This window comes from Alloscardovia theropitheci (assembly GCF_004332295.1).
GTDB classification, from domain to species: domain Bacteria; phylum Actinomycetota; class Actinomycetes; order Actinomycetales; family Bifidobacteriaceae; genus Alloscardovia; species Alloscardovia theropitheci.
The window spans coordinates 115343-170977 of the sequence record NZ_RXLP01000002.1 but is presented as its reverse complement, the minus strand read 5'-3'; the positions used below and the strand labels follow the sequence as shown (position 1 = coordinate 170977).

Here is a 55635-nt window from a genome sequence, read left to right as displayed (position 1 = left end):
ATTTATATCTTCCTGGCATTGTCAAGCATAAGACTGATTTTACGACTATGACTACGGAGATTGTGGTTAAAGATACGACAAGTCTTGTTAAGGAGGGAGTGAAGAATGGGAAGAATTTTTATGGGTTAGTTCGGAACAATTATGAGGATAAGGATACTACGTCATCGGGTGTTAAAACTATGATGAATATTGCGGGTAGTATGTGGATGAAGGCTACTAGTGAGGGGTATTCGAAGTTATATGATGGGCCGAAGAAGATTATTGAATTCTTCCAGGGTAAGTGAGATGAGAGTTTGAGCGTGGATATGGCTGATGGTGTAGATGGTGAGGGTATGTCTCAGGTTTTGAATGATACTGCTGATGAGTCTGTGTTTGAGTTTGATGATTCGTATCAGCGCACGGATTTATCGTATATTATGGATGCTGTTTTGCCGGAGGATTTGTATCGTCCTGATAGTACTCATAGTGCGTTTACGCGTCGTGGTGTGAGGCGTAAGACTTTCTTCTTCGCCTGTGTAGTGGCAATCGTGTTTATAGTTACCTACTTTCGGGGTACTGTATATTCTGATGCGCAAACTGAGCTTGAAAAAGATTTACCTATTATTTTTATGTCAGTCGGGGTGCTGTGTTTTTTTATTATATCTATCGTGGTTTAGTAATAAACGTCAACGGTGGGCTTATATAGCTTCGCGTATCTGTGAGCTTATGACACTATCAGCGATTTCATGTGTGTTTGCGTGGTGGGCGATAGAGAACTCGTTTGTTGTTGTGGCGTTTGTGTTGGTATTTGCTGTTGCTGGCTTGGGCTTGGTGTTTTCTGATAGGCTAAATGATGGTGTTTCTGTTAATAGTAAGGTTGCCTGGTTGACGGGGATTTTATTATTTGCGGGTGTTGCTGCAGCGTTTGTTGCTTTCTTGCTTCCTAGTAATGCTTGGTGGGGTGTTTTGGGTGGTTTGGTGTTTGCTGGTGTGGGTATGTTTTCTTTCTTTACTGATATGAAGACGGTATCGTATTTTTTTTGGTTCTGGTCAGGTCAGTAGTGAGTATGAGTGGTTAGTCGCGTTCACTTTGGTTTTCGATATCATTATATGCGTAGTAGGACTTGCTAAAGCTAATGATAATGATTTTAACGATTAATTATGGTTAATAAGAAATGGTATAAGCGCAATCGTTGGGTTCTTGGCCGAGAAGAGCTGAGCACGCATGATTTGTATGGCGCAGGGGATTTATCCTTCTTTATGGATGCCAACCTTCACGAACCTCTGTATGTAGTACGTCCTGAGGGTGAGAAGGCTTTTAATTCTAGAGGAGTGAAAATAAAGGCGTTGTCCTTTTTAGTGTTTAGCATCGTTGTTTTCGTATTATCCTACGTGTATCTAGAGTTCAATTCTTTACGCAATGAGGACGGAATTTATAATTTTGTGATATTTACCCCGATATTTATTTCGTTATTTTTCTTATTGTTCTATGTGTTATGGTGGACATCAGAGTATACAAAGGTTACTTTTGTTCTTTGTCGTGTGTATGAGTTTTTCTTGTGCGGATCGATTGCGTGGAGCCTTGCATGTTGGGCCCATGATAATGATTTTGTTGTTCCTATTAGTGCAAGTGTTGTATCAGCGGCCGTGATATGTATTCTGTGTTCGGGCTTTATTATGAGCAGGGTGAATAGCAGGATTCAAGGTTTTGCTCGTGTTTTAGTGTTAACAATGATTCCTGTTGTATTGATTAATTTGCTTGTTCAGGGTAATCGTGCGCTTGGGATTCTTTCTGGTTTGATTGTTACTGTTTTTGCGGTTGCATCGTTTTTTGCTGATCTAAAAGCGATAGAGTATTTCTCTTCTTTGAATAAGTTACATAATCGGTATGAGTGGGCCGCTGCTTTTTCACTAGTCTTAGATATTATTTTCTGTATTGCTGGTCTACTCAAGAGCACAAATGATAATAATGAATAGAACATGTTAGGTGACAAGATCGTATTCTTCATCATTTTTCATCGCCACTTGGTATTGTATACATAGCTGCGTTATATAAAACATTGGAAGATGAAGATGGAATCTGCACTTTTTAACTCTCACATTGATGCACTCCATGAATTTAAGCAACAACTTTTTACTCGTGGATATGAATTTGAACTTCATGACGATGATGATTTTCTATCGTTGAACCTTGTTTCTGGAGTACTTATTCTTAATGTGGATAATTCTAAGATACGTATTACAGGTCTGTGGAATTCTCGAGATCGAGAATTGGACTATCGTGATGCTGCACATATAGCAAATGAATGGAATAGCGCATATGTGTATCCTTTTGGGTTTGTCAAGCATGATGATGAAGATCCGATTGCGCTGTGTGCTCAAATAATCGTGGAACATAGTATTGATGGTCTTGAGAAATTATACGAAGGTATTGAAGAAGCAATTTTTGCTATGGATTTGTATTTCTCGTGGCTTGATCAGAAAATTTTCCAGGATGATAACGCCGGTGAGAGCATTACGATGTCGCGTAATTGGTCAGAAGAGTTCGCAAATCATGATAACACAGATTTGCTCCATCGCATTAATGAAATCCTAACATCATATGGAGCGCAAACAAGCTACGACAAGAGCCAGCACACGATTACATCATATTGGACCGATGAAGAGATTCCAGTAGTAGTTACAGCTCCAAGCATTCTTAATAAACAGCTTCTTGTGGGGGCTATTGGTAAGCAATACATAAATCTAGATGATTATGACATTGCTGAAGATATAGCCTTACTTATGACGAGTAGTGATTCTGGAATTAAAGTTTCCGCAGTACGCACAGATGATGCATGTGGCTTTACTTCTGAAAAAATATGTGACTATCCTCAATTAAGTACTGATGAAGACGTGTATGCCATCACAATGCATGCTATCAAACAAGTAATTGACAATATCACTTTGCTTCAGTCACGCGTGTAATACTATCGTGTAGTTAGCTCATTTTCTTATTCTGAAGGTTTTCTATGGCACAATTAGGCAGTATCGTCGGTAAACGTTATCGTATCGCAACTCTCATTGGAGCGGGCGGTATGTCCACTGTGTATTTAGCAATTGATCAGACCTTGAACAAGCAGTGGGCAATTAAAGAGATTCGTTTGCTAGGCGATGCACAAGAGCGTGATGTCGTTATGCGAAGCCTGACCACAGAGGCAAATCTCATTAAAAAGTTTGATCATCCGGCAATTCCTCGTATTGTTGATCTTTTTGAAGAATCTGGACGACTTTATGTCGTTATGGACTATGTTGAAGGTCGTACTCTGGCAGATATTTTGAAAACAGAAGGAGTTCAAAGCGAGCAAGATGTGGTGAATTGGGGTATCCAATTATGCGATATCTTAGAATATTTACACCAACGATCACCACAGGTAATTTACCGTGATGTAAAGCCATCTAATATTATGCTTACCCCTTCGGGGAATATTAAGCTTATCGATTTCGGCATTGCGCGCGAAGTACAAACGGAGCATATTCAAACGACTGTAGGGGATAGTCGTCGTTTAGGAACGGTTGGTTTTGCAGCTCCTGAGCAGCTTGACTATAATGCTCAATACGATGAACGTGTAGATATATATAGCTTGGGTGCAACGATGTATTATCTCTTGACAGCCTCGCATCCTCGTAACAATGGGTTTTCGCCGTTGCGTCAATTTAATCCAGAGTTTTCAGTAGGACTCGAAGAGATTATTTTAAAGGCAACAGCGACCGATCCCGATAAGAGGTATGAATCGCAAAGCCATATGGCGTATGCGTTGCGGCATTATAAAGAGCAAGATGATGCACATCAGCTAGCTTTGAAAAAGACGTATAGAAAGTTTCTGACGGTCGTTATCGCAACAGCTATCACAGCAGGATTGAGCATAGCAAGTTTTGGTATATCAGCTTTTGTAGCCAATAGTGATTACAACTATTGGATTAGTAAAGGCAATCAAACAACTAATCAGACAGTTGCAGCGGATGCGTATGTCAGGGCATCTAGGATTCGCCCGAGTTCAATCGAACCTTTTGAATTACTTCTTAAACTCTATATTTCTGATCAGAGCCTGTCGAGTCAAGAAGAGCATCAACTCAATACCGCGATTAATGAAAATTCGCAGAAGCTGAAAAGCAATCCGGTCGATTGGGCACAGCTGAGCTACGATATCGGCAATACGTATTGGTATTACTTTGATGGATTTAACGACGAATATAAGGGTGCTCGTTTCGTCACTGAACAAGCTCGAAGCGCTCGCATTCGTGCTGCGGAACCATGGATGAGAAACGCTGCGGGTATTAGTGAATTTGATAAACACGATTTAGCAGAAGTTTATGCTGATATCGCAGTTTTTAATTCGCAAATAGTCCCGCTTATCGCTCAAGGAACGGACTCGGGTAAGTATAAGCCGTACTTTGCGCGATTGCAAAAGATTTTGAAAATTGCTCAGCACTCGAATAACGTTGTCATTAAATTTGATGTAGCGAATCTCGTTATTAACGCAGTCACAGTGTATGGTCGTAATTTCCATGCGGATGGTGTGAAAAAAGATACTATGGATGAGCTGACGAAAGCTACATTCCAACTTGTAGAAAAGACACGAACATCCACAGTGACTCAAGATGAACAGCGCAAATCGATTCTTGACAATAAAGAAACAACTTTAGACTTAGTTAATCGTGCTTACACGAATGAGAACGAAGCTCAGTAAGTAGTAAGAGGAGCAATAATGGACGCAGATGTATGGCGTATTTTAGGAATTGTATTCTTAGTAGCGACGATTCTCTTATTTATAGCAGTTGTCGTTTTATACAAGGCGTTACGTATTCGCGATATCCAGAAAATTCTCTCAGGGCGTGCACAGAGTGAGGAAATTGAACAGATGCGCCATTCTCGATGGGGCACATGGGGAACTGACGACAGCGAAGAAAGAGTATCGAACCGCTCATATGGGCGACATGCGCGTGCTGCTAATCCATCAACGATTCATGAGATGGATGATTCATCTGGATTGAGCTCGATGATTACATTTAGCTCTGATGCTGATATGGATGAAGGTGAAACGACACTAGCTCCTAGTAGAAATACACAACTTTCATCTATAATGGACGAAGATGAAGGAGAAACTACTCTCGCTCAAAAATATGTGGATGATGAGGGTGTTACGACTTTGGCTAAACACTCTTGAGATAACGAGCGAGCAGTAAATAGAGCAAGTATTTTAATATGAGAGGGCGAGAGATGAAGAGACAGACGATTATTCGCATGGTTTGTGCCGTGGTATTGAGTGTCCTGTGCGCAAGCGGTGTAGCGGCAGTAATGAGTCAGAACCATTCTCACAATCAGAATGCGTATGCTGCTGAAACGACGACTACTGTAGATCCGTCTGCGGGAAAGAGCACTGCGGGGAATGACAGCGCTGCCCTTTTTACTGGTGCATCTATTAAACCGTCTGATGATTGGATATTTTCACAAGATAATCATGCAGATGCATATTATGTAGGACAGAAAACAACACTTTCGCTCAATCGCGCTCGCGGCGTCGCAAATACTATTAACGATATCTACTATTATGTCGATTCCACGGCGCCGACATATACTCTTGCCAAAAAGCAAGGTCGAAACTTCTCATTTGATATTACAAGTGGGGCGGTAGATACTCGTGACATTAGACTGATTGTTTTATACTCTGACGGGCGATTTGATAATCTTTCTTTGCACGATGTTCCTAATTCTGGAGATTTGCCTGCTCATATTATTACGGGTACTGATGGTGCTCAACTTATTGTTACTTATGATAATGGTTCTGAACAGATAGTTAATCTTAATCAAAAAGGTAATTTACCAATATTAGGGCATGTGACAAAGGTTCGCTTCACTATTCCGAATTTGATTCAGCGCGTTGAAGCTGCGAAGGATTATATAAACGCGCATAATATAAATGCTTTACCACTTTTCTTAAATAAGGCTAGACAATCTCGTGGTGAGATTACTCGTGAGACGACAGTGAATACGGCTAATAATTCTATCGATGTTCCGCAATTGGTTGATGAATTTAATTCTAGTGAGGATTCGATAACGCTTCGTCCAACGCCAGGATTTAGTCCGATTCGTGGTGCCCTAACTGCAGTTAATGGCAATGATGATGAGGATATGTCAGTTGACACGTATGTCAAAGCCGGAAAGCTTGACGTTACGAATGTTTCTTTTGACGGAATTGGATCGGATCATTCGACAAAAGTTTGGGATGGAACTACTACTCATTTCTTCACTACCATTAGGCAAATTAAGCTTAAAATAAGCGCACAGAGCACTGAACCTGCTGATGCTCAAGGCGTTAAACCGAAGTTGCCAGAAGGCACGAGCATCCAGGTGAATTTCCCTGCGGTCTATTTCCCAAATGAGCGACCAGAACGCGTACCATCTCAAAGCGTGGTTATCGGCAAAGATGGAACAGCTACAATTGATTTTCCACGGGAAGGTGTCTATAAGGTTAAGGACATAACCCTTACTTATCGTGATGCTAATGGAAATAAGCAGACACGTCCAATTATGGATTTCATAGATGCTACTGATAACTTCAAGAAAGATAATCTTGAGGAAATCGTGTGGATGAAGAGTCTGGAAATTGACGAAAACCCGCAGATCCAAATTGTAAATAATAATGGTAGTGAAAATACGAATGAATATCATAAGAATGATGTGAAATTCCGTATTATTATTAAGGATCGTTGGCTTGAATACTTTAAGTACCTTAATGAGTCTGAAGTAAGCGAAGCCTTAAAGATTACTCGTGATGGTAAACCTGTTGATAACAAAAATTTGACCTTTGCAAACTCTGAGTGGAAGCAAACTAGTCCAGGCGTGTATACATCCAATATCTTTAGTCTTGGTGAATACACGAAGAGCAAAGACAATAAGCCTGCAGAAGGACGTTACGATATAAGCGTAAATTATAAAAAGCACACGGGTACTCGAAACAATATCGTCATCGATTACACTGCGCCTCAAGCCGGTAAAGTTACGGTAGCTACCGACAATCCTCAAGCGACTAAGCCACAGGAAAAGACGAACAAGAGCACCAAAGATAAGTGGCTTGTTTCGTCCTCGCATTTGCGTCTAACGATTAGCGATATTAAAGATGCTACATCAGGCGTCGATAAGGACAAGCTTGCATTGGTGCGTGCTGATGGAAGTGAGTACCCTGGCTATACACTCACAAAGTCGGATGATGGCTCTTCAGTGTCTTTTGATATTGATGATAACAATGGTGTCGTTAAGCTCGATGAGATTTATCTTCGCTTAGAGGACAAAGCTGGTAACGAAGACCATTCGCACTCACTTGCTGAGCTTGCTCAGGGTAAGAGCGATGTCTATGGTTTCAAAGGGGTGCTAGTAGATACCACAGCGCCTGAGATGAGTGTTTCATATGACAATAATGATGTGCGAAACGAGAAATACTATAAAGCACATCGTCATGGAACGGTGACAATTAACGAAAGCAATTTCTCACTAATGCGTGACCTTTCTGATGACGATGATGTGGTCGTTGCGCGCAAAGATGGCAACGTTTCATCGACGGTGAAGCTCAGCGATTTCAAACAAAATGATGGTAATGGTCCTTGGATTGCTCAATTTGATGCGTCTTCTGACGGTAATTGGATTGTTGATGCGCAGTACAAAGATGCCGCTGGTAACGCTGCACAATCAGCTCATGACGAATTTGTTGTGGACACTATTGCGCCAGTTTTGAGCGTGACATTTGACAATAACAATGTTATTAATGGAAAGTATTTTAATGCATCACGTGTGGCGACCATCTCGCAGGTTGAACGCAATTTTAGTACTGAAGATACTAAGGTCAATACGACTTGGGCTATGAATGCACAGTCGGGTGTAACAGCTGGCCCAGCTGCGGGATCCTGGAATCAAAGTGGCGACTCTGCTACTTACAGCACGAGCGTATCGTTTACAAGTGATGGACGCTATACTATGACTGTTACTGCTACAGATTTAGCTGGTAACGCTGCATCAAACACGATTGAGGTTGGCGAATTTATTATTGATACAACAAAGCCAACTATTGATTTCGCTAATATCCAAGATAAGACTGCATATAACGGTAAAGTAGCTCCTCAGATTTTGTTCAACGATACGAACTTCAACGCGTCGAAGACAAGTTTCACTCTGAAAGCTGTCCGTCATGAGAACGTGAGCAAAGTGACGTCATTTGCAGACTCTATTACTGCACAGTCACGCCAAGTAAGCTTTGCTGATTTTGCACGTGAAGTCGATTCAGATGATGTCTACACGCTTACCGCGCGCATGACCGATGAAGCTGAGAACGTGACAGAAAAGAGCATCACATTCTCTGTGAACCGTTTCGGCTCTACATATGCGCTGTCGCAAGATACAGCAAAGATTCGCGGAAAGTTCGTTAAGAAGACTGGAAATGTTGTTATCGATGAGATCAATGTTTCAGGCCTCGAGACAGATAAGACTAAGGTTGTTATCGCTCATGATTCAGCATCGCGCATTCTCAATACATCTGAATATTCGGGTGTAGCTACAGATGACAAGGGATGGAGTCGTACACGATACACAATTCCTGCTCAGAATTTTGAAGATGATGGATATTATCGTGTTATCGTTTCGTCCGTCGATAAAGCTGGCAACGTATCAGAAAATACGATGGATAAGAAGGATGAGTCTCGCACTCATGCTGTGAATATTAACTTTGCAGTAGATAATACAAAGCCATCTGCGAGCGTGATTGGTGCGCAATCTCATGCGGTATTCTATAGTGCTGATGGTCGCACTCTGACTGTGCAAGCTCAAGATAATCTGAAACTGAGCAAGGTTGCATTACGAGTCGATGGAAAAACTGTAGGGCAGTGGACCGGAGATGAACTTGTAGCATCGCCTGCCACATATAAGCTTGATTCAGATGCGAAAGATCATGATATTCAATTAACTGCTTATGATGAAGCGGGTAATAGGACCATCGTCTCCTATGATGATATGGCTGTAGCTACATCATGGTGGCAGTATATGCGAGAACATGCTGTGATGACATTAATTATCATGTTCGTAGGAGCAGCAGCACTTATCCTGCTCATGTTGATTGCATTGGCATTGGTTATTCGTCATCGTCGTACTCAATACCGTCGCAATCCGTTCAACCACTAAATTGACCATCTCTGGATTTCCTCATACATGGTGCTAAGTCGGGCAATGAATAAGATCGTCGCTCAATTTAGTCCTGAGGGAATCCAGTTTTTGTATAAAGATAATAGCTCAAATTGCGCTTGTTTATAGAGGAGAAGTCATGAAAGGTATCGTCACCGTTCATAACCCTTCGCAGGGTGTGCGCTACAGTGTCTATATCGATAGTAGCGACAACAGTTCTTTGCAGGAGCTTCTTCCAGCACTGTCCATTGCTGCACATACTAACTCTCGCGATACGGTACATATCGGTGTCGATGGGCGCATTGTCGAAATTAATCAGACAATACAAGAAATAGGTCTACACGAGGGTTCATGGATTACATTTACTCAGGGGCAAGAAGCAGTATTCGATCCTCGCCCGAGAGTTAAAGGACAGCCTAGCAGTGTGCAATTGCGTTTCATTGGCGGTATTCATGCGGGTGAAGTTTACGATTTGTCGTATGGATTGCTCTCTCTTAGTTCGTTGCTTAATGCTGATGAATTTTCGATGAGCTCCGATTTTATGCTGGATATTTCGCAAGATTTTCTTAAAATTTATCCAAATATTACTGGAACTCCAGATGCGCCAAATAAGAATGCAAAAAAGGCAGCAAAGTTACGAAAGAAACAAGAGAAAGAAGAAAAGCGACGTGCTAAGCATCCTGAAAAAGGTGTAAAAAAGTCCGCAAAGAAGGCTGCCTCTGATCGAGAGAAAGAGAAAATAGAAGAGCTTCATTCAGGTATTTTTGTTGATGATGAAGAAATTATTGAAGCAACAGAAATCGCTTTCGGAGATCATATAGTACTTCCCGAATGCATTATTGAGATTACTAATACGCATGATGAAGAAGTCCCGGTTGATGCTCGAACTGAAAGCGGATATTGGCTTTTCGCTCGTCCTCCAAAAATCCATACATACGCAGAAGCGACAAAGTTTACTATGCCGGCTGAACCAATAAAGCCAGCAAAAGCTCCGATTCCTATTATCTCAACCCTTCTTCCTCTTGCAATGAGCGTGGGCATGGCGTATTTCTTGAAAAACCCTATGTACCTCATGTTCGGAATCATGAGTCCTGTTATGATGATTGCCTCGTACCTTTCGGGTAACCGTAGCGGCAATACTCGCTACAAGAATGAGATGCAAAAATTTGAATCCGATAAAGCTCATGTAAACGAGTCTGCTGAAGCGGCTGTTGTTAAGGAACAGGAGGATGCGTTACGTGAATATCCTGATCCTTCACGCGTCATGGATATCGTAGTAAACCACGATATGCGTTTGTGGAATCGACGAATTACGGATAAATCCTGGTTAGGTATTCGCGTGGGCACAGGAACAATTCCGTCGGCGGTTACCATTGAGAGCGCCTCAGCTCTGACTCAAGAGAAAGTTAAGGCGTGGGAACTCCATCATCACCCCGTGGCGGTATTACTTCCTCAAGCAAAATGCCTAGGTATTTCTGGAGCCCCAGAAACTGTACGTGCTCTGTCACAGTGCGCCACAATTCAGCTGGCTGCATTGCATTCAACGCGTGATTTAAGTTTGTATGTGTTAAGCCCAAATCTTCGAGGCGATTTTGGAACACATATCAATTGGGATTTTGCGCAATGGCTGCCACAAACACGTCCACAAATGGGACAAGATACCGTTCGCACAATTTCTACGACTTCAGCAACCGTAGCTACTCGCTTATCTGAGCTTACCCAAATTCTCGATGCGCGTCTTGAAGATATAAAGAATAATGCTCAAAAAGAATGGAATGGCAATAGCATCGTTGTCATCATGGATAATGCGCACGTTATTCGTACACTTCCGGGTGCTATCCGAGTGCTTCAAGAGGGCGCGCGTGTAGGAATTTACACAATGTGTATCGATACAGATGAGCGACTACTTCCAGAAGAGTGCCAAACAGTTGTTTCAGCTGAGGATAATGTCATTCATGTGCGATCGAATATAGCTGATGACGTGTATGATGTCATGCCTGATTTTGTCTCAGAAAATTGGACCGAGGCAGTTGCGATGTCCCTCGCGCCAATTGAAGATGGAAGTCCGGACGAAACCGAATCTGCTATCCCTACGTCTTCGAATCTGTTGAAATTGCTTGAATTAACACCAAGTACTGAACAGATTTTGCGACGTTGGAATATGAGTCCGAGATCAACAAAATTTGTGATAGGCGAATCCGTCGATGGTGTATTCCAGCTTGATTTGTCGAAAGATGGTCCGCACGGATTAATCGGTGGTACCACTGGTTCAGGTAAGTCCGAGCTTTTACAGTCGCTTGTGGCTTCGCTCGCTGTTTCTAATACGCCAGATTCTATGAATTTTGTGCTCATCGATTATAAGGGTGGAGCAGCGTTCAAGGATTGTGTGAATTTACCTCATACCGTGGGTATGGTAACTGATTTGGATAATCATCTCGTTACTCGCGCTCTCGTATCTCTTGGTGCAGAACTCAATTACCGCGAACACATACTTGCACAGGTCGGAGCAAAAGACATTGAGGATTATACCGATTATGCAGTGAAGAATCCTCAGCTAAAGCCACTTCCACGATTGCTGATCGTTATCGATGAGTTTGCTTCCTTGGCGCGTGAACTTCCTGATTTTGTTACTGGTTTGGTTAATATTGCCCAGCGAGGACGTTCTCTCGGTATTCATCTTTTGCTGGCAACTCAGCGTCCAGGTGGCGTCGTTTCTCCTGAAATTAGAGCTAATACAAACTTGCGTATCGCTTTGCGTATGACTGATGCTTCAGAAAGCCAAGATGTTATTGACGCTAAAGATGCAGGGCTTATCTCTAAAAGCACTCCAGGCCGCGCTGTCGTTCGACTTGGCTCGAGTTCGCTGATCCCGTTCCAGTCAGCACGTGTAGGGGGACGTTATATTGATCCTCGACAATCGTCGCAGGAACGAAAAGAAGCTCCGCTCGTCGTAGCTGTGAACGATAAAAATCTTGGCGAACCAATTCCACAAAGAAGAAACAATAAAAAAGATTCAAGTGATGTATCGGTTACTGATTTGAAGGTATTGGTCACAGCTATCAGCGAGGCAACTAAGTCGGCAGGATTTGAAGCCCAGCGTAAGCCATGGCTTCCAGCGCTTGACAATCGTCTAGACCTTGCTCAAGTATCTGAAAATGTATCCGATGTTTTACACGGATCTCACCCTCCAATTCCTTTCGCTCTTGCAGATTATCCTGATCTACAAAAGCAGCTTCCAGAAAATATTGAATTATCATCTTTCGGCAATTTGTTCATTATCGGGACTACACGAAGTGGCAAATCTACCGCGCTTCGCACAATAGCATACTCAGCTTCGAGCTTGTATAGTTGTGAAGATTTGCATATATACTGCATTGATGCGGGTAACGGCGCCTTGTCGCCACTTATTTCTTTTCCTAATGTAGGTGTAGTTGCTTTAAGAAGTGAGACACAAAAAATTGATCGTCTTTTAGGCAAACTGGAGCGAGAAGTAAGCAGCAGAGCTCAAATACTTTCTCAAGGTGGATATGCTAGCGTCGATGAGTATAATACTGACCCAATTAATGCGGGGCATACAATGCCGCATACTTTAGTTTTGCTTGATTCTTGGGATGGCTATGTATCGAACTTTGATACATACGACAATGGAATACTTGTTTCTCGCGTACAAAGTTTAATGCGCGAAGGAGTATCGAGCGGAGTCCACTTCATTCTTACTGGAGATAAGCAACTTCTTTCAGGGCGTATGTCCAATTATGCTGAGCAGAAAATCATCCTTAGACTTGTAGACAAAACAGACTATTCACTTATCGGAATGCGAAATAATGACGTTCCAGATGAAATTACAGAAGGTCGTGGCTTTGCTTCAGACGGGGCAAGAGAACTTCAAATAGCTTTGATTGATAAAGAAATCCAAGGCCAAGATGAATCAAATCTCATTCGTCAAGCAGGTCGTTCATTAAGCGCGGAAAGAGATCAAGGCGTACCACGAATAAGACGTCCATTTAGTGTCGAAGAAATGCCAGCGAAGATTACGCTTGATGACGTGTACATGCGTGGTGTCATCGGCAATACTATTCCTTTGGGCGTTGGCGGGGAAGATAACGATGTCATTGCGTGGAATCCAGTTGAATCGCCGGTATTGCCAATTTACGGTGGCAGAAGTGCTGGAAAGACGACTGCAGTTATGAGTATCGCTTTAGGCGCTGCGAGAGCTGGATATCGTGTTATCTGTGTCGCCCCTCGTAAAGGTGGTCTGCGTCAGCTTGAAGGCGTAGAAGGTATTGATCAAATTATCACTAATTCAAGTGATGTGACGGAAGAGCTCTTTACGCAAGCACTAGACAGTAGCGAGAAAACGATAATTGTTATGGATGACGGTCAATTGCTCACAGATATACCAGCAAGCAATTGGTTGAGTAATAATATTCTCACTCTTGAATCGCATGGCTTTGGCCTTGTCGTTGCTGGTGATTCTAGCGAATTCCCTGTTGGCTTTGGAAACTGGGGCGCTCGTGTAAAAAATCTGCGTGAAGGTATTGTGCTTCGTCCAGAAGAATTGTCCTATGCAGATTACATTGGTATGCATTTCAAGCGTACCGATGTTATGGATAGTAAGCCACAAGGTCGAGGATTTATTCATGTCGGTTCTATTTCAGCGCAGATACAAATGGCTATGCCAGTATCTAGCGATATGAATCCTGAGGAAACAAAGGAGTAAATGATAGCCATGAAATGGATAAAGCGTCTTCTAGGAATCGGTAACAAACTGAGTCCAATTCGTTCAGCGTCCCTTGTTTCTCCTCAATTACTAGATATTCCGCCTCTGACACGACATGCTAGTCGTGATAATTTGGAAGCGATTGAAGTGCTTAGCGACGAACAGCATGAGGCAATGCGTAAACGAGAACGCGAGAAAGAGGAATCTCATACTCCTGTATCATCTAAGCTACGCGCAAGGATTACCATTTCGGATGGTCAATCATATGTACTCAATGGGGCATGCTTAGTTGGCCGTATGCCGTCACATTCTGATAAATATTCGCAGATCGTAATTGTTAATGATCCAACTGGGCAAGTTTCGCGTGAGCATTTTGCTTGCGGAATGGATGACTTTGGACGTATCTGGGTTGAGGATTTGGGAAGCGCGAATGGTACATGGTTACGGACTCCGATGGGAGATAAGCCATTATCTGTTCGTAGCCGACAGATTATCGCTCAAGGAACGATGATTGCTTTTTCTTCATTTACTGCTCAGTTTGATTATGTGAATGTAAACGGTAACGAAGCGTAAAATCCAAGCTGCTCAAGGTATTCAGGTTGAGACACAAAAGTATAATTTCATTGAGCAAAGATGAGAGGAAAATTCTATGGATAAATTTGTTGTGAAGCAAGAAGAAGTATCAGAACTCCAAACAAGCTTAAGCAACACTTCCTCACTTCTTGAACAAATGGCACGCACTGATACTTCAGCAGCTGAAGTTGGTGAAAAAGTTAATTCGGCACTCAACGACCTCTTCAATGGACTAGATGACCGACGTGACAAGATTACAAAGAATACGACAAAGCTTGCCGAATATTTGGGCAAAATTCTTGAAGAAACAACGAATCTTGATAATGATATGCAATCAGTACTAACACAATCCGATGAAAGTGGCTCTTCTTCATCGTATTAAAAACTGTTAGACGATTATCAATTGAATTAATACCATACGAATAAGCATATTTAGACCTCATAGGAAGCGATAAAGACATGGCAGTAGGTTACTCGCTTAATATTCCAGAGAATTGGAATCGTATCAATTTGACCCAAGCTAATATGAGCGAAACGGCTGAAGAAATGGCGGATAATATGATTGCCGTTGTTCCTGAACTTGAATCGCGCAAGTTACTTCTGAAAAAAGACATCACTGATCAGCTCAATGATGCTCTTGAGAGCGGTACAAATCTTGTGGCAAGCTATGTGACACCTACATCTGATGGTTCTCTCAGCATGTTTCTTATGGGCCAAACGTTGCCTCTTCTTATGCCTGAAGAGGGGGAGAGCATATTTGACACGTTCTATGAGATGTATACGACGGCAGACGAAACACGTCCTCAGGGTGTAGATGTGCAAATCGCGCACCTTCCTCATGCTGGCAAAGTTTTCCAGACATATGGTATTGAGCTTCTACAAGATACACCAGTCGTAGTTCTACGTACGCTTGTGCCGCTTGATAAATGTGTACTCTCTGTCTTTATCTACTCGCCAAATGTAGATATCAAGGATGCTCTCGCTCAATTGTTTGAAGCAATTACACGAACTTTGGAGATTGATGATTATAAGGGGAATGAATAAATGCGACCAAGTAGTGATGAATGGCATATTGTAGGTTTCTCGTCTGACCCTGTTCCGGGAAACCCTCAATCAGTTGACTCTTTGTCCGCGCATATTAATGGCAAATATGTAACTCCTCTTTCTGAACTTTCTACCGCTCTTCAACAAGTGAAAAGCAAAGCGAATAGTTCATCAACTATGTTGATGAGCGAGTCTGGTAAGGCATTTATCGATATGCTTGGGGATTTTCCTCAGAAAATCTCAGATTTGCATGATGCAATGAAGAGCGTATCAACTGTGCTTGATACATGGTCTGAAGATATGAGTACTCAGCAGCGGGTAGCTGGCCATGCTCTAGAAGAGGCGATAGAAGCATACAATTCCAAGAAAGCATTACAGACACAGCTCAATAACGAACGTGATAATTTACGCAGTCTTAATCATCGTGATACCTCAGGTTATTCGGATCAGCAGAAGAGTGATTTGGAGTCCTCTCGGTCGTTAGTTGAATCGCAAATTGCGGGGCTGAATTCTCGAATAAGCGGATACGATTCAACAATTGAAACTGCTAAGACAACTATTGCACGTGCCAAATCTGATTATGATCAGGCTGCTCTGACAGCGGCGAAAGGGATCCAAACAGCGCAGCAGCAGGGCAATATTACGAAGCTGAGTTTGATGGAAAAAATTAAGAAAGGTGCGTATGATTTCTTCCATAGCAAGGGCTGGAAGAAATTCGTCCAAATAGTTGAATTTGTAGGCGCTGTAGTAGGTATACTCAGTATCTTTATTCCGGGACCGGGTTGGCTATTTGCAGCTATAACGTTAGCTGCTTCGGCGGTGACATTGGTGGATTCTAGTGCAAAGTATTTGAGTGGTGAGATGAGCTTAGCAGAGTTCGGGTTTAATCTGCTGATTTCGACTTTGGGAGCATGGTCTGGTCTAGCAGGCATTAAAGCAGTTGGAGAAGCTAAAAGCGCTGCGGAAGCAGTGAAAATTGGTAAGCATTCTGCTCAGGCTTCAAAGGCTAAAGCTTTATTTGCTAAGGCTGCTGGTTTTGGAGAGCATGTGGGAGTCAAAGAAGGTAAATATTTCATCGCTAAAGATGCGATTTCTCACGAAATTGGGAGCAATGTAATTAAGAGCATGATGCCAAATATCGTGAAAGGCGATGCCTTAGCTGACGATGCTTCAAAGGGGTTAAAGCTTGTTTTTAAGGATGCATTCAAGACAGCTAAGGATACGAAAGCTACGCTTAATTTCGCAAAGAACTCGGTTAGCACAGTAAAGGATGCATATAAAGCATATACGAACCCAGCACCTTCGAATGATGCAGCTGGAACTATCTCGAAAACATTTAGTGCGGTACAAGTCGTAGCTCCTGGATTAACAGGAGATGTGGGAAAGATAGCTAAACTTATTTCTAAAACATCCAATTTATTTGAATAGTTGAGTTTTATTATGGTGAAGCGTTTGTTGTCTGAGCAGGAGAAAATAGGAGAGTTTCCTGCAGGTTATGTCATGTCGATTTCTGGTCGTGGTGTGCGTAAAGCGTTACCGGGTGGAAAATTATATACCCTTAAAGGGGCAAAGACTAAGTTATTAATACTTCTGATTTTGTGCTCTGTAGCGTATCTTGTGAATTTTTTGTTTACTCTGCATTTTGGTGGGCAAGATAATGAAGATATGCGATTCTTCGCCGTGTTTATTTCACTTTTTACGGCGTTTATTTTGATGCCGCCCTTTGCTTGGTTTTCTACGGTAACCAAAACCGTGAAAGGAAGAAGTGTTGTTTTTGTTTTTGGTATTTTAATGGATCTTGGTTTTGCTTCAGCTTGCGGTTCGTTGAGTGCGAGTTGGTTTGGTTTGAATGAGTTGGGGTTTATTTTTGTGCCGTTTATGGTGGCGGGGTTTGTTAGTGTTTGTGTGTTTGATTGGTTGTTGGAGTGGTTTTCTCGTGTGTGGGTGGTGATTGTTGTTCTTGGTGTGAGTGTGTCTGTGGTGTTTTGGGGTGTGTCTTTGGTGTTTTCGTCGTTTAGGCCGGGTTTGTTTGCTTTTTCTGTTGGTTTGTGTGTTATTAGTGTTTTTTCGTTTGTGATGGATTTGTTGACTATGCGTTATTTTGCTGATCGTGGTGATGTGGATGCGGCGTATGAGTGGTTTACGGCTATTGTTGCGGTGTTTGATTTGTTTATTGCTATTGGTGGTGCTGGTGGAGCAGCAAGCGCCACAGACGAATCGTAAAATTTAGAGAATAAGAACAACGTGCGGATACATTGTGTCGCATGTCGTCGGGCTCTATGCTAAGCTAAGTAGTGGGTTTTTTATAAATCTTTATAGAAAGGGTGCCCTCATGGCAAATGTAAACGTCAGCTATGGCGATCTCGAATCAGTATCCAGCAAGCTCAATTCTGGCGAGCAGGAATTGCAGAATACTTTGCGCAATCTCAAGTCTTTGGTAGATCAGCTTGTAGCTTCTGGCTTTGTAACCGATAAGGCTTCTGGAGAATTCCAGCGTTCTTATGACGATTTCAATAAGGGTGCTTCCCAGACCATTCAGGGTCTTACTGGTATGAGCAGCTTCTTGGATAAGGCTAAGCAGTCTATGCAAGATCTCGATAGCTCTTTGGCTTCTGCTGCACGTCAGTAGTTTATACTTTTCCATATAAGGTAATGGGTGTATAGGCACAAAGCCTACGCACCCATTACCTTATTTTTTACGAGAAGACCAACGAATTCCTAAAGTTATCACGTTAATAATAAGTACCGCTATCCATAGCCACATTAATAAGGTATTCGGTGCAATAATACCGAAACGTACGATACCGACTATTGCAGCAATTGCAATAATAATGATAAAAATATTGTTTTTTATAAATTCGGTGAAAGTCATACTTATAATGTATCAGGAGATTTTAACGAAAGATAAGTTATGCATTATTCTGTACGCTTAGATCGCCTTAGCGGCGCGCAAACTGTGACTATGCATCCTTCTATAGGCGATACGACTGATGAGGGGCAGGCAACTTTTGCTGCTAATGTCAGTTCATATAGTCAATATCTTTTGCCAATGCGTTTCGAAGTAACATCAAGAAGCGTGAGATATTATTACGATGTCACAGGCTTGACATCTGTAGCCCAATTTTTAAAAAATCGTACAATGACGGTGAGCTTTTCAAGCGTAGCTACTCTTATTCGAGGTCTTTTAAATAGTTGCGAGCAGCATAATGCTAATCCGGAATTTATTGAGTGGGATCATAACTATATTTATATTAATGAAGCAACAGGCAATTGGTATTTCCTTTTTGCACCAGTATTTACGAAGAAACCTCGCAAACAATGCATTGACTTCTTGAGGTTTATTGCACATTCTGAACGTATCTTAGCTTCAAGTGGGTATGAAGAATCAGTGCGTGGATATCTTCGCACATTGCCGACAATTGGATATACGTACGATATTCAAACAGTAAAGCAAATTCTCGGACAAATCAGTATCCCAGATACTGCATCTACTCAAACGGATAATGCTCAATCGAGTACGACGGAAACTAATTCTGCAAATTCGTCACTTGATATTCCACCAGATGGTGCAACAGTTCTTGCCTCATCAACTACTGCATTACCGCAATTTTCGGCTATTAACTATTCGGCGGATTCCTTGAGGAACGTAAATGATATAAGTCAACAGTTCGCGCAAGAGCCTCAAATGGTCGGTGTTGCAGTAAATGAGACGAATCATGACGATGAGAAGGTAGATGAGTGTCTTCAAAATTATACGCACATAGATGATATACGGGATAATCAAGTATACGAATCTGTTGAGGATAATAATTCCTGGGGAAGTCTTGGAACCGGAACCAATGCTCTCATCGTTCTGACGCGGTTGTCGGATAGTAAGACGTACCCCGTGGCAGCATATGAAGCAACAATTGGCAGATCGTCACGAAGTCTTATTCACGTCAGCGGGAACTCAGATATTAGTCGTATTCACGTGACAGTAGAGATTTCAGGCGATGGCTTTGAAATAACAGATATGGGTTCTCGAAATGGGACATATGTCAATGACGCGAGAATCGCACCGCATCATAGCGTTCACGCAACCAGTCCGGTAAAATTACGTTTAGCAGAAGAGGATTTCATTCTCGAAAAACGCTAAAAAGCATAATATATGTAATACGACAAGAAGGTGGAATCATACTATATATGATTCCACCTTCTTGGAGAAATAGCTAAAGGGAAATGCCTCTTACTTGATAATCTCGATTGATTCAATCATAACTGGTTCAAGCGGATTATCGCGTGCATCGGTTGCCACTTCATTAATAGCGTCTACAACCTTGCGTGATGTTTCATCGGTCACTTCACCAAAAATGGTGTGCTTACCATCAAGCCATGTAGTTGGAACCGTAGTAATGAAGAACTGTGAGCCATTAGTTCCGGAAAGCTTTCCAGTAAATGGATTTGGACGGCGCCCAGCATTAGCCATAGCAAGCTTGTATGGTTCAGCAAAGCTATGCTTGTTAATTTCATCATCAAAGTTATAGCCTGGTCCACCTACACCAGTTCCTAGTGGGTCTCCACCTTGAATCATGAAGTCCTTAATAATGCGATGGAAAATCAATCCGTTATAAAAAGGCTCATGAGATTTTTCACCAGTAAGTGGGTCGGTCCATTCCTTCTCGCCTGTCGCGAGACCTGCAAAATTCTCGACGGTGATAGGTGCATCCTCAGGGAAAAGTTCGATAGTGATGTCGCCCATTGTGGTGTGCATAATTGCTTGCATTATTACTCCTTGTACAAGACGTGTATTTGTCGGTAAGACTAGTCTAACTGAATCCACGCAGAAGTATCCTGAGGAAGCTTGCCATCAGCTGTGAGCGGACCAGAAGTTAAGAGAACTGTGCCATGAGGAAGCTCCGCTGGTGTTGCTGAGAAGTTAGTGATATTTGCCCATCCGTTCGAACGCTTATACGCGATGACGCCGCCCATATTGCCGTCTGCGCCATCTGGCAAGCCACTTTCCTTGTCTTCATCAAGCCACTCGATTGTATGATCAGTTGCCTGCAATTCGTGTCGTAAACGCAAAGTTTCACGATAAAGGTTGAGCATGGAGTCTGGATCGTCATCTTCTACGTCAGCCGCAAAATCTTTATACCATTGAGGTTGAGGAAGATGAGGCCTCTCAGAAGCGTTTTCTGGCGAGAATCCAAATGAACCTTCAGCATCAGAACCAATCCATGGCAATGGTACACGGCAGCCATCACGACCCTTAATCTTACCATTGTCATGGCTTGAGAATGCGCTTGGATCTTCAAGCTGATCCCAAGGTATATCGGCTACTTCAAAGAGGCCAAGCTCTTCGCCTTGATAGACATATGCTGAACCAGGTAGTGCCATTTCGAGAAGTAAAGCAGCGCGAGATCGACGAGTGCCCAGTTCGCGGTTTTCCTCATAAGTACCACCATCGCGAAGAAGCCAATCAGTAGCAATCTGATGCTCATTTGGTGCTTGAATTTGTGGTAAAGCGAAACGAGAAGCATGACGAATCAAATCGTGATTGCTCATAACCCATGTAGCAGTAGATCCTGAACGTTCTGTTGTTTCAATACCGGCTTCAATAGCCTCATGGAAATTGTTGCGAGCCCACATCTTCATTGCAAAAGCGAAGTTGAAAATCTGCCCGAGGTCGTCAGGGCTAGCATAGAGATACTGGCGAGCAGGATGTACCCATGCTTCCGCTACAGCAAAGCGTGGTGGATTATATTCATTGAAGAGCTTTCGCCATTGCGCGTAGATTTCATGAACCTCATTACGATCGAAGAGAGGGTGTGAACCATCGGTTCGATCAGCGCCATCTCGAGGAGATACCTGATCAAGTTCTGGAGAATTCATGTCCTTCTTCAAAGCATGAGCCACATCAACACGGAAACCATCAGTACCATGATCACACCAGAATCGAAGAGTGGTGAGGAACTCCTGATGAACATCTGGATTATCCCAATTCCAATCAGGTTGTTCTGGGGCGAACATATGAAGATACCATTGACCATCTTCTACACGCTGCCATGCCGAACCACCAAATATGGATTCCCAATCATTTGGAGGAAGCTCACCGTTTTCGCCGCGACCATCACGGAAGATATAACGATCTCGCTCAGGAGAACCTTTGCCGGCAGCGAGAGCTGCCTTAAAGAATTCATGGCGGTTCGAGCTATGATTTGGGACGATATCAACGATGACTTTAATATTGCGTTCGTGTGCAGCATGAACCATCTGATCGAAATCGTCCATATTGCCTAAACGAGGATCCACATTACGATAATCGTCTACGTCGTAACCACCATCAGCAAGCGCGGAAGGATAGAATGGTGACAGCCAAATCGCATCTACGCCAAGCTTGGCCAAATAATCCATATGAGCTGTGATGCCTTTAATATCGCCCAATCCATTTCCTGTGGTGTCAGCAAAAGATCGTGGATAGATTTGATAAACAACGGCATTTTGCCACCACAAATCAGCGTTTACTGTATTGTGAGTCATAGCTTCTCTCCATTAAGTTGCGAGTTCAATGATAACGTTTTCATTATAGAAGAGACCATGCACAGGAGTAGTCTAATGAGAAGAAATAAAGATTTCGATGCTCCTTCGTTCAGTAACGTAGTTAGTGAGCCAAGGATAGAAAAATTGGAGGAATGATGGCACAAGAAACAGGTGCATTAAGCGCTGAAGAGTCGCGTCTTATTTGGATTGATTGCGAAATGACTGGTCTTGATATTAATAATGACGAGTTGTGCGAGGTTTCTGTCGTTCCTACCGACTTCAATATGAACGTACTTGATGAAGGTATTGATCTGGTTATCAAGCCAAGCCAAGCTGCAATTGACCATATGAATGATTTTGTACGTCATATGCACACGTCTTCTGGTCTTGTCTCTGAATGGGACAATGGCTTGACTCTGGAAGAAGCAGAGAAACAAATTGTTGAATACGTGAAAAAGTTTCTCCCGACGCAAGGCAATGGTAAAGCTCATTTAGCTGGAAATTCAATTCATTCAGATAAAAAGTTCCTCGATAAATACATGCCACAATTGATGAGTAATTTGCATTATCGTATTATTGATGTGAGCACACTAAAGGAATTAAGCCGCCGCTGGTATCCTGCAGTGTATGAGAATAAACCTGCTAAGCATGGTGGACATCGTGCACTTGCGGACATTATTGAGTCCATTGATGAATTGCGCTACTACCGTCAGATGATGTTCGTCAAAGATTTACCAACTGAACAAGAAGCTCAATCGGGTGCGCAGTATATTGAATCGACAAGTTTGCTTCGCACGTACGAAAAAGAGGGGAATGCTCTTACTGATAGCAGTACTCCAGAAAAAGCCGACTACTAAATTCGCTATTCTGTAACTTTGAGAATGCTATTAGCGTGTGCGCTGAACAATTGCAAATGTTATAAAATTGCAATAAACGCATACGAGCATAGCCCGTTAAGCTACAGTGCCGAACAATGAAAGCCTTTTATGCTCCAATCCCAAGCTCTCGACATAATGAATGCAGGCGCATCTGTGTATCTCACGGGTGCGCCCGGAGCTGGTAAGACATATGTCTTAAACCAATTCATTACTCAGGCGCGTAAAAACGGCAAATCGGTAGCTGTAACTGCGTCAACGGGAATCGCCGCAACTCATATCAACGGTCAGACCATTCATTCTTTTAGTGGTATCGGTATTTCTACTGCACTAACTGACGCAGTTATGAAACGGATTTTGACCAGGCGTAAGAAGTCTTTAGTGAACGCTGACGTTCTTGTTATTGATGAAGTGTCAATGATTCATGCATGGTTTTTCGACCTCGTGGATGAAGTATGTCGACGCGCTCGCAAAAATAATGAACCTTTTGGGGGATTGCAGGTTGTTATCTCGGGTGATTTCTTCCAGCTACCACCGGTGTCGGTGTCCTCGCGGAATTCGGATATTTTAGGGGTATCCCTAGAGACCATGCAGATGCAAGAAAAATATGCTTTGCAGGGTAAGAATATGGAAGGATTTATTACTGAATCTTTTGCGTGGGATACTCTTAACCCGATTGTGTGCTATTTGACAGAGCAGCATCGGCAAGATGATGGTCAGCTTTTAAGCGTGCTGACATCTATAAGAGAAGGAAACGTTAGTCAAGGCGATTACGACACGATAGCTCAGCGAGTCACGGCAGATTATGATGATAATGACATTATTACTCATCTTTTTCCCTCGAATAAACAAGCAGATACGCTTAATGATCTTCAATTAAATCGTTTAACTGGTCCTGCCCATACTTTTGTAGCTACGAGCGCTGGATCAGCTCAGCTTGTTGACCGTCTTAAAAAGACTATGCTTGCTCCTGAAAATCTTGTTCTTCGTGAGGGAGCAAGTGTTATGGCGTTGCGTAACGATCCGGATAAGCAGTACGTCAATGGTTCTCTTGGAATCGTGAAATCCTTTACGTCAGCGTCAAAAGGTGGATGGCCGATTGTCGAATTTGATAATGGGCATATCGTGACCATGAAGCCAGCTGATTGGGAAATTACTGACGTTGAAACGGTTCTAGCAGTGGTATCGCAAGTGCCATTGCGATGTGCATGGGGTATAACGATTCACAAATCACAGGGAATGACTTTACATCGCGCAGTCATGGATTTACAACGAACTTTTGCGCCCGGCATGGGATATGTGGCGATGTCTCGAGTGCAGGGTTTAGATGGGCTATACCTTCAAGGTCTGAATCCACGTGCATTTGTCGTCAGCCAGGATGCTGTTCTTCTTGATACACAACTTCGTGTAAATTCGGATAATGCAGTAGCTGTACTGTCAAAAGAAGATGCGCTGGCCGTTCGAGCTATGCAAAAGCCGATAAATTCCGTAGCTGAGGAGGATGATGAATTTAGTCAGGGAGCGCTGTTTTAATATCGTCCTCCTGATGCGAAATTGATCTGGCCGAGCTTTCACATCAATGAATTTATAAGACTCGATAGAGAACATACTTACACAGAACACAGTACTTTATAACGTGCGCTCCCAAAGTCGTGTAGCGCGAATAATCTTGTGGTTTATGAGCTCACAAGTAATTCGTATGTCACAACTATTTTTGCGTACATTGCGCGATGATCCATCTGATGCAGACGTAACATCTGCAAAGTTGCTTATCCGTGCTGGGTACATCCGTAAAGTGGGGCCAGGTCTCTACTCTTGGCTACCACTCGGTCTTAAGGTTTTACGTAAGATTGAAAATATCATCCGTGAAGAAATGGCAGTCACGGGAGCACAGGAAGTTGAATTCCCAGTTTTGCTTCCAAAAGAGCCATACGCGGCAACTAATCGCTGGGAAGAATATGGCGATAACATATTCCGTGTCAAGGATCGCCATGAAGCTGATTATCTTCTTGTTCCAACGGCTGAAGAAATGTTCACCCTCATGGTTAAGGACATGTATTCGTCATATAAAGATCTTCCTGTGACGTTGTACCAAATCCATGCAAAGTATCGTGATGAATTCCGTCCACGCGCTGGAATGATTCGTGGTCGCGAATTCGTGATGAAGGATGCGTATTCCTTTGACATGACGGAAGAGGATTTAAAAAAGTCATACTATATGCAGCGTGATGCATACGAGCGCATTTTCAAGCGTTTAGGTGTCGAATATGTCATGGTTCATGCAAATGCTGGCCCAATGGGTGGTTTCGCTTCCGAAGAGTTCCTTGCGCCTTTGCCAATTGGTGAGGACACATTCGCTTTAGCACCATCTGGAACGTCATGGAATGTTGAAGCGCTTACGACTGTGAAGCCAGATGATATCGACTATAGTCAGACCGAAGCTATGGTTGCATTGGAAACTCCTGATTCGCCAACTATCGAATCTCTTGTTGACAAGGCGAATGAACTGCATCCTCGCTCTGATGGAAAGACCTATGAAGCGGGGGATACTCTCAAGAATTTGATGATTGCTGTTATGCACCCGACTGGCGAGCGTGAAATAGTTGCTATTGGCGTGCCAGGTGATCGTCAAGTTGATATGAAGCGTCTTGAAGCTAGCTTCGAGCCAGCCGAAATTGAGGAAGCTACGCCAGAAGATTTAGCGAAGTTCCCTGAGCTTGTTAAGGGCTACATCGGGCCTGGTGTGCTCGGTCCTCAAAATGCCGATGATGAAGGCAAATCGCGAATCAAGTATTTGCTTGATGCACATATTGCACGCGGATCCGAGTGGATTACAGGAGCTGATTTACCGGGAGTGCATGTATTCCATGCTGTATACGGTCGCGACTTTGAAGCTGATGGCTTCGTAGAAGCAGTCGAAGTACGCACTGGAGATATGAGCCCAGATGGATCTGGTCCGTTGAGTTTGGAACGTGGTGTAGAAATCGGACAAGTATTCCAGCTTGGTTTGAAGTACTCTCAAGCATTGGGATTAAATGTTCTTAACGAGAATGGTAAGTCTGTACCTGTATGGATGGGCTCCTACGGTATCGGTGTATCTCGCGTTATGAGTTGTATCGCTGAGTATCATAATGATGAAAATGGCTTAAAGTGGCCAGCTTCCGTTGCCCCAGCTCAGGTTCATGTCATTGCTACAGGACGAGATCAGATAGCATTTGATACTGCAGAAAAACTTGTTGCTGATTTGGATGCAGCAGGTGTGGAAGTAATCTTTGACGATCGTGCAAAGGTTTCTCCTGGAATTAAGTTTAAGGATTCCGAACTTTTGGGTATGCCATTGATTGCTGTTTCTGGTCGAGATACCGTTGCAAACGGTACTATTGAGATCCGTCACCGCGATGGCTCAGATACTCAAGTAGTGCCGATTGAAGAAGCCGCCGAGGCAATTATCAAGAGTGTACGTGAATTGTAAATAATTCACATCAATAGGAGATTGGGATTCATGGTATCGCACCATGAATCCCAATTTTATATCTAACAGGTACGGCTTTATTGTGTAAGTAAACCTTGATACTGGTAATGTTTCGTCAGATTATAATAATCCCATTTCCTTCGGGCGTGTATCCACAATGGATAACAATCATTTTTAAACTTGGTATCACAGTAAACAATCTGCCACAGTAGAACTACTTCTAGAAGAACGTAGTATCACATTACAGGAGATTGTTATGACAAATACAGCTCATATAGTTCTGAGCGGGTATGTAGGAACTGAACCACGTCAATGGAACACGACTTCTCATATACCTGCATGTAGTTTTCGTGTAGGATCGACGAAACGATACTTTAGTGCGAAAGAAAACCAGTGGAAATCCTCGGATACCACATGGGTGCAAGTCAAAGCCTTCCGTTCATTAGCAACTAATGCTATTAAGTCACTTAAAATCGGTGATCCCATCATCGTGACCGGTACTTTAACCGTAGACACGTGGGAGAAAGAAGGTGTAACGCATACACTCCCAAGTATTGAAGCATCGGGGATTGGACATGATCTTACACTCGGTTCAACTGTATTCTCAAAAAATGAGCCCACTGCTCAGTCACGAAATAATGAACATAGTAACACTGGTAGCAACAGTAATGCAGAAAATGATAATGCATCGCACGATGCATCTATAGAGCAGAGTGTGCATAACAACGAAAATAATACAGAAAGCGTAGCGGAATCGACTAATTCAACCTCACAGGTTCCATCAGTTGGTGAGAGAACAGATTCTCTGGAAAGCGATGGAATTAATGAGCCTGTTATGTAGCGATGTGATAGTAAGAATCAGCGCGCAGTTATTTATTTCTCGCTAATACGTTTGTGAGCTTCCAGAAAAAGATTCGTAGAAGCTCACAAACGTCATAATTTCCCCATGTTTCCTCATGCAAATGTATTCCATGAGGAAACAGGAAGAGTTTAATCGTTACCAGATGTGTACGCGTTCCTCTGGCGCAAGATACATATCGTCAGTATCGTTAACATCAAATGCCTCATAGAAGCGATCAACATTACGAACGATACCGTTAACTCGGAATTCCGCAGGAGAATGTGGATCAATTTGTAGATACTGCTCTGCCAACTCTACTCGGTTAACGCTACGCCAGATAGATGCATATGCTAAGAAGAAACGCTGAAGACCTGTATAGCCATCCATTACTGGAGCAGATTTGAGAGCCTTGTCGATCTCTTCTTGTGAGTCATCCTTAGCACCGAGAGCCAAGGCATATGCCTTCAAAGCAATGTTAACCCCACCAAGGTCACCGATATTCTCACCAATGGTGAAAGCGCCCTTGACGTGTGGCATCTTATCTGCCTTACCTTCTGCGATATACTTATCCGCCACTGCTTTAGGTGTGAACTGATCGTATTGGCTAATAAGTGCGCCAGTAAGTTTCTCAAAGCGCTCACGATCTTCGGATGTCCACCAATCTTGGAGTACGCCGTCACCGTCATACTTGCTTCCTTGATCGTCGAAGCCATGTCCGATTTCGTGACCAATAACAGCGCCAATACCGCCATAGTTAGCTGCATCATCCGCTTGAGCATTGAAGAATGGAGGCTGCAAAATAGCTGCCGGGAATACGATTACATTTGTGGTTGGCTCGTAGTAAGCGTTGACAGTTTGCGGAGTCATAAGCCATTCGCGCTTATTAACTACAGTTCCCGCTTTCGCAAGGAAGTATGAATTTTCATAAATGCTTGCGTTACGCAGGTTGCGAATAAGGCTATACTCTGGGCGTATGTCGAGAGCACTATAATCGCGCCATTTATCTGGATAGCCAATCATTGGAGTAAACTTCGAGAGCTTTTCAAGTGCTTTCTTCTGTGTTTCTTTACCAAGCCAAGCACTAGAAGTGATAGAAACCTCATAAGCCTTGATCAAGTTGGCTACAAGCTGCTCCATACGTTCCTTGGATGAAGCTGGGAAATGGCGGCGTACATACTCTTTGCCGATTTCTTCACCGCTAACGCCATCGACAAGTGCGATAGCACGGCGCCAGCGCTCGCGCTGAACCGGTGTTCCGCGAAGAACTTGTCCATAGAAAGCAAACTTCGTGTCCTCAAATTCAGATGGGAGATATGAAGCCCATTGAAGAATAACGTGCACACGAGCCCACAATTTGAGATCATCAAGATCTGTCTCACTCCAGAAAGTATCAATGCCTTCAATGAAGCTTGGCTGATACACGATGACATCTTTCATTGCATCGTGCAACGAAATAGGCTGAGCTTGAGATGCTTCAGTATTGTTGTATGCCTCTTGCCAAGAATTCACCCATTCAATGAAATTAAAGTTAGCAAGGGATGCAGCAAACTGGTCAAAAGTACGAGGATTGTATGTCTTGTCGCTATCTCGCGAATCGACGACATCCCAATGATATGAAGCGATACGACGTTCTACATCAACAAATTTACGTGCGAAACGATTGCTTTGCTTTTCATCCTTGGCATATCCTGCGAGTTCCAAAAGCTTTGCAACCATCCCAGTGTACTTCTCGACGATTGGCTTATGATTTTCTTCACGATAGTACGCTTCATCAGGCAATCCTAGACCAGATTGAGAAATGTGAACTATATAGTGTGTAGGATCTCCAGGATTAGCAAAAACGAATTCGGAGAAGAGGGTTGGGCCGCCACTTGCATCCATTGCTCCGAGTACTTGTGTTAACTCGAGTTTGGAATTCGCTTCATCAATGCGATTGAGGTCTTCACGAATAGGGTTAATTCCAGCCTTTTCAATCGCCTCGGTGTTCATGAATGAATTATAGAGTGCTGCAGATTTTGGTGCAGACTCTGGAGAATTTTCTAAAATATCGTGGAGATGGTCTTCTGCATCATCGCTGAGCTTGTGGAAAGAACCATAACCAGCTTTATCATCAGGAAGTTTATATGAGTCAATCCATGTTCCATTGACGTGGCGGAAGAAGTCTGAACGTGCAGAAATCTTCTGTGATAAGGAATCGACATCGATTCCAGAAGTAAGTTTGCTATCGAGTCCCATATATAATACCTTTCTGAAGCTTGTAATAGTACGCGTATACGTATGAAATTATTATGGCATATGCATGTAGAACACATAGTAAAGTTCATTACATGCGAACCCTACATGCGAGTCTAATTAACGGAAATTTTTATTGCAAGTTTGTTTGGGCATCTAAAAAAGGTGTGTAAAGTATCGCGCTTAAAGCACATCGAGCGTATAAAGATATTGTGTATCGAGATGTTTTGTGCAGACGCTGATTAAATGTTCAATGCTCAATGAATAAATTCTCAAAAGTTCGACCCCTCGAAACTGTAACTATGTAATCAATATCACGTATTTTTCTTGTTTTGTCCGTTACATTGAAGGTATCGTAATCGCTTTTCGCTGTATCGTGATGAGTTTTTATCGAGATGAATTTTATTGTGGTGAATCTTATCGAGATGACTCGCAATACAGGTGATACAGGATTAGATGCATAGGAAATACAGAGAGGAAAATATGCTCAGTTTTGGTGCGGCAGTAATAGCAGCGGTGGCTTTGGGTGCAACGCTTTCAGTTGATGCCCTTTCGGTCGCTATGTCTATTGGTGCTCGAATGCATGGAAAACTTGGCTATAGAAATTATGGTGCCGCTATTTTTTGGTTTACTGCGGTTCATATACTAATGCTTTCATCAGGTTTCCTCTTGGGTGATGCGCTCGCGGGAATTATCAATGGCGTTGGACCATGGATTTCTTTTACTCTATTGGGACTTGTAGGCGGAACAATGATTCGTTCTGCGCTTAAAGACGATGTAGAGGAAGAAAATTTGATGTCGATTCCACCTTTGACATGGAAAACGCTAGTTCCGCTTGCTTTTGCATGCAGCATTGATGCGGTTGCTGTGGGATCGAGTTTGGGGCTGTCAAGGAATTTACCTTTTGGTTTGACGATTATATGTGTCGCATTAGCAACTATCATTGCAGTGGCATGTGGTCTTTATGCAGGAAATAAAGCGGGAGAAAAGTGGGAAAAACCAGCAGAAATTGTTGGTGGTATTGTATTAGTTTTTATCGGATTAAAAAGTTTCGTTTAAGTTCATTACTACGGGTACGCACTAGCTAGCTGTACAAGGGTAAATTCGTAATGAGCAATGCTGCCTAGACGTGCGCGTATTCTTAAAGCATGATTGAACTTAAGACACCGCAAGAAATCCAACAAATGCGTCCAGCAGGAAAATTTGTTGGTCAAATTTTATCTGATCTCAAAAAGATGACCAAAGTTGGAACTAATCTTCTTGAAATTGACAACTTTGTTAAAAATGCAATTGAAAATCGCCAGGGTGCTTCATCGTGCTACGTCGATTATGCACCAGATTTTGGTACGGGTCCTTTTGCACACTACATCTGCACTTCGGTAAATGATGCAGTTCTTCACGGGGTACCGTTTGACTACAATCTCAAAAACGGTGACTTGCTTTCTCTAGACTTGGCTATAAACGTTGACGGCTGGGTAGGGGACTCTGCAATCAGCTTTGTAGTTGGAGATGCAAGGCAAGAAGATCTTCGACTCATCAAGAGCACAGAAGAAGCGCTTGCTGCAGGAATTGACCAAGCTCGAGCAGGTAATCGTTTAGGTGACATTTCCGCGGCTATCGGCGACGTAGCTGCAAGCTATGGTTATGATGTCAATCTTGAATTCGGTGGACATGGCGTAGGTCATATTATGCATGGTGATCCACATGTGCCAAATAACGGTCGTGCACATCACGGATACCGCTTGCGTCCAGGTCTCGTTATCGCTATCGAGCCATGGTTCCTAGCTACAACTGATGAAATCATTCAAGATGAGAAGGACGGATGGACTCTGCGTTCTGCAGATGGATCTCGTGGAGCACATACCGAGCACACAATTGCGATTACAGATGGTGATCCAATTATCCTTACTGCTCGTGATGGTGAATAATTGAATTGCTAATGTAACCATGAACTTTATTTGGGAAGAGCGACTAGCCCTGTCAGCGTCTAGTCGCTCTTTCATATTCTGATACAGAGCATCATGTATCACAACACGTGGTTTATTCGTAATCGTTCAATCCAAATGTTTCAAAATGTTTACGTAAATAATCGAGTGTAAGACTTTCAATCTTAGAAGTTACAAGCTCGTGAGGATTACCTGCTGCCATAATACGGCCGCCACGATTTCCGCCACGTGGGCCTAAATCAATGAGATAGTCGCTGTTCGTCATAATATCTAAATCATGTGTAATGATAACGACGGTCGCTCCGCGTTGTTTGAGCTGGTTCATGACATCAAGAAGAACCTGCACGTCGCGTGGGTGTAGTCCTATAGATGGTTCGTCAAATACAAACATAGTATGTAAACGATTACGATTAAGGTATTGAGCAAGTTTTAGACGTTGAGCCTCACCGCCAGATAAACTTGGCGTACTTTCACCAAGGTGAAGATATGCCAGTCCAATCTCCTTAAGCGTTTGTAGATCCTTAAGAATAGATGGAGTATCGGCAAATACTTTAATTGCATCATCGACAGATAGATTCAGAATATCGACAATGGAATATCCATTCCAAGTAATTTTTTGAATCTCTTTTTTATAGCGAGTTCCGTCACAAACTGGGCATGTCTCTTCCATATCTGGCAAGTATTGAATATCTAAAGTTATAGTTCCTTGACCGCCGCAGTTTGCACAAGCGCCTTCTTTATTATTGTATGAGAAATAGGAAATGCCGTATCCCGCACTTATCGATTGTGGTAAAGAAGCGTATAATTTTCGTAAATTCGTCATAATGGACGTGTACGTAGCTAATGTAGATCTGGTATTTTTCCCAACTGGCTTTGCGTCTATGCTCACAACATCTTTAATAGGCGTATCAAAAGTTGTTACCTGAGTAGGTAATTTTTCTTTATTTTTCTGAGCGAGAATAGCAGGAACAAGGCTTTCTAATATGAGGCTTGTTTTCCCTGCTCCTGAGAAGCCTGATATGGAGGTAATCTCTTGGCTTGGAATAGATACTGTAACATCATTCAGGTTAAAGAATTTAGAAACGTGCAGATCAGTTGGTTTCATGGTCTTCTTGGATGATATTTTCGTGTGCATAATATCAGCTTGACCACTTATATACGGTCCGATAAGGGAATGCTGATTATTCATCAAATCAGCTGGAGTTCCTTGTGCAATAACATATCCGCCCTTATCTCCAGCTTGCGGCCCCATTTCGATAATCCAGTCAGCATGGCTAATGATATTGACTTCATGATCGACGACGACTAGCGAATTACCTTGGCTAATGAGTTGGCGGAATATACGAATAAGTCCCTCAACATTGTCAGGATGAAGTCCGATAGATGGTTCATCAAGTACATAAAGCACGCCAGTAGTTTCTGTGCGAAGAGTGCGAGCTAGCTGGATACGTTGCAGCTCTCCTGTCGAGAGGGTGTTACCATTGCGAGATAGAGTGAGATAATCTAAGCCCAGATCGAGAAGTGGCTGTACAGTATCGGATAAATTCTTAAAGAGAAGTGTAGCCATATTAAGCATCTCGGATGGAAGTGATGCTTTAGTTTTTTCTTCCCAATCAGCGAGAGCTGATAAAGTCAAATCGTTCACCTGAGCAATATTGAAACCACCTGTAATTTGTGTGAGCAATTCTGGATTAAGTCTGGTTCCATGACAATGAGGACATTGAGAGAAATGGAAGAAAGAGTTAATTTTGGCTACAGCACGATCGCTTTTTACGGATTTTTGTGATGCGTATACTGCTTCATAAGCATTTTCATACAGAGTATTTTCCGTACTAAAAACACGACCCGTCGAGGTTGGGAAATCTACTGCAAGTTTTTGCTTTTTGCCATGGAGAACGATGTCCTTTTCCTTATCGGTCAGATCTTTAAAAGGAACATCTATTCGTACACCTAATTTTGCCGCAACTGTCGGCATAAAATTTCTACCAGGTAATCGCCATGAAGCTATTGCTCCATCAGCAAGGCTGAGATTTTCATCAGCGATAATTTTAGAAGGATCAAGTTCTTGAATTTGTCCTGTGCCATGGCATTGGGGGCATGCACCTGCTGAGTTAAAAGCAAAATCTTCGGCGGACTTAGCCATAAACTCTATGTGACAGATAGGGCATGAGATAATCCCCATTTTGTCGCCAGCAAGGTCCATAGCGTGTGCGATTTCTAAACTTGGTGAGATTTTATGACCATTCGGACAGACGGTTGACCCTAATCGAGAAAAAATGAGACGAACGACATTGAATGCTTCACTCATAGAACCTACTGTCGATCTTTCAGACGGCACTGTTGGGCGTTGACGTAATGCAATAGCAGATGGAATATGACGTATTTCATGTACTTGAGATTGCTTATTTTGATGAATGCGTCGACGCGTGTATGTGGATAGCGCATCAAGATAACGCCGAGAGCCCTCAGCGTATAGAATCCCCATTGCTAAAGAACTTTTACCCGATCCAGAGGGGCCAGAAATAGCTACAAATTTATGAAGGGGAATATTGACATCAATATTTTTGAGATTGTTTATATTGCCACCGCGTACTTCGATGAACTCTGGTGCTTTGTTTTCCATTTCTGATTCTTTCTGTTTGATAATCAGGTAAGAATGGTTTGAATTTAATATCTTAAATAAATTAGGGATTGACTAGACTAATTTATTCACAGTCAATCCCTGGTTTATCGCTTTTGGCTTATGCGTGAGAAATAGTATTTATTCTTCACACTAATTCTTATGTAAATCAGAATTTAATTCGATTCCGAGTTTTCCAGCTGCTCGAGATCGTGCTTCGATTGCGCCAGTAACAGAATTGCGAATAAATAAAACATTGTCTTTCCCGCTGAGATCAGCGCCTTTGACGACGTCTAGCGGAAGGCCAGCGGCAACACGTTCCTTATCGTACATGCTAATCTTTGTTCCCGCTGTTATATAAAGACCAGCCTCGACTACACAGTTATCGCCAAGAGAGATTCCGATTCCAGCATTTGCGCCGAGGAGCGAATGCTTACCAATAGATACGCGATGCTTTCCGCCTCCACTAAGCGTACCCATGATGGAAGCGCCGCCACCTATGTCGGAGCCATCTCCCACGACCACGCCTTGAGAAATGCGTCCTTCAACCATGGATACACCTAAAGTCCCAGCGTTAAAGTTGACAAAGCCTTCGTGCATAACGGTTGTGCCTTCAGATAGATATGCTCCGAGTCGGATACGGTCGGCATTACCAATGCGCACACCAGCTGGTACGACGTAATCAACCATGCGTGGGAACTTATCGATAGACAAAACATTAATGTCTGCCGCACTATGTCCACTAGATTGTGCATCGGCGAGTACATCGAGTTTACGAAGAGCGAAATTATGTACCGCAAAAGGACCGTAATTCGTCCATACGACGTTATTAAGAGCACCGAAAATACCCTCAAGATTTAAGGTATTAGGAGCTGCTAGACGCATAGACATAAGATGAAGACGCGCATAGGCATCTGCAGCATCGACAATTGGCTCGTCAACGCGAGAGATAGTGAATACTGCTCTGCGACGAATCCCTCTAGCATCAGCATGATCGCTAATCAGAGCTGCAAAATTGTGATTCTCGCGTTCAGCAGGAGCAGGCACTTCGTCAAGTAGACCCAATGTAAGCGTTGGATACCAGACATCTAAAGTATTTCCTTCTTCATCTACAGAAGCTAATCCCCAGCCCCAAGCTGCACGATTTGTCGACATAATTCCTCACTTCGTTTTTATACCAGGACCATAATGAGTGATAATCATTTGCGATTTATATGAGCTAAACAATGCTTACTCACGTTCTTTTAAGTTTATCGTAAGCGTGCTACGCTTCCATATAGTAGTCGCAAATATATTTGGTAAATCTCGAAAATGAATCTTATATAACTTTATATAAGTTTATATATCTTTTTTATTTTTATATAAGTTTATATAGGTTTATATAAGTCTATATATCTTAATCTCATCTACCGCACGCGCTTATTAGCGGTAAAATCTGACTAGATACTTTCATGAATGTAGTGACGGTATCCTACTAATAGTGCGCGCGGCTGTGTTCATCGTGTGTACAAAGTACATTTTGAATCTCTTCATGCTCACATTATCACCATAAAATTGCGCTAAATGTGCATAGGTTGTTAAGTCTGAGCAGAATAACTGAATAGACCGAATGGAAAGTGTAGTGTAGATAAACGTGGTAGATTATGACTTCTCACAGGATTTAAGCGAGGCACGAGCAAAGTACGAGACTATAGCTAAGGCAGTAGATCTCGATGCTTTGCGTACTCAGATTGCACAGCTTGAAAAGGAAGCGAGTGATCCTGCTCTGTGGGATGACACTGATAATGCTCAAAAGGTGACGTCGACTCTATCGGCTCGTCAAACTCAGTTAAGGAAGCTTGAAGAGGTTGCTCAACGTCTTGATGATATTGAAACTCTTTATGAATTAGGCGCTGAAGAAGACGATGAAGACTCAATGAATGAGGCAAAGTCGGATTTGGTTAGCACTCGCGAGGCATTGTCGGACATGGAAATTCAAACTCTTATGGATGGTGAATATGATGATCGTGCTGCTGTAGTTACTATACGCTCTGGTGCTGGTGGTGTTGATGCTGCGGACTGGGCGCAAATGCTTCTTCGTATGTATTTGCGGTATGCGGAACGTGCAGGCTTTACGGCCAAAGTTCTTGATACGTCCTATGCAGAAGAAGCTGGAATTAAATCGGCTACCTTCCAAGTTGATGGCGATTATGCATATGGCAAGCTGTCCGTTGAAGGCGGTACTCATCGGTTGGTTCGAATCTCGCCATTTGACAATCAAGGTCGTCGTCAAACGAGTTTCGCAGCAGTAGAAGTAATTCCGTTGGTAGAGGCAACTGATCATATAGAAGTGCCAGATTCAGATATCCGTATTGATACCTATATGTCTTCTGGTCCAGGAGGACAAGGTGTTAATACGACGTACTCAGCAGTTCGGTTAACTCACTTGCCGACGGGCATTGTTATTACTATGCAAGACGAGAGAAGTCAGATTCAAAATCGTGCAGCAGCTATGAGTATTCTTCAATCACGTTTACTTGTGCTCAAACATGAAGAAGAAGCTAAGACCCGTAAGGAGCTTGCTGGAGATATTAAGGCAAGCTGGGGTGATCAGATGCGTTCTTATGTGCTTCACCCATATCAAATGGTGAAAGATTTGCGCACGGGATACGAGACTTCGGATACTCAAGGAGTTTTCGATGGAGACTTGGATGCGTTTATTGACGCTGGAATTCGTTGGCGACATCAGCAACGCCGAGAAGCAGCGGAAGACTAACTGGAAATAAGGAATAGGGTTAAAGAAAATGGCTCTTATAGATCTTGAGAATGTCAGCAAAGTATATGACCGTGCAACGAGACCAGCGTTGGAAGAAGTTAATCTCCATATCAATCGTGGTGATTTCGTTTTCCTTGTCGGGGCAAGTGGTGCTGGTAAATCAACTTTATTGAGTTTACTTTTGCGCGAAGAGGAGATAAGTACCGGCAAAATTAGCGTAGCAGGAAATGATCTGCGTCGCATTTCTCACCGTCACATTCCTCATTATCGTCGAGGAATTGGCTTCATATTCCAGGATTATAAATTGTTGGAAAATATGACGGTATGGGAAAACGTTGCGTTCGCACTTGAAGTGATTGGTACCAAACGCTCAACTATTAAGTCTATCGTTCCACAAGTTTTGGAAGCAGTAGGATTAACAGGTAAAGAAAAGCGTATGCCACATGAACTCTCTGGTGGCGAAGCTCAGCGCGTCGCAATTGCTCGCGCATATGCAAACCATCCAGCAATTATTCTTGCTGATGAGCCTACAGGTAATCTTGATCCAACAACTTCTGTGGGAATTATGGAAGTGCTTGAAGCGATTAATCGCACGGGCACAACGATTGTTATGGCTACTCATAATGAGGAAATCGTTAATTCGATGCGAAAGCGTGTAGTTGAGCTTCATAATGGGCGAATCGTACGCGACGAAGAAAACGGTATGTATGATTCAGCGCTGTATTTCCCTGACGAAGAAGCGACGAATAAATCACGACTTGAACAAGCTGTGAGAACAGCCCGTGAGATTAATGATGTCCTCCCAGAATCACAACTATCTCAAGCAGGTACAAATACTGCTGATAAGGATATCGTGGAAGAAGCAGTTGACATGAGCAAGTTCATGCCAACTTCTGAATCGGCGAATGCAGCAAGTGATTCGTCATTAACTGTTGACGATCTTGAAGCAGAAGAAGGAGTAGCTCGACTTGCTCGAAATGTTCATTCAGGACGTACGGGTCGTTACGGGCAAGCATTCGCTTCAGCAGAGCAGACTCTGACATGGGGCACAGGATTAAACGCAGCATCGGATGATAATCAGGAAGCTTCTCAGTCCCAGCAGCCAGATGATGATAAAGAAAGTAACACAGATGATGAGGGTAAATCATCTGCATCAACTTCTACGCCGGCTACTGTTCCGGCTCCTCCAGCACCACCGGCACCTCCAGCGTTTCTTGTGCGCGACGAGGTAAATGAGAAATCGCGCGTTACTTCGCAAGACAATTCTGATGAAAAGGATGGTGAATAATATGCGATTGCGTTTCATCCTCTCACAAGCATGGTCTAATTTTAAGCGTAATGGAGCTATGGTAGTTTCTGTTACTTTGGTGACCTTTATCTCGTTCCTATTTATCGGGTCGGCAGCTCTTATGCAAACTCAGGTACAGCAGGCTAAAGGAGACTGGTATGGTCAAGTTGAAGTCGTGGTCTGGTTATGCCCAGATGGCACAAGTACTTCAGCGAATTGCGCTTCTGGAACTTCTCCAACAGATAATGAAGTAGACGCTATAGAAACTAAGATTCAAGATGAACTTGGTGATGTCGTATCAACGATTTCATACGTAAGCAAAGAAGACTTCTTCAATAATACTTTCGTCAAGCAGTATCCTGGCGGTATTTATGAGGGGCGTACTCTTACGGCTGCTGATATGCAAGCCTCCCTTCGTCTCAAGCTTAAGGATGCGAATAAGTATCAATTAGTTTCTGAGGTGTTGAGCGGAACTCAAGGTGTTGAACAGGTGCAAGACCAAAGAGAAATTTTCGAACCAGTATTTGCTGTGCTCAATCGCGGAACGGTGGTCGCAGGTGCACTTGCTGCAGTTATGATTATCGTCGCTGTTCTCTTGACAGGGACAACTATACGTATGAGTGCTGCAAGTCGTCGTAAAGAAACAGAAATTATGCGTTATGTGGGTGCATCGAATTGGACAATTCGTTTGCCATTCATTCTTGAAGGTGTATTTGCTTCGCTCATTGGCTCCTTGCTTGCTGTGGGTGCTCTCATGGCAATTATCAAGATATTTGTTACTGACTGGATCGCTAGAACGGTCACGTGGATGTCCTTCATTGATATGACCAGTGTGTTATGGCTTGCACCATGGATAATTTTAGGTGCTATCATCCTTTCTGTTATCGCATCGTCGATTTCACTAAGAAAGTACCTTCATGCTTAGCATTGACCAGTGAAACGACATATATTAAAGTAGATAAAATAGCGAAATAGTTCACCGAGATATTGCATTCTGAAGATTACAATTGAACTATTTACATAAATTGAGAAGATTTGAGGAATTCCTATGAAGGTAACGACGGCACGTGTGAGCAAGTCGATTAAGGCGACTATAGCCGCTAGTACTGTGGCCCTTTCACTGATTTCAGGAAGTATAGTGTCATGGTATATCTCGCCACTTGACGAAGCGCAAGCTGTGACACCGTATCAGACCTTGGCACAGCATCAGCAATCTCAGGCTCGCTTGAAAGCTCAGCTCGCTGGCGTTAATAGTCAGCTCGCCAAGCTCATTACTGATTTGGATGACTTAGTCAATAATCAAATTCCAGCAGCCGAAGATGCTGCGTCCCAAGCTCAAGATGCAGCTGCTGCAGCGGCTCAGCGTGCTCAAGAAGCTGCGGACCGTTTGACGGCAGCGCAGAGTGATAAGACCAATCTTGAACAGCAACTTGCAAATACTCAGGCAAGTAATAATGATGCAAAAGATAAGGTTGCAGCTCTTGCTCGTAATAGTTTCCATGGCTCGAACGCTTCTAAGACGATGAGCGTGGTTACAGGGTCGAAATCAACTTCTGATTTCATCCACTCCATGCAGTCCGATGCTGCGGTTAGCCGTGTAGAAGCAAAAACTGCTTCGGATTCGGCGACAGAGCTCAGTACAGGCAAGAATCGCGCTGATCGTTTAACTGCAATTGAACAACGAATTTCGACGCTTAAAGCTCAGGCTGATAACGAGTCAGCAGCCGCACAGCAAGCTTCCACGGATGCTCAAAATAAGGTTTCCTCTCTTAATACCTTGCGTAGCCAAGCTGATGAGAAATCTCAGCAGCTGAGTGCTCAGCAGGCAAGTCTTCAAACTGCTGAAGCTCAGGAAGCTGCAGCAGTAGTTCAAGCACAGGCACAGGTTGAAGAGTATAACCGTCAGCTTGCTGCTCAGGCAGCTGCGCAAGCGGCAGCTGCACGCCGAAATCGAACGACATCACAATATACAGGAAATAGAGGTTCGTCGTCTGCCAACTCTCCAGCACCAAGCTACTCTGCGCAGTATTCGGGTGATTACTCTGTTCCGGGAAACTGTGGGGCAACAGCGACATCCTGCTATGGTCACGCAACTGGGCGAACTGCTGTACTCGGCGGAGCTTATCCATGGAGTCAGTGCACATGGTATGCATACAATCGTCGTACAGCGCTTGGCTTACCAGTGGGATCATATATGGGCAATGGTATGCAGTGGGCAAATACTGCACGTCGTCTAGGGTACGTTGTTAATAACACTCCACACGTGGGAGCAGTAGTCGTATTCCAGCCGGGACAAGCTGGAGCGGATCGAACATACGGACACGTTGCTGTAGTAGAGCGTGTTAACTCGAATGGAACTATTCTTATTTCGGAATCAGGCTCTGGATATAACGGACGTGCAGGATGGCGAACCATTGGAAATGTGGGCGCATATCAGTACGTGCATTATTAAATCGAACAGGTAAATCGAGCATGTAAAGCGACCCAACGCAAATTATCTTAACGCGTCACTTTGAGGTGGCGCGTTTTGTGTACACTTAAAGCACGAAAGAAAACAAAAGGATATACATGGCTGCGAAGAAAACAAAAGACATGAGCAATGGTGTGGTAACGAACAATCGTAGAGCACGCCATGATTACACAATCGAAGACACCCTTGAAGCAGGTCTGGTTTTAACTGGTACAGAAGTTAAAAGCTTGCGTGAAGGACGTGCAAGCTTAACAGAATCATTTGTCTCTATTGATAAGCATGGGGAAATGTGGCTTGAGGGAGCGAATATCCCTGAGTATTTAAATGGCACATGGACAAATCACGCGCCGAAAAGGAAAAGGAAGCTTTTACTCCATGCTGTCCAAATAGAGAAGTTTTCGCGCGCCACACAAGCAAAAGGGTATACGATCATTCCACTGAGCTTGTACTTTAAGAATGGTCGTGCAAAAGTTGAAATTGCTCTCGCTAAGGGTAAGCATGAGTACGACAAGCGTCAAGCTTTACGTGAAGCTCAGGATAAGCGTGAAGCTCAGCGAGCCATGCGTTTGCATAATTTAGGATAACGCAAATTAATGCATGGGTAATTATGCAGTTTGCAACGCCGTTTTGTAAACGCTTAGCATAAGTATCGCTGTGCTCAAAGCAAAAGCCGAGGAGCTCTTATACAATAGAACGTTATGTGTGGAATTGTAGGTTATGTAACAGGTGGCACTGCATGCGGTAAGCCACTAGAAGTATGTCTTCAAGGTCTTGGACGTCTAGAATATCGTGGATACGATTCATCGGGTGTCGCGCTGAGTGCTCCTGGAATGGAAAAAGTTTCCTTCCGAAAAAAAGAAGGACGCCTCGAAAATTTGATTGACGATATCGCTGTTCATCCAATGCCACTTGCTACTGCAGGGATTGGTCATACGCGTTGGGCGACAAATGGTGCACCAAGTGATATCAACGCACATCCGCATATGAGTGGCAACGAAAAAGTAGCCGTTATTCATAATGGTATTATCGAAAATGCTCCTCAACTTAAGCAACAGCTGATTGATGAGGGCTATACCTTTGAATCATCAACAGATACAGAAATTGCTGCAAAATTATTGGGCAAAGTTGCTGAAGAAATCATTGCTCAAACAGGTGAACCAGATATTTTTGAAGCGCTTCGCCGTGTGGCACGTCAGCTCGAGGGGACATTTACTCTGCTGGCTACCGATTGCCGTCAACCACACGTAGTGGTTGGTGCACGTCATGATTCTCCACTTGTAGTGGGTCTTGGTGATGACGAGAATTTCTTGGGCTCTGATGTAGCAGCTTTCGTTGCATATACGACTGAAGCTTTGGAACTTGGACAAGACGAAGCAGTTGAAATTACACCGGATACGGTTAAAGTTACCGACTTTGACGGCAATCCTGTTGAGCTTCGTCCTTTTACTGTCGATTGGGATGCTTCGGCAGTAGAAAAAGGTGGCTGGGATTCCTTCATGAATAAGGAAATCCATGAGCAACCTCAAGCAGTCGCCGATACTTTGCTTGGTCGATTTAATCTCGACGGAGATTTAAACCTTGATGAGGTGCGCATTGATGAAGAAGTATTCCGCTCAATTGACAAGATAATTGTCATCGCATGCGGTACTGCAGCGTACGCTGGAATGGTCGCAAAGTATGCAATTGAACATTGGGTTCGTATTCCAGTTGAAGTTGAACTTGCTCATGAATTCCGTTATCGCGATCCAATTTTGAATTCACGTACTTTAGTAATCGCGATTTCTCAGTCCGGCGAAACTATGGATACATTGATGGCATTGCGTCACGCACGAGAACAAGGATCTCGAGTGCTTGCGATTTGCAATACTCAGGGATCGACAATTCCACGTGAATCTGATGCAGTTTTGTATACTCATGCGGGTCCTGAAATTGCTGTAGCGTCGACAAAAGCTTTTGTAGCTCAAATTATTGCCGCATATCTTATCGGCTTGTATCTTGCGCAGGTTAAGGGTGCAATGTACCGCGATGAAATTCGAGATATCGTTGATGATTTACGTGCTATGCCAGCAAAGATTCAGCGTGTGCTTGATACTCAAGCTGAAGCAGTTGAGAGCGCAGCTCAAGCTATGGTTGATGCGCAATCCTTCTTATTCTTAGGGCGTCACGTGGGTTATCCAGTGGCGATGGAAGGCGCGTTAAAGCTTAAAGAAATTGCTTATACCTTTACTGAGGGCTTTGCAGCAGGAGAACTTAAGCATGGTCCTATAGCGTTGGTTGATTCTGGTGAACCTGTTGTCGTTATCGTGCCACCAGCGCGTGGACGAAATGTCCTTCACTCTAAAGTTCTTTCTGCGATTGAAGAGGTTCGTGCACGTGGTGCATACACTATTGCTGTTGCAGAAGAAGGCGATGAAGATGTACGTGAATATGCGGATATTGTCTTCTGGCGTCCACAATGCCCGACATTGATGAGTCCTCTCGTCGACGTGATTCCATTGCAGCTACTTGCGATGGATATGGCAAAGCTTAAGGGGCTAGATATCGATAAGCCACGAAATCTCGCTAAGTCAGTAACTGTTGAATAGACTGCGAAAAGTCTGTCGAATAGTCTGTCGAATAATTATCGAAAACAGTAAAATAGAAATATGCTACTGACAAAAGAACACTTGCGCGGATTATTTCCTCTTCCGAAGGCCAACGATTCAAAGTATTCACGAGGAGTTGTGGGGCTATTTACGGGAACTGATGAATATCCTGGCGCAGGTGTTCTTTCTGTTTGTGCAGCAGCATCGTGCGGAGCGGGATACGTGCGAGCGAATATTCCTGCGCTGGCCCAGAATGCTGTGTTAGCACATCATCCTGAGGTCGTTCTCTCAGCGAGTGCAGAGAATCATGTTAATGCATGGGTTATTGGTTCCGGATTTGCTGGACTGTATGATGATGAGCGGAGCATGCAAATTCGCAATATTCTTCATACACTTGCTCAGTATGATGCATATGCGGTAGTAGATGCAGGAGCCTTAGAAACCTTTGCAACTCTTACAACTCTTGATGAAGATTGTCGCGCTCGATGTGTGATAACTCCTCATACTGGTGAAGCGCAACGTATCTGTAAAGTCCTTGGTAACGATATATCGCGAGAAGATATAGAAGCTGACCGAAAGTCTATTGCATCATGGTTAGCACGAAAATTACAGTGCACAGTTGTCTTAAAGGGATCGCCTACGATTGTAGCTGCGCATGATTTCGTCTCTCAGGAAGATATCGTGTATGAATGCCCTGTAGCAACTCATTGGCTTGCAACAGCGGGCACAGGTGATATTCTTGCTGGAATTATGGGAGCTTTTTTTGCACTTAATGCAAACGAAATAAGTGCTGCGCGACAAAAGCGTAACGATACGAATGGCATTGATTTTATGTCACGGGTAGTGGCTGGGGCAGTCGTTATTCATTCTTATGCAGGTGGAATTTCGTCCAATGATTTAGGCAGTACACAACAATGGCTAGGTACGAGCGACAAGGGTAGTAACGAATGTGACTGTCATGACAATGTAACTGCTCAAACCTATGGCCACAATATCGTTTTAATGGATATGATGTCCGCAATTCCAGAATCAATGATGGATCTTCGCATAGCGACATCAGAAAGGAATTAATGCCATTTCTGATGGAAAACTGCATGTGTAATGGATATTTCACAACACAATTTTGAAAAATGTGACATATGAATGGAGCAGACAACAAGTGTCAAGACGCCGTCATCGCAATCATCGGATACAACGTCCACATGCATTGGTGACTGATGAACCTGATATTCCGTTTGATTTGCCAGTAATTTATGAGGACGAACATATTATAGTTGTTGATAAACCTCATTTTCTTCCAACTATGCCACGCGGAATGTGGTATCGTTCTACCGCGTTAATGCGCCTGAGAGAGCTTTATGGGCAAGAGGACATCATCCCAGCACATCGCTTGGACCGGCTTACTGCGGGTATCGTCGTTTTTGTACGCGATAAAGATGTACGGGGTAAATACCAGTTACTTTTCCAAAATAAAAAGGCCATAAAAATTTACGAGTGCTTAGCTCCAATGGCGCCGGTGCATATTCGTCATCCGCATTATGGTACTACTCGCTGCCTGTCATCGCATCAGCCGGGAGGAGTTTTCCCGATAGAAAGGCGTTCGCGTATCGTTAAAGTCCATCATATCTTGCAAGCTTTTGAGGAGCCGGGCGAGGTGAATGCGCACACGATTATTGATTTATCAAGTCAACAAAGGGAAGATGTAGTACGTGCGGGATATCGTGCGTATACGCTTTATCCTCGTACAGGGAAAACTCACCAGCTGCGAGTTCATATGAACTCGTTAGGTTTGCCGATTAAAGGTGATGATTTCTATCCTGATATGAAGAAGCGGGAGTACGATGATTTCTCGGATCCTCTTCAGCTTATCGCTCGTTCACTGGAATTTGTAGATCCGTGTAGTGGGCAATTGCATCATTTTGAATCGCGTTACCAGCTCGATATATGATGAGAACGTCGATTAAGCGCGTCGGTTGAGAGCGTCTGATGAGAGAGTGCAGACGAAGTAACGAGCAGTTTACATGGCAGATATTTATCGATTTTTATCGTAAATAATTTTCATCCCCTTGAAAATTAAATCTGGATCATAAACATCAATAAAATCTGTATCGTGCTCAATGACTCGACCAAATCCACCCGTTGCGACGACTGTAAAGTCCTCACCAATTTCTTTTCTGCACTGCGTAATAAGCCTTTCTATTCCTCCGAGGAAGCCGTAGTATAGGCCAGTTTGAATCGCAGAATTTGTATTCTTAGAGAGAATCGTTGACGGGGTAGTAATTTCTACTTCAGGAAGCTGCGCGGTATTTCCTGCCAATGCACGCGCGGCGGTTTGCAAACCTGTTTGGATAACGCCCATAGTAATTGCGCCGTTTGAATCGACGTAATTGAAGGTTGTGGCCGTTCCCATGTCGATGACTAAGCATGGTGAACCATACAAATTGTAAGCAGCAACGCAATCGACGAGGCAATCAGCACCTAATGACTTTGGATCATCGATTCGCACTGCTATACCAGTTTTTACACCCGGACCAATGATGATGGGGGATTTGCCGAGGAATTTTTCAATTGAGCCGCGGAAAGAATGCATAACACTTGGCACTACTGAGCAAACTACGACATCTTCAACATCGCTTCGTTTATAACCGCTGAGACTTAAGAATTGTAATAAACTCATGCCATACTCATCACTTGTTCGAACACGAGAAGTTGTTAAACGATATGTGTGGGTAATTTCATCACCGTTCATAAAACCAATAACAATATTTGTATTCCCAATGTCTACGGCGACGAGCATAGCGGCCTCCCACAGTTTGAATTTCACGCTTGAATAAAAGTATCTAGAATTCAGTATACTGAATGCACACATGAAAACTCTACGAGCAACGACGTCACTAACGCGGGGACTTGAGGAGAGAAAAGTAATGACGAAAAAGCATAGGCAGCAGTCGCTGTCTGCGCAGCTTGCCAATTTACGCATGGACGTGGATTCAAGCGGTGCAGTGGATTCAAGCGACGCGAGTTTGGATGAAACGCTCAATCAGCAGCGTATAAAACGCTCATCTCGTGTACGCTCTATATGGTGGAGCGGTATCGCAAGCATTGTCAGTGTAATACTTGTGCTTGTGGCGTTAACGTTAGGCTATAACGTCTTAGGTGCCTCATCGGCGAGCGGAAGCGTAACAATCGGTTTGCAGCTTGCTCCCACAAATCTTGATATTCGAAATACCTCCGGTACCGCACTAGACCAGCTACTGATCGGCAACATATACGAGTCGCTCCTTACACGTACTACTGATAACACCGTTTCAGCGGGGATTGCTCAGTCCTGGGATGTGAGCGACGACCGACTCACATACACATTCCATCTCGCGGAAAACGTCACCTTTAGTAATGGTGATGCCCTAGATGCACATGATGTCGTATGGTCTATTAATACGATGATGAAAGAGGAGCTTCAAGGCTCTACACAGATAGAAGGATTTGAATCTGTGGAAGCTCCCGATGCGCATACAGTGGTTCTTAAACTAGTAGCGCCTTATTCTCAATTGCTGTGGAATTTATCAGGCCGAGCGGGAATTGTCCTTGATAAGGATGCTCGTTATGATGCTAAAACACAGGCAGTAGGCTCTGGGCCGTATGAGTTATCCAAGTATGAGCCAGGGTTTTATGCGACATTGAGTGCCCGTGATAATTACTGGGGAACTCATAAAGCTCAGACTAAGACAGTAACTGTTCGTTATTATCCCGAACCTCAAGCAGCTCTTAATGCTCTTACTTCTGGCGATGCACAGGTGATAGCGCCGATAAGTTCAACCTTGAGTAAGGCGATTGAGCATGATTCACGCTTTATTGTTAGAGCAGGGGAAGATACGGATAAGTATGTCCTTGCCTTTAATAATGCGAGTGGCCCTTTGACGAATAAGTCAATCCGGCAGGCAATTCGTTATGCTATTGATAATGAAGCAATTATCGCTTCACGAGGTGGTACGGATGCAGCACTCGGTGGTCCAATTCCAAGCTTGGATCCAGGATATGAAGATCTAACTCATGTTTATCCGACAGATATATCTAAGGCACGCTCGCTGATGCGCGAGCAAGGATATACTCAAGAAAAGCCTTTGAGCTTAAGTCTGACATACGCAAACACCTATCCTGCAGAAATTGGACAGCAGCTGGTAAGTCAACTTGCAAAAATTGGAATTCGTCTGACTGTTCATCGCGTAGAATTTGCAACATGGTTATCGACAGTATATAAAAACCGCGATTTTGATATATCTCTTGTCGATCACAATGAAAGCCATGATTTCTTCCAATGGGCAAATCCTCAGTATTACTATGGTTACGACAATAAACGCGTTCAAAGTTTGTACAGTCAAGCAATGCAAGCAAGCACTGATAAACAACGAGATGAACTCTTAGCTCAGGCGGCTCGGATAGTAAGTGAGGATGCTCCGGCTGATTGGCTATTCAATTATCGAGTGATGACTACATGGGATAGAAATGTTACGGGGTTCCCTGTCAATCTTAACCAGACCTGGATGCCACTATGGGAGGTGAGAGTGCGATGATGCAGACAGCAGGGGTAAAACAGACAATGCAGGCGAAGCAGACAGTGCAGGCGAAGCAGACAGTGCAGATGAACCAGCGGAATATAATTAAAACAATTCTTAGCAGAATTGCGCTTTTTGTGGTGATGCTATGGATCGTATCCTTAGTAATTTTCTTCGCCTTGAGAATTCTTCCTGGTGACGTGGCTGCAATTATTGCGGGGACAAATTCATCAGTTGAAAGGTATCGCAGTATTCGTACACAATTAGGTCTCGATAGACCTCTGATTGAGCAGTATGGCTCATGGCTATGGGATATTGTGCGCGGTAATTTAGGTACTTCCGTTATCACAGGTCAGGCGATGGGCGAACGTTTGACTGTGCGAGCTGCGGTAACTTTTCCGCTCATTATCATGAGTATGATTATCACCCTTGCTATGGGAATTCCTACTGCAGTATGGTCAGTGACATCACAGCATGCTTGGGTTCGTACTAGTTTGCGAGTGATGTCGCAAATTCTCGGAGCTATCCCTGCGCTGTGGGCAGGATTGCTACTCGTTATGATCTTTGGGAAGGGCAGTGGCTTTATCGGTATTCTACCAACTCAAGGATTCCCCGCTCAGCCGCTTAGTAGCGTATCAACTTTTCTTACTGCATGCGCTTCACTAATTTTACCGGCTGTCTCAGTGGGTATTATTACAGCGGCCCAAGTTATGCGCTATACTCGTTCCGCTCTGCTCGATGGTGAAAATGCGAATCATATAGCGTGGAGTATGACCGCAGGTATGACATATGCTCAGGCCGTCCGAACTACAGGACTTCGACTGGCGTTGCCCCAAATTATTTCCGTAGCAGGTGTCACATTTGCTTCTATGATCACCGGCGTTCTGACCGTTGAAACACTCTTTAATATCCCAGGTATAGCGACAATTTTGCTGTCGGATATGTCTGAGCGCGACCTTCCTGCAGTACAAACCGAGCTCCTGTTACTTGCAGCATTTTTCCTTCTGGTGGGACTTGTAATTGACATGCTTCAACGATTAATTGATCCGCGACTACGCGCGCAGCAGGCACATACGAATCAGTGAGAGAGGTGAAGATGATGACTAAAAACGAGACGACTAAAAACGACACTGTTAGAAATGGTGCTGTTAGAAATGGCACGTCTAAAAAAGTAATGAACAAAAGAATGGGAATCATCCTCAAAAGTCTCCTCACGAGATGGGATGGATTAATTGCAAGCATCTTTTGTATGCTATGGATTGCGGTATCAATTATTTCGCTTGTATGGACACCGTATGCTTTGACTTTTACCGATGGCTACAACGTGTGGAGTGCTCCTTCTTCTTCGCATATTCTTGGTACGGATGGGGCCGGAGCGGATGTGTTTTCGTGGCTTATGGCTGGTTCTGCTACTGAGTTACTCATCGTGTGTGCAGTTGCTGTTATCACTGCGGTGTGTGGCGTATCAGGAGTTGCAGTGAGCGTTAGTAGGAATTCCGGCGTGCGAGGTATCTCAGTTGTTACTTTTGATGCTTTGATTTCTATACCAATTATTGTTATCGCATTGCTATGTGCAGCGCCTTGGGGAGCAAGTATCGTAGGCGTTATTATTGCTTGCTCTTTTGCATATAGTTTGAATCTTATGCGAGTCGTGCGCCCGAGTGCGATAACTGCTGTACGTTCGCCATATGTTACGTTTGCGCGTTATAAAGGTATATCGGAGTTCAAGATATTTTGGACACATATTCTTCCGCAGATTATTCCTTCTGTCATTATTAATGTATCGTTTGCATCCGCGACCGCTATTCTCGCGGAGTCTGGCTTAACTTATCTTGGTGTTGGTGTTCCATCGCATATAGCATCGTGGGGACGCTCATTATCAACTGCTGCTAACTTCGTTACTATTCATCCAAGTGTTGCTTTATGGCCAGGGGTAATTATTACAGTAGCGGTTATTATGATTAATCTGTTGGGTGATGCTCTACGTGAAAGCATTGATCCGCTTACTAATGCCGAATTGAGGCGTTCATGATTGATATTAAGAATTTAGTAATTTCTACTCCTAGCCAAGAGATTGTCCACGGAGTAGATCTGCATATAGATAAAGCAGAACGTGTCGGTCTTATAGGAGCATCGGGATCGGGGAAATCACTAATCGTTCAGGCGATATTAGGAATTCTACCGCCGAGCATGTCTGTACAAGGCGAGATTTTCGTTAATAGTCGAAATGTTCTCCAAATGAGTGATACTGAGCGTGCGAGCATGCGCGGGACAGTTATGTCTGCGGTATTCCAAAATCCTATGACCGCTCTTAATCCTATGGTTACTGTTGAGAAGAACATTGAATTACCGTTAAAGATGCATTACTCACTGTCGCGCGATGAGAGACATTCGCGTGTAGAAGAAGCTCTTACACATGTGGGGCTTGAACGAGAAATTATGTCACGCTACCCTTCACAAATTTCCGGTGGCCAAGCTCAACGTGTAGCTATCGCAGAAGCTTTGATTGGACATCCTCAAGTATTAATTGCGGATGAGCCAACGACAGCATTGGACTCTATCGTTCAGCAAGGCATTATTAATTTACTCGTGCAAAGAACTGAACATCAAGGTGCCGCTGTGCTCTTTACGAGTCACGACTTTTCAGTTATTTCGCGCGTAGCTCAGCGGTGCTATGTCATCAATAATGGCGAAATCGTTGAAGAGGGAGACCTAGAGAGCATTATTAACAGCCCACATCATGACTACACTGTGCAACTTATAGAAGCTGCCCGAGATATTGCTATCTCTGGAAACGATACCGTGGACTCGAGTAGAGGGGAATAATGTCATGGCACTTATTGAACTTCGAAATGTAAGAAAAGTTTTTCCTACTACGCAAACTCCTGCTCTGGATAATGTGAGTGTGACTGTACACGAGGGAGAGAGAGTTGCAGTAGTGGGGCAATCGGGCTCGGGAAAAACTACCTTGCTCAATATCGCATTAGGCTTCACCAGTGCGACTAGTGGAGCGGTACAAACAGCTGATCCGCATACTACAGGTTTGGTTTTTCAAAATCCCATAACCTCACTAGACCCTCGATGGAAAGTGTGCGATATTGTGCGTGAGGGCAAGTCTGGTTCCAGCTATGAAGAGGTGCGCGAAGCTCTAGAAAATGTGAGTTTAGACCCAGACGTTGTTATGGATAGGTACATCAGTGATATCTCTGGAGGACAAGCTCAGCGCGTGGCTATCGCGCGTGCCCTCATTAGCGAGCCTAAACTTCTTGTAGCGGATGAACCTGTTAGCGCTGTTGATGTATTAGGAAAGCAATATATTATTGACACTTTCCAGCATGCTCATGAAGAACGGGGCCTTGCGATGCTCATTGTTTTGCATGATTTAGGAGTTGCTCAAAAACTCAGCGATACCATTGTCGTCATGCATGAGGGGAAAATTGTAGAGCATGGGGATACTCAGCAAGTACTGACACATCCTGAGCATAGTTACACGAAGAAACTTATTGAAGCTGCTCGGTGGTAGCAATCAAATATTGGAATAACTGCTTCGACACGTGAAAAACAATTTATAAGTTTCTTAACGAGAGGATTAAACTATCGTGTTAAGAAATCTCATGTAGTATCGCATGAGATTGTTAATAACGAAGTGGTTGAGATGAAAAATAAAATACTTTGGGATAAGGTGGCTACGTACTTTATCATTACTTTTCTTGGATAATGTGCGTGTATTATGCTCATATATGGTTTTGCTGGTCTCGGTAGTATTAAGAATATTTTAGGGATAACAGCGATATCGGTTATTACATGTATTCTGCAAGCTCTGATTTATCAAACATACTTTATGATGGATGATGATTCAAAAGAAGAAACAGCGTTATCATCTCAAAAGTAAATAGAACTTACAAAACTTTCAAACATTTATGAGGTATTTTATTTAAGTATAAAATATCTATTCAAAAGAGTCTTTAGATTGGCTAAATTCCGTGTAAAACGGTGCCTTGATAATGCATTAACAATATGAAATTGTATGTATTTTTAAAATAAAAATTGTTTCTTTATGGTATGAGAAAGCATGTTATCGTTCACATTGCAAACGATAACATGTTTAGTTAGAAACTTGTCTTGATAAGGCGTAGAATTGAAACTTGTATTACAGCTGTTGTAGTACGACGGTATCTTGAAGGAGGCTTCAAGAGGAGGAAACAAGGTATGTTTCGTCCTCGCCATGTGACGCACGAGAGAAGTGCGGAGTATTAGTCGAATATCTGCGATGATATGAACAACTAATAACACGATACTGAGCAACATAAGTCGTTGCGAGGTTAAGTGCGTCCTGATGAGATACAAGAAAGATGGAGAAATAAATGAATAAAATTATCAAGTCAGGTGTTACAGCCTTGGCTACGACAGCAATGCTTACGGGCATGGCTTTCTTGATGCCAGCTGTCGCACACGCGGAAGATGGAGTCGCACCTGCTACACCAGCAGTAAAGAGCATTGAGTGCCCTGCAGCTCCAACCCTTACTGCTACAGGCTCTCTTCCACAGGGTGGGGAAGGGTTCGATTGGGTACGTGTAGCTGGTCGAGTATTTGCAGTTGCAAAGGCTGGTTATGCTTTCCCTGAAGGATCTGCACAATGTGCTGATTATCCTGCAGCTACGGAGCTTCCAAAGGAGCCAGAGCAGCCGACTCCTGCACCAGCATTGAAGGAAATTCCAGTACCAGCAGCTCCACAAGCTACTGAGAATGGAACATTGCCAGAACCAGGTGAAGGTTACACATGGCAGTATGTCCCTCAGACAGGTCAGGTCTATGCAATCTTGAAGCCAGGCTATAAGTTTGCTGGGACGGATGACACCATGGTTTCTGTGGGCATGATGAAGGAGATCGTTAAGACTCAAGAATCATCTCAGGATGAACACAAGTCAGATCCTGCACAGCCAGAAGCTGATAAAGACGCTCCAAAGGATGAGCCAGTTCCTGCTGATGCTACCGAAAAGGTAACTCTCTCTGTGGGTGAAGTAATGCCTGGAGATAAGGTTGAAGTAAGCCTTTCGGGGTTGGACTCTACTAAGCAGTACACTCTGTGGCTTCGCTCTACACCTGTTCGTCTTGTAGACTTCCACGCTGGTGGACGCGATACCTTCTCAGCAACTATTACTGTTCCAGCTAATACTGCAGCTGGTGTACATCACGTTGTATTGACAGAGCGTGGTTCTACTCAGCCATTAGCACAGGCTCAGCTTGTAGTTAAGGCTGCGAAGATGAATGCAGTTGCAGCTAAGAGCACCAAGAAGGCTGGCGACAAGCTTGCTCAGACTGGTTCTGATGTTGCTGCGATTGCAGGTCTAGCAATGTTTGCTATTTTGGGTGGTGCTGCTGTAGCTCTTAAGCTTCGTAAGCGTCACTAAGATAGCCCTCACGTTTAGTGTCTAATTATGAGACATTAAACAAAAATCTTTCTTCTCATAATCTCAATATCCGGCGGGTTCTTTTGGCTATAGATGCGAAAAGAACCCGTTTGCTTTTTGAAGCTACAGTTATACAAACGGTATGCAAAAGGCGAAGCCTGTACGCCTCGCCTTGAATTTAATTGATAGCAGTGCTGAAATGTGATAGGGCAGCACTACTGCACAGCTTTTTAGAGAATTGGGGAATTGCTTTTTGCCTTTGCCCACGTCTGAGCTGCATGATCCCAATTGACAATATTCCACCATGCCTTAACGTAATTTGCCTTAACGTTGACATAATCGAGGTAGAATGCGTGCTCCCACATGTCGAGCATGACGAGTGGAACGATATTTACTGGAACATTCGCCTGCTGATCGTAAAGTTGGAACGTAACAAGGCGGTCACCCAATGCATCCCATGCAAGTACAGCCCATCCAGATCCTTGAAGACCGAGTGCTGCAGCGGTGAACTGAGCTTGGAACTTTTCGAATGAACCAAACTGCTTAGTGATTTCTTCACCAAACTCGCCATCAGGGCGACCCTTGCCTTCTGGAGTGAGGTTATTCCAGAAGAAAGTATGGTTTATATGGCCACCGAGGTTGAATGCAAGATTCTTTTCCCACAAGTTGATTGCAGCAAAATCATTCTTATCGCGAGCTTCTTCAAGACGTTCAAGAGCAGCATTCGCACCTGCTACATAATTTGCATGATGCTTATCGTGGTGAAGTTCCATAATTTTGCCAGAAATATGAGGCTCAAGAGCGGCATAATCGTAAGGCAGCTCTGGAAGAGTATAAATAGCCATGGGTCATCCTTAATCTCGTGGACTTATTCGTTAAATCTATTTTCTCATATGACAAGCTTGTTCGCTGCCTAATGTGTGATATATCACGCTATTATGTGTAGTTCATGGTGAGCGATTACATACATCCGTAGTGAGTAGTCGCCGACAGAAGAAAACAGATGGTACTTTCCTATAACTTTAACCTAAAGAAAATCTCTGCCACTTCTCACAATATTACCGAGAAGAGAAGTGACAGAGAGGACTTTGAAACGTTATAGCTGTGTATTTTACAGCAGATCAATATCTAAATCTAATATCACAGGCTTTCGCGCATCAATTTCGAATGAAGAATGAACCGGAGAGCCCCACGAATCATCTCCACCTACACCTTGCTGTGCGCCTAAGAGTCGCAAGAAAGTATGGGTATGCGGTGGTAATTCTTCTTGATGCTGAACCTCGTCGAGCATGGCAGAGCTTACAGGCAAAGCACTAAATGCAAAAGCGTGTGATGGATTATTGCCATGAGCGCTTACTCGTATGCCATGTCCATGAGTATCGGTGAGCTCTATATAACGAGTACCTTCGTGATTTCCTGTTTCTTGTGGCATAAGATATGGCTGTACGTCATCGAAAATAGTCGTTTCCCATATTCCAAGTTTCGCACCATTCAAGCGGTCGTTATACGTCTCATGCGGGCCATATCCATAGAAACGTGTGTGTGTGTATGTAGCTGGAAGCATCCATTCCAAGCCGAAAGCCAGCGGATTACTAGGCTCTTTATCGCTGCCAGGATATGTTGCGGTCAGATGTATACGTGCCGAGGAATCAACTTCCCAACGTACCGTTACATGAGTTTTGCTCGGGTTTGCCAATTCAAACGTGTAAGTCCCTGTAAGAGTTGAATCATTTCGATTAATGTCGAAATTCTGATCAATCATGCGTACGAATCGACCGGCGGCAAGCCACTGAGCGCGAGTAAAGCCGGCTTGATATCCACGATCATTATCAGTGAGCGCGCGCCATGTAGTGAGCTGTGGGCGACGAATAATCATATCGTCGCTTTGTGTCAGACGTTTGAAACTTACTGGTCCGCCGTGCTGACGCGAGAGGAGGACTTCGGCATCGTGCGTGCGTAGGCCTAGGTTCCAGTAGTCGTCAACGATTGTTGCTTTCGCCGATGCTGAGCTCAAGCTCTTTGTACTTGTGGTTGTTTCTACAGGAACAATCAGCTGACCCCAACTTAATTCGAATCCTTTAAGTGCCCATGCATTGGAATCGCGTAATGTTTGTGACAGCTCGTAGACTAGCTCGACAGGTTCTTCATGTGCGAAATTGTTAAGCGATGGCCAGTCAACTTTTACTTCAGAACGATTCTGCGCTGGAATATCAAAACGATACTCTTTATGCCACTTTTCTTCACCGTTGATGAGCACTCTCGCGACGAAAATGTAGTCAGATGTAGAAGTAAAGAGATTATCATTGGCGATAATAGCACCTGATAGAGTTGGTTGAATCTTCACGTTGGCGTACAAAGCCTTGACTTCGCTGGCTTTCGCTGTAACAGTACGATCTGCAAAAACTATGCCATTTCCGCTAAATTCATAATCAGATGGTCGGTCATACCAGTCACCACCATAGGTCAAGCGAGTAGAACCATCTGCAAGCTGTTGTTCGAGGGCCTGATCGCTGTAATCCCAAATGAATCCGCCTTGATACAGTG

The 55635-nt window shown here is 43.5% G+C and carries 45 protein-coding genes (1 of these 45 running past the window's edge); 36 read left to right on the top strand and 9 right to left on the bottom strand.

Annotated features, from left to right (window positions below):
* The 15 genes from EJ419_RS01080 to EJ419_RS01010 all read left to right on the top strand — a co-directional run.
* Positions 1-284 (top strand): hypothetical protein (locus tag EJ419_RS01080; protein WP_205668794.1); only part of this gene is annotated, 284 nt, incomplete at its 5' end.
* Positions 285-305: 21 nt separating this feature from the next.
* Positions 306-656, top strand: a complete 351-nt coding sequence (locus tag EJ419_RS01075) for a hypothetical protein (protein WP_131283071.1) — start codon at positions 306-308, stop codon at positions 654-656.
* Between the two features lie 49 nt (positions 657-705).
* On the top strand, positions 706-1041 hold the full coding sequence (locus tag EJ419_RS01070; protein ID WP_131283070.1) for a hypothetical protein: 336 nt from the start codon (positions 706-708) through the stop codon (positions 1039-1041).
* A gap of 99 nt (positions 1042-1140) precedes the next feature.
* Positions 1141-1956, top strand: a complete 816-nt coding sequence (locus EJ419_RS01065) for a Bax inhibitor-1/YccA family membrane protein (RefSeq protein WP_131283069.1) — start codon at positions 1141-1143, stop codon at positions 1954-1956.
* 90 nt (positions 1957-2046) lie between these two features.
* A complete protein-coding gene (locus tag EJ419_RS01060; RefSeq protein WP_131283068.1) occupies positions 2047-2946 on the top strand; it encodes a hypothetical protein in 900 nt (299 codons plus the stop codon).
* Positions 2947-2990: 44 nt separating this feature from the next.
* The gene (locus EJ419_RS01055; protein WP_131283067.1) at positions 2991-4709 is read left to right on the top strand and encodes a serine/threonine protein kinase; all 1719 of its coding nucleotides are present in this window, start codon (positions 2991-2993) and stop codon (positions 4707-4709) included.
* A gap of 18 nt (positions 4710-4727) precedes the next feature.
* Positions 4728-5186: a hypothetical protein gene (locus EJ419_RS01050; protein ID WP_131283066.1), complete on the top strand. Its 459-nt coding sequence runs from the start codon at positions 4728-4730 to the stop codon at positions 5184-5186.
* Positions 5187-5239: 53 nt separating this feature from the next.
* Positions 5240-9187, top strand: coding sequence for an Ig-like domain-containing protein (locus EJ419_RS01045; protein ID WP_165496183.1), 3948 nt, complete (start codon positions 5240-5242; stop codon positions 9185-9187).
* A 139-nt stretch (positions 9188-9326) separates the two neighbouring features.
* Positions 9327-13907, top strand: coding sequence for an FtsK/SpoIIIE domain-containing protein (locus EJ419_RS01040; RefSeq protein WP_131283064.1), 4581 nt, complete (start codon positions 9327-9329; stop codon positions 13905-13907).
* Positions 13908-14480: an FHA domain-containing protein gene (locus EJ419_RS01035; protein ID WP_131283063.1), complete on the top strand. Its 573-nt coding sequence runs from the start codon at positions 13908-13910 to the stop codon at positions 14478-14480.
* 76 nt (positions 14481-14556) lie between these two features.
* Positions 14557-14862 (top strand): hypothetical protein, encoded by a 306-nt coding sequence (locus EJ419_RS01030; protein ID WP_131283062.1) that lies wholly within the window; start codon positions 14557-14559, stop codon positions 14860-14862.
* 77 nt (positions 14863-14939) lie between these two features.
* Positions 14940-15524 carry a hypothetical protein gene (locus tag EJ419_RS01025; RefSeq protein ID WP_131283061.1) on the top strand — a complete coding sequence of 195 codons (585 nt, stop codon included), beginning with the start codon at positions 14940-14942 and terminating at the stop codon, positions 15522-15524.
* Complete coding sequence (locus tag EJ419_RS01020) at positions 15525-16952, top strand: hypothetical protein (protein WP_131283060.1); 1428 nt, start codon at positions 15525-15527, stop codon at positions 16950-16952.
* Between the two features lie 12 nt (positions 16953-16964).
* The gene (locus EJ419_RS01015) at positions 16965-17747 is read left to right on the top strand and encodes a hypothetical protein (RefSeq protein WP_131283059.1); all 783 of its coding nucleotides are present in this window, start codon (positions 16965-16967) and stop codon (positions 17745-17747) included.
* Between the two features lie 109 nt (positions 17748-17856).
* Entirely contained in the window at positions 17857-18153 is a 297-nt protein-coding gene (locus tag EJ419_RS01010; protein WP_131283058.1) for a WXG100 family type VII secretion target, read from the top strand.
* A 60-nt stretch (positions 18154-18213) separates the two neighbouring features.
* On the opposite strand, the gene EJ419_RS01005 is transcribed toward EJ419_RS01010, so the two are convergent.
* Complete coding sequence (locus EJ419_RS01005) at positions 18214-18396, bottom strand: hypothetical protein (RefSeq protein WP_131283057.1); 183 nt, start codon at positions 18394-18396, stop codon at positions 18214-18216.
* A 39-nt stretch (positions 18397-18435) separates the two neighbouring features.
* On the opposite strand from EJ419_RS01005, the gene EJ419_RS01000 reads away from it, so the two are divergent.
* A complete protein-coding gene (locus EJ419_RS01000) occupies positions 18436-19659 on the top strand; it encodes an FHA domain-containing protein (protein WP_131283056.1) in 1224 nt (407 codons plus the stop codon).
* Between the two features lie 90 nt (positions 19660-19749).
* On the opposite strand, the gene EJ419_RS00995 is transcribed toward EJ419_RS01000, so the two are convergent.
* Together EJ419_RS00995 and EJ419_RS00990 are read right to left on the bottom strand one after the other, a co-directional pair.
* Complete coding sequence (locus EJ419_RS00995; protein ID WP_131283055.1) at positions 19750-20286, bottom strand: peptidylprolyl isomerase; 537 nt, start codon at positions 20284-20286, stop codon at positions 19750-19752.
* Positions 20287-20324: 38 nt separating this feature from the next.
* Positions 20325-22043: a glycoside hydrolase family 13 protein gene (locus tag EJ419_RS00990; protein ID WP_131283054.1), complete on the bottom strand. Its 1719-nt coding sequence runs from the start codon at positions 22041-22043 to the stop codon at positions 20325-20327.
* Between the two features lie 155 nt (positions 22044-22198).
* Between EJ419_RS00990 and orn the strand changes: the two genes are divergently transcribed.
* From orn to EJ419_RS00970, 4 genes are all read left to right on the top strand, one after another.
* On the top strand, positions 22199-22900 hold the full coding sequence (gene orn, locus EJ419_RS00985; protein WP_131283081.1) for an oligoribonuclease: 702 nt from the start codon (positions 22199-22201) through the stop codon (positions 22898-22900).
* A 129-nt stretch (positions 22901-23029) separates the two neighbouring features.
* Entirely contained in the window at positions 23030-24451 is a 1422-nt protein-coding gene (locus EJ419_RS00980) for a PIF1 family DEAD/DEAH box helicase (protein ID WP_131283053.1), read from the top strand.
* Between the two features lie 145 nt (positions 24452-24596).
* On the top strand, positions 24597-26390 hold the full coding sequence (locus tag EJ419_RS00975; RefSeq protein ID WP_205668792.1) for a proline--tRNA ligase: 1794 nt from the start codon (positions 24597-24599) through the stop codon (positions 26388-26390).
* Positions 26391-26646: 256 nt separating this feature from the next.
* Positions 26647-27231 carry a single-stranded DNA-binding protein gene (locus EJ419_RS00970; protein WP_131283051.1) on the top strand — a complete coding sequence of 195 codons (585 nt, stop codon included), beginning with the start codon at positions 26647-26649 and terminating at the stop codon, positions 27229-27231.
* 156 nt (positions 27232-27387) lie between these two features.
* Here the strand turns inward: EJ419_RS00970 and EJ419_RS00965 are convergent, their stop codons facing one another.
* Entirely contained in the window at positions 27388-29466 is a 2079-nt protein-coding gene (locus tag EJ419_RS00965) for a M13 family metallopeptidase (RefSeq protein WP_131283050.1), read from the bottom strand.
* A gap of 480 nt (positions 29467-29946) precedes the next feature.
* Here EJ419_RS00965 and EJ419_RS00960 point away from each other — a divergent pair, with 480 nt between their 5' ends.
* Both EJ419_RS00960 and map read left to right on the top strand, forming a co-directional pair.
* Positions 29947-30522 carry a manganese efflux pump MntP gene (locus EJ419_RS00960; RefSeq protein WP_165496182.1) on the top strand — a complete coding sequence of 192 codons (576 nt, stop codon included), beginning with the start codon at positions 29947-29949 and terminating at the stop codon, positions 30520-30522.
* Positions 30523-30611: 89 nt separating this feature from the next.
* Positions 30612-31391 (top strand): type I methionyl aminopeptidase, encoded by a 780-nt coding sequence (gene map, locus EJ419_RS00955; RefSeq protein WP_131283048.1) that lies wholly within the window; start codon positions 30612-30614, stop codon positions 31389-31391.
* A gap of 112 nt (positions 31392-31503) precedes the next feature.
* Here the strand turns inward: map and EJ419_RS00950 are convergent, their stop codons facing one another.
* Both EJ419_RS00950 and dapD read right to left on the bottom strand, forming a co-directional pair.
* A complete protein-coding gene (locus tag EJ419_RS00950; RefSeq protein WP_131283047.1) occupies positions 31504-34032 on the bottom strand; it encodes an excinuclease ABC subunit UvrA in 2529 nt (842 codons plus the stop codon).
* Positions 34033-34182: 150 nt separating this feature from the next.
* Positions 34183-35184, bottom strand: coding sequence for a 2,3,4,5-tetrahydropyridine-2,6-dicarboxylate N-succinyltransferase (gene dapD, locus EJ419_RS00945; RefSeq protein WP_131283046.1), 1002 nt, complete (start codon positions 35182-35184; stop codon positions 34183-34185).
* A 478-nt stretch (positions 35185-35662) separates the two neighbouring features.
* On the opposite strand from dapD, the gene prfB reads away from it, so the two are divergent.
* From prfB to EJ419_RS00905, 8 genes are all read left to right on the top strand, one after another.
* A complete protein-coding gene (gene prfB / locus EJ419_RS00940; RefSeq protein ID WP_131283045.1) occupies positions 35663-36784 on the top strand; it encodes a peptide chain release factor 2 in 1122 nt (373 codons plus the stop codon).
* Between the two features lie 28 nt (positions 36785-36812).
* Complete coding sequence (gene ftsE, locus EJ419_RS00935) at positions 36813-38072, top strand: cell division ATP-binding protein FtsE (protein WP_131283044.1); 1260 nt, start codon at positions 36813-36815, stop codon at positions 38070-38072.
* A gap of 1 nt (position 38073) precedes the next feature.
* A complete protein-coding gene (gene ftsX, locus EJ419_RS00930; protein ID WP_131283043.1) occupies positions 38074-38997 on the top strand; it encodes a permease-like cell division protein FtsX in 924 nt (307 codons plus the stop codon).
* A 123-nt stretch (positions 38998-39120) separates the two neighbouring features.
* Positions 39121-40524 carry a CHAP domain-containing protein gene (locus EJ419_RS00925; RefSeq protein ID WP_131283042.1) on the top strand — a complete coding sequence of 468 codons (1404 nt, stop codon included), beginning with the start codon at positions 39121-39123 and terminating at the stop codon, positions 40522-40524.
* Positions 40525-40640: 116 nt separating this feature from the next.
* Positions 40641-41126: an SsrA-binding protein SmpB gene (gene smpB, locus EJ419_RS00920; RefSeq protein ID WP_131283041.1), complete on the top strand. Its 486-nt coding sequence runs from the start codon at positions 40641-40643 to the stop codon at positions 41124-41126.
* 114 nt (positions 41127-41240) lie between these two features.
* Positions 41241-43127, top strand: a complete 1887-nt coding sequence (gene glmS, locus EJ419_RS00915; protein WP_131283040.1) for a glutamine--fructose-6-phosphate transaminase (isomerizing) — start codon at positions 41241-41243, stop codon at positions 43125-43127.
* Positions 43128-43187: 60 nt separating this feature from the next.
* Entirely contained in the window at positions 43188-44198 is a 1011-nt protein-coding gene (locus EJ419_RS00910; protein WP_131283039.1) for an ADP-dependent NAD(P)H-hydrate dehydratase, read from the top strand.
* A gap of 139 nt (positions 44199-44337) precedes the next feature.
* Entirely contained in the window at positions 44338-45075 is a 738-nt protein-coding gene (locus EJ419_RS00905) for a pseudouridine synthase (protein WP_165496185.1), read from the top strand.
* Between the two features lie 84 nt (positions 45076-45159).
* Here EJ419_RS00905 and EJ419_RS00900 read toward each other — a convergent pair whose 3' ends face one another.
* Positions 45160-45924, bottom strand: a complete 765-nt coding sequence (locus EJ419_RS00900; protein WP_131283037.1) for a type III pantothenate kinase — start codon at positions 45922-45924, stop codon at positions 45160-45162.
* Between the two features lie 127 nt (positions 45925-46051).
* On the opposite strand from EJ419_RS00900, the gene EJ419_RS00895 reads away from it, so the two are divergent.
* The 6 genes from EJ419_RS00895 to EJ419_RS00870 all read left to right on the top strand — a co-directional run bounded on the left by EJ419_RS00895 (position 46052) and on the right by EJ419_RS00870 (position 53091).
* Positions 46052-47698 carry an ABC transporter substrate-binding protein gene (locus EJ419_RS00895; protein ID WP_205668791.1) on the top strand — a complete coding sequence of 549 codons (1647 nt, stop codon included), beginning with the start codon at positions 46052-46054 and terminating at the stop codon, positions 47696-47698.
* Between the two features lie 86 nt (positions 47699-47784).
* On the top strand, positions 47785-48765 hold the full coding sequence (locus tag EJ419_RS00890) for an ABC transporter permease subunit (protein ID WP_165496184.1): 981 nt from the start codon (positions 47785-47787) through the stop codon (positions 48763-48765).
* 14 nt (positions 48766-48779) lie between these two features.
* Positions 48780-49712, top strand: a complete 933-nt coding sequence (locus tag EJ419_RS00885) for an ABC transporter permease (protein ID WP_338068209.1) — start codon at positions 48780-48782, stop codon at positions 49710-49712.
* Positions 49709-50506: an ATP-binding cassette domain-containing protein gene (locus EJ419_RS00880; RefSeq protein WP_131283036.1), complete on the top strand. Its 798-nt coding sequence runs from the start codon at positions 49709-49711 to the stop codon at positions 50504-50506. The genes EJ419_RS00885 and EJ419_RS00880 overlap by 4 nt, the downstream gene beginning before the upstream one ends.
* 4 nt (positions 50507-50510) lie before the next feature.
* Positions 50511-51203, top strand: coding sequence for an ABC transporter ATP-binding protein (locus EJ419_RS00875; protein WP_131283035.1), 693 nt, complete (start codon positions 50511-50513; stop codon positions 51201-51203).
* Positions 51204-52044: 841 nt separating this feature from the next.
* Complete coding sequence (locus EJ419_RS00870) at positions 52045-53091, top strand: LPXTG cell wall anchor domain-containing protein (protein ID WP_131283034.1); 1047 nt, start codon at positions 52045-52047, stop codon at positions 53089-53091.
* Between the two features lie 230 nt (positions 53092-53321).
* Here EJ419_RS00870 and EJ419_RS00865 read toward each other — a convergent pair whose 3' ends face one another.
* Positions 53322-53936: a superoxide dismutase gene (locus tag EJ419_RS00865; protein WP_131283033.1), complete on the bottom strand. Its 615-nt coding sequence runs from the start codon at positions 53934-53936 to the stop codon at positions 53322-53324.
* Between the two features lie 266 nt (positions 53937-54202).
* Positions 54203-55635: the end of a beta-galactosidase, LacZ type gene (gene lacZ / locus EJ419_RS00860; protein ID WP_131283032.1), read on the bottom strand. 1726 nt of this gene lie beyond the right edge of the window; only the last 1433 of its 3159 coding nucleotides appear in the window; its start codon lies off the right edge, out of view — the gene reads right to left on this strand; its stop codon occupies positions 54203-54205.

Excerpts from the sequence above, each read along its gene's own strand:
- dapD (WP_131283046.1), bottom strand. The coding sequence starts at position 35,184 with ATGTCGACAAATCGTGCAGCTTGGGGCTGGGGATTAGCTTCTGTAGAT.
- EJ419_RS00960 (WP_165496182.1), top strand. The coding sequence starts at position 29,947 with ATGCTCAGTTTTGGTGCGGCAGTAATAGCAGCGGTGGCTTTGGGTGCA.
- EJ419_RS00970 (WP_131283051.1), top strand. The coding sequence starts at position 26,647 with ATGACAAATACAGCTCATATAGTTCTGAGCGGGTATGTAGGAACTGAA.
- EJ419_RS00900 (WP_131283037.1), bottom strand. The coding sequence starts at position 45,924 with ATGCTCGTCGCCGTAGACATTGGGAATACAAATATTGTTATTGGTTTT.
- EJ419_RS00950 (WP_131283047.1), bottom strand. The coding sequence starts at position 34,032 with ATGGAAAACAAAGCACCAGAGTTCATCGAAGTACGCGGTGGCAATATA.
- EJ419_RS01060 (WP_131283068.1), top strand. The coding sequence starts at position 2,047 with ATGAAGATGGAATCTGCACTTTTTAACTCTCACATTGATGCACTCCAT.
- EJ419_RS00965 (WP_131283050.1), bottom strand. The coding sequence starts at position 29,466 with ATGGGACTCGATAGCAAACTTACTTCTGGAATCGATGTCGATTCCTTA.
- EJ419_RS00875 (WP_131283035.1), top strand. The coding sequence starts at position 50,511 with ATGGCACTTATTGAACTTCGAAATGTAAGAAAAGTTTTTCCTACTACG.
- EJ419_RS00975 (WP_205668792.1), top strand. The coding sequence starts at position 24,597 with ATGAGCTCACAAGTAATTCGTATGTCACAACTATTTTTGCGTACATTG.
- EJ419_RS01005 (WP_131283057.1), bottom strand. The coding sequence starts at position 18,396 with ATGACTTTCACCGAATTTATAAAAAACAATATTTTTATCATTATTATT.
- EJ419_RS00885 (WP_338068209.1), top strand. The coding sequence starts at position 48,780 with ATGACTAAAAACGAGACGACTAAAAACGACACTGTTAGAAATGGTGCT.
- EJ419_RS00865 (WP_131283033.1), bottom strand. The coding sequence starts at position 53,936 with ATGGCTATTTATACTCTTCCAGAGCTGCCTTACGATTATGCCGCTCTT.
- EJ419_RS00980 (WP_131283053.1), top strand. The coding sequence starts at position 23,030 with ATGCTCCAATCCCAAGCTCTCGACATAATGAATGCAGGCGCATCTGTG.
- ftsE (WP_131283044.1), top strand. The coding sequence starts at position 36,813 with ATGGCTCTTATAGATCTTGAGAATGTCAGCAAAGTATATGACCGTGCA.
- EJ419_RS00995 (WP_131283055.1), bottom strand. The coding sequence starts at position 20,286 with ATGCAAGCAATTATGCACACCACAATGGGCGACATCACTATCGAACTT.
- EJ419_RS01065 (WP_131283069.1), top strand. The coding sequence starts at position 1,141 with ATGGTTAATAAGAAATGGTATAAGCGCAATCGTTGGGTTCTTGGCCGA.
- EJ419_RS01000 (WP_131283056.1), top strand. The coding sequence starts at position 18,436 with ATGCATTATTCTGTACGCTTAGATCGCCTTAGCGGCGCGCAAACTGTG.
- EJ419_RS00870 (WP_131283034.1), top strand. The coding sequence starts at position 52,045 with ATGAATAAAATTATCAAGTCAGGTGTTACAGCCTTGGCTACGACAGCA.
- ftsX (WP_131283043.1), top strand. The coding sequence starts at position 38,074 with ATGCGATTGCGTTTCATCCTCTCACAAGCATGGTCTAATTTTAAGCGT.
- EJ419_RS01040 (WP_131283064.1), top strand. The coding sequence starts at position 9,327 with ATGAAAGGTATCGTCACCGTTCATAACCCTTCGCAGGGTGTGCGCTAC.
- EJ419_RS00895 (WP_205668791.1), top strand. The coding sequence starts at position 46,052 with ATGACGAAAAAGCATAGGCAGCAGTCGCTGTCTGCGCAGCTTGCCAAT.
- EJ419_RS01015 (WP_131283059.1), top strand. The coding sequence starts at position 16,965 with ATGGTGAAGCGTTTGTTGTCTGAGCAGGAGAAAATAGGAGAGTTTCCT.
- map (WP_131283048.1), top strand. The coding sequence starts at position 30,612 with ATGATTGAACTTAAGACACCGCAAGAAATCCAACAAATGCGTCCAGCA.
- orn (WP_131283081.1), top strand. The coding sequence starts at position 22,199 with ATGGCACAAGAAACAGGTGCATTAAGCGCTGAAGAGTCGCGTCTTATT.
- EJ419_RS01070 (WP_131283070.1), top strand. The coding sequence starts at position 706 with ATGACACTATCAGCGATTTCATGTGTGTTTGCGTGGTGGGCGATAGAG.
- EJ419_RS01050 (WP_131283066.1), top strand. The coding sequence starts at position 4,728 with ATGGACGCAGATGTATGGCGTATTTTAGGAATTGTATTCTTAGTAGCG.
- EJ419_RS01055 (WP_131283067.1), top strand. The coding sequence starts at position 2,991 with ATGGCACAATTAGGCAGTATCGTCGGTAAACGTTATCGTATCGCAACT.
- EJ419_RS01010 (WP_131283058.1), top strand. The coding sequence starts at position 17,857 with ATGGCAAATGTAAACGTCAGCTATGGCGATCTCGAATCAGTATCCAGC.
- EJ419_RS00925 (WP_131283042.1), top strand. The coding sequence starts at position 39,121 with ATGAAGGTAACGACGGCACGTGTGAGCAAGTCGATTAAGGCGACTATA.
- EJ419_RS01020 (WP_131283060.1), top strand. The coding sequence starts at position 15,525 with ATGCGACCAAGTAGTGATGAATGGCATATTGTAGGTTTCTCGTCTGAC.
- EJ419_RS00990 (WP_131283054.1), bottom strand. The coding sequence starts at position 22,043 with ATGACTCACAATACAGTAAACGCTGATTTGTGGTGGCAAAATGCCGTT.
- EJ419_RS01045 (WP_165496183.1), top strand. The coding sequence starts at position 5,240 with ATGAAGAGACAGACGATTATTCGCATGGTTTGTGCCGTGGTATTGAGT.
- EJ419_RS00910 (WP_131283039.1), top strand. The coding sequence starts at position 43,188 with ATGCTACTGACAAAAGAACACTTGCGCGGATTATTTCCTCTTCCGAAG.
- EJ419_RS01025 (WP_131283061.1), top strand. The coding sequence starts at position 14,940 with ATGGCAGTAGGTTACTCGCTTAATATTCCAGAGAATTGGAATCGTATC.
- glmS (WP_131283040.1), top strand. The coding sequence starts at position 41,241 with ATGTGTGGAATTGTAGGTTATGTAACAGGTGGCACTGCATGCGGTAAG.
- EJ419_RS01030 (WP_131283062.1), top strand. The coding sequence starts at position 14,557 with ATGGATAAATTTGTTGTGAAGCAAGAAGAAGTATCAGAACTCCAAACA.
- smpB (WP_131283041.1), top strand. The coding sequence starts at position 40,641 with ATGGCTGCGAAGAAAACAAAAGACATGAGCAATGGTGTGGTAACGAAC.
- EJ419_RS01035 (WP_131283063.1), top strand. The coding sequence starts at position 13,908 with ATGATAGCCATGAAATGGATAAAGCGTCTTCTAGGAATCGGTAACAAA.
- EJ419_RS00880 (WP_131283036.1), top strand. The coding sequence starts at position 49,709 with ATGATTGATATTAAGAATTTAGTAATTTCTACTCCTAGCCAAGAGATT.
- EJ419_RS01075 (WP_131283071.1), top strand. The coding sequence starts at position 306 with ATGGCTGATGGTGTAGATGGTGAGGGTATGTCTCAGGTTTTGAATGAT.